The sequence below is a fragment of the Gordonia sp. Z-3 genome (assembly GCF_036233855.1).
GTDB lineage: Bacteria > Actinomycetota > Actinomycetes > Mycobacteriales > Mycobacteriaceae > Gordonia > Gordonia tangerina.
On sequence record NZ_JAZARS010000011.1, the window covers coordinates 1 to 57,671 of the forward strand.

47 protein-coding genes and 1 pseudogene (1 of these 48 running past the window's edge) are annotated in these 57,671 nt (G+C 66.1%); 22 read left to right on the forward strand and 26 right to left on the reverse strand.

Annotated elements, in window-relative coordinates:
- Window positions 1–97: 97 nt before the first annotated feature.
- Entirely contained in the window at window positions 98–814 is a 717-nt protein-coding gene (locus VX037_RS14105) for a dienelactone hydrolase family protein (RefSeq protein WP_287015141.1), read from the reverse strand.
- Window positions 815–869: 55 nt separating this feature from the next.
- On the reverse strand, window positions 870–3,251 hold the full coding sequence (locus VX037_RS14110; protein WP_287015142.1) for an ATP-dependent DNA ligase: 2,382 nt from the start codon (window positions 3,249–3,251) through the stop codon (window positions 870–872).
- Window positions 3,252–3,322: 71 nt separating this feature from the next.
- Here VX037_RS14110 and ku point away from each other — a divergent pair, with 71 nt between their 5' ends.
- A complete protein-coding gene (ku, locus tag VX037_RS14115) occupies window positions 3,323–4,297 on the forward strand; it encodes a non-homologous end joining protein Ku (protein ID WP_235722882.1) in 975 nt (324 codons plus the stop codon).
- Between the two features lie 19 nt (window positions 4,298–4,316).
- Here the strand turns inward: ku and VX037_RS14120 are convergent, their stop codons facing one another.
- On the reverse strand, window positions 4,317–5,504 hold the full coding sequence (locus VX037_RS14120; protein WP_266060716.1) for an MFS transporter: 1,188 nt from the start codon (window positions 5,502–5,504) through the stop codon (window positions 4,317–4,319).
- A 152-nt stretch (window positions 5,505–5,656) separates the two neighbouring features.
- Between VX037_RS14120 and VX037_RS14125 the strand changes: the two genes are divergently transcribed.
- The gene (locus VX037_RS14125) at window positions 5,657–6,709 is read left to right on the forward strand and encodes an alpha/beta hydrolase (RefSeq protein WP_328714766.1); all 1,053 of its coding nucleotides are present in this window, start codon (window positions 5,657–5,659) and stop codon (window positions 6,707–6,709) included.
- Window positions 6,710–6,918: 209 nt separating this feature from the next.
- The gene (locus VX037_RS14130; protein ID WP_328714714.1) at window positions 6,919–11,181 is read left to right on the forward strand and encodes a non-ribosomal peptide synthetase; all 4,263 of its coding nucleotides are present in this window, start codon (window positions 6,919–6,921) and stop codon (window positions 11,179–11,181) included.
- Between the two features lie 20 nt (window positions 11,182–11,201).
- Here the strand turns inward: VX037_RS14130 and VX037_RS14135 are convergent, their stop codons facing one another.
- Window positions 11,202–11,438 carry a CDGSH iron-sulfur domain-containing protein gene (locus VX037_RS14135; RefSeq protein WP_235722879.1) on the reverse strand — a complete coding sequence of 79 codons (237 nt, stop codon included), beginning with the start codon at window positions 11,436–11,438 and terminating at the stop codon, window positions 11,202–11,204.
- Between the two features lie 89 nt (window positions 11,439–11,527).
- Here VX037_RS14135 and VX037_RS14140 point away from each other — a divergent pair, with 89 nt between their 5' ends.
- Window positions 11,528–12,544, forward strand: coding sequence for an iron-containing redox enzyme family protein (locus VX037_RS14140; RefSeq protein WP_266060719.1), 1,017 nt, complete (start codon window positions 11,528–11,530; stop codon window positions 12,542–12,544).
- On the opposite strand, the gene VX037_RS14145 is transcribed toward VX037_RS14140, so the two are convergent.
- Window positions 12,471–13,160 carry a phosphatase PAP2 family protein gene (locus VX037_RS14145; protein WP_235722877.1) on the reverse strand — a complete coding sequence of 230 codons (690 nt, stop codon included), beginning with the start codon at window positions 13,158–13,160 and terminating at the stop codon, window positions 12,471–12,473. The two genes, VX037_RS14140 and VX037_RS14145, sit on opposite strands and share 74 nt — an antisense overlap.
- A gap of 154 nt (window positions 13,161–13,314) precedes the next feature.
- Between VX037_RS14145 and VX037_RS14150 the strand changes: the two genes are divergently transcribed.
- Window positions 13,315–14,760: a sensor histidine kinase gene (locus VX037_RS14150; RefSeq protein ID WP_328714715.1), complete on the forward strand. Its 1,446-nt coding sequence runs from the start codon at window positions 13,315–13,317 to the stop codon at window positions 14,758–14,760.
- Here the strand turns inward: VX037_RS14150 and VX037_RS14155 are convergent.
- Together VX037_RS14155 and VX037_RS14160 are read right to left on the reverse strand one after the other, a co-directional pair.
- Window positions 14,721–15,410: a response regulator transcription factor gene (locus VX037_RS14155; protein ID WP_328714717.1), complete on the reverse strand. Its 690-nt coding sequence runs from the start codon at window positions 15,408–15,410 to the stop codon at window positions 14,721–14,723. The genes VX037_RS14150 and VX037_RS14155 overlap by 40 nt on opposite strands.
- A gap of 43 nt (window positions 15,411–15,453) precedes the next feature.
- A complete protein-coding gene (locus VX037_RS14160; RefSeq protein ID WP_266060721.1) occupies window positions 15,454–15,933 on the reverse strand; it encodes a DUF2231 domain-containing protein in 480 nt (159 codons plus the stop codon).
- A 96-nt stretch (window positions 15,934–16,029) separates the two neighbouring features.
- Between VX037_RS14160 and VX037_RS14165 the strand changes: the two genes are divergently transcribed.
- Window positions 16,030–17,328: an MFS transporter gene (locus VX037_RS14165; RefSeq protein ID WP_287015148.1), complete on the forward strand. Its 1,299-nt coding sequence runs from the start codon at window positions 16,030–16,032 to the stop codon at window positions 17,326–17,328.
- 38 nt (window positions 17,329–17,366) lie between these two features.
- On the opposite strand, the pseudogene VX037_RS14170 reads toward VX037_RS14165, so the two are convergent.
- Together VX037_RS14170 and VX037_RS14175 are read right to left on the reverse strand one after the other, a co-directional pair.
- Window positions 17,367–19,237, reverse strand: a pseudogene (locus VX037_RS14170) (alkyl/aryl-sulfatase).
- A 111-nt stretch (window positions 19,238–19,348) separates the two neighbouring features.
- Window positions 19,349–20,266: a LysR family transcriptional regulator ArgP gene (locus VX037_RS14175; protein ID WP_266060725.1), complete on the reverse strand. Its 918-nt coding sequence runs from the start codon at window positions 20,264–20,266 to the stop codon at window positions 19,349–19,351.
- A gap of 80 nt (window positions 20,267–20,346) precedes the next feature.
- Here VX037_RS14175 and VX037_RS14180 point away from each other — a divergent pair, with 80 nt between their 5' ends.
- Entirely contained in the window at window positions 20,347–20,967 is a 621-nt protein-coding gene (locus VX037_RS14180) for a LysE/ArgO family amino acid transporter (protein WP_328714718.1), read from the forward strand.
- A gap of 19 nt (window positions 20,968–20,986) precedes the next feature.
- Here the strand turns inward: VX037_RS14180 and VX037_RS14185 are convergent, their stop codons facing one another.
- The 8 genes from VX037_RS14185 to VX037_RS14220 all read right to left on the reverse strand — a co-directional run bounded on the left by VX037_RS14185 (window position 20,987) and on the right by VX037_RS14220 (window position 32,826).
- A complete protein-coding gene (locus VX037_RS14185; RefSeq protein WP_266060730.1) occupies window positions 20,987–22,000 on the reverse strand; it encodes an AraC family transcriptional regulator in 1,014 nt (337 codons plus the stop codon).
- 10 nt (window positions 22,001–22,010) lie between these two features.
- On the reverse strand, window positions 22,011–22,679 hold the full coding sequence (locus tag VX037_RS14190; protein WP_328714719.1) for a hypothetical protein: 669 nt from the start codon (window positions 22,677–22,679) through the stop codon (window positions 22,011–22,013).
- Between the two features lie 60 nt (window positions 22,680–22,739).
- Window positions 22,740–24,149, reverse strand: coding sequence for a glutamate decarboxylase (locus VX037_RS14195; protein WP_266060732.1), 1,410 nt, complete (start codon window positions 24,147–24,149; stop codon window positions 22,740–22,742).
- A gap of 84 nt (window positions 24,150–24,233) precedes the next feature.
- Complete coding sequence (locus VX037_RS14200) at window positions 24,234–26,198, reverse strand: YhgE/Pip domain-containing protein (protein WP_266060734.1); 1,965 nt, start codon at window positions 26,196–26,198, stop codon at window positions 24,234–24,236.
- Window position 26,199: 1 nt separating this feature from the next.
- A complete protein-coding gene (locus VX037_RS14205) occupies window positions 26,200–26,955 on the reverse strand; it encodes an ATP-binding cassette domain-containing protein (protein ID WP_266060736.1) in 756 nt (251 codons plus the stop codon).
- Between the two features lie 823 nt (window positions 26,956–27,778).
- Window positions 27,779–29,053 (reverse strand): threonine/serine ThrE exporter family protein, encoded by a 1,275-nt coding sequence (locus VX037_RS14210; protein ID WP_266060738.1) that lies wholly within the window; start codon window positions 29,051–29,053, stop codon window positions 27,779–27,781.
- Between the two features lie 4 nt (window positions 29,054–29,057).
- Complete coding sequence (locus VX037_RS14215; protein WP_328714721.1) at window positions 29,058–30,296, reverse strand: metal-dependent hydrolase family protein; 1,239 nt, start codon at window positions 30,294–30,296, stop codon at window positions 29,058–29,060.
- Window positions 30,297–30,585: 289 nt separating this feature from the next.
- Complete coding sequence (locus VX037_RS14220) at window positions 30,586–32,826, reverse strand: MMPL family transporter (RefSeq protein ID WP_287015155.1); 2,241 nt, start codon at window positions 32,824–32,826, stop codon at window positions 30,586–30,588.
- 137 nt (window positions 32,827–32,963) lie between these two features.
- On the opposite strand from VX037_RS14220, the gene VX037_RS14225 reads away from it, so the two are divergent.
- Entirely contained in the window at window positions 32,964–34,265 is a 1,302-nt protein-coding gene (locus tag VX037_RS14225; protein ID WP_328714723.1) for an alpha-hydroxy-acid oxidizing protein, read from the forward strand.
- Between the two features lie 48 nt (window positions 34,266–34,313).
- Here VX037_RS14225 and VX037_RS14230 read toward each other — a convergent pair whose 3' ends face one another.
- The gene (locus VX037_RS14230) at window positions 34,314–35,228 is read right to left on the reverse strand and encodes an oxygenase MpaB family protein (RefSeq protein ID WP_235722862.1); all 915 of its coding nucleotides are present in this window, start codon (window positions 35,226–35,228) and stop codon (window positions 34,314–34,316) included.
- Between the two features lie 119 nt (window positions 35,229–35,347).
- On the opposite strand from VX037_RS14230, the gene VX037_RS14235 reads away from it, so the two are divergent.
- The 5 genes from VX037_RS14235 to VX037_RS14255 all read left to right on the forward strand — a co-directional run bounded on the left by VX037_RS14235 (window position 35,348) and on the right by VX037_RS14255 (window position 39,765).
- Complete coding sequence (locus tag VX037_RS14235) at window positions 35,348–36,013, forward strand: TetR/AcrR family transcriptional regulator (RefSeq protein ID WP_235722861.1); 666 nt, start codon at window positions 35,348–35,350, stop codon at window positions 36,011–36,013.
- 45 nt (window positions 36,014–36,058) lie between these two features.
- Window positions 36,059–36,709 (forward strand): TetR/AcrR family transcriptional regulator, encoded by a 651-nt coding sequence (locus VX037_RS14240; protein ID WP_235722860.1) that lies wholly within the window; start codon window positions 36,059–36,061, stop codon window positions 36,707–36,709.
- A gap of 89 nt (window positions 36,710–36,798) precedes the next feature.
- On the forward strand, window positions 36,799–38,013 hold the full coding sequence (locus tag VX037_RS14245; RefSeq protein ID WP_328714724.1) for an acyl-CoA dehydrogenase family protein: 1,215 nt from the start codon (window positions 36,799–36,801) through the stop codon (window positions 38,011–38,013).
- Window positions 38,010–39,035, forward strand: coding sequence for a phosphotransferase family protein (locus VX037_RS14250; RefSeq protein ID WP_235722858.1), 1,026 nt, complete (start codon window positions 38,010–38,012; stop codon window positions 39,033–39,035). The genes VX037_RS14245 and VX037_RS14250 overlap by 4 nt, the downstream gene beginning before the upstream one ends.
- A complete protein-coding gene (locus VX037_RS14255) occupies window positions 39,028–39,765 on the forward strand; it encodes an SDR family NAD(P)-dependent oxidoreductase (protein ID WP_235722857.1) in 738 nt (245 codons plus the stop codon). The genes VX037_RS14250 and VX037_RS14255 overlap by 8 nt, the downstream gene beginning before the upstream one ends.
- A gap of 263 nt (window positions 39,766–40,028) precedes the next feature.
- Here VX037_RS14255 and VX037_RS14260 read toward each other — a convergent pair whose 3' ends face one another.
- Window positions 40,029–40,715 carry a histidine phosphatase family protein gene (locus VX037_RS14260; RefSeq protein ID WP_266060748.1) on the reverse strand — a complete coding sequence of 229 codons (687 nt, stop codon included), beginning with the start codon at window positions 40,713–40,715 and terminating at the stop codon, window positions 40,029–40,031.
- Window positions 40,716–40,812: 97 nt separating this feature from the next.
- Here VX037_RS14260 and VX037_RS14265 point away from each other — a divergent pair, with 97 nt between their 5' ends.
- On the forward strand, window positions 40,813–41,244 hold the full coding sequence (locus VX037_RS14265) for a VOC family protein (protein WP_235722855.1): 432 nt from the start codon (window positions 40,813–40,815) through the stop codon (window positions 41,242–41,244).
- 23 nt (window positions 41,245–41,267) lie between these two features.
- Here the strand turns inward: VX037_RS14265 and VX037_RS14270 are convergent, their stop codons facing one another.
- Complete coding sequence (locus VX037_RS14270; RefSeq protein WP_328714725.1) at window positions 41,268–42,314, reverse strand: sigma-70 family RNA polymerase sigma factor; 1,047 nt, start codon at window positions 42,312–42,314, stop codon at window positions 41,268–41,270.
- 567 nt (window positions 42,315–42,881) lie between these two features.
- Here VX037_RS14270 and VX037_RS14275 point away from each other — a divergent pair.
- Window positions 42,882–44,189: an ROK family transcriptional regulator gene (locus VX037_RS14275; RefSeq protein WP_287015160.1), complete on the forward strand. Its 1,308-nt coding sequence runs from the start codon at window positions 42,882–42,884 to the stop codon at window positions 44,187–44,189.
- Between the two features lie 51 nt (window positions 44,190–44,240).
- On the opposite strand, the gene VX037_RS14280 is transcribed toward VX037_RS14275, so the two are convergent.
- Together VX037_RS14280 and VX037_RS14285 are read right to left on the reverse strand one after the other, a co-directional pair.
- A complete protein-coding gene (locus VX037_RS14280; RefSeq protein ID WP_235722851.1) occupies window positions 44,241–45,089 on the reverse strand; it encodes an ABC transporter permease in 849 nt (282 codons plus the stop codon).
- On the reverse strand, window positions 45,086–46,102 hold the full coding sequence (locus VX037_RS14285; protein WP_235722850.1) for an ATP-binding cassette domain-containing protein: 1,017 nt from the start codon (window positions 46,100–46,102) through the stop codon (window positions 45,086–45,088). Before VX037_RS14285 ends, VX037_RS14280 begins: the two co-directional genes overlap by 4 nt.
- Before the next feature lie 246 nt (window positions 46,103–46,348).
- Between VX037_RS14285 and VX037_RS14290 the strand changes: the two genes are divergently transcribed.
- The 4 genes from VX037_RS14290 to VX037_RS14305 are packed head-to-tail and all read left to right on the forward strand — an operon-like array spanning window position 46,349 to window position 49,414.
- A complete protein-coding gene (locus VX037_RS14290; RefSeq protein WP_235722849.1) occupies window positions 46,349–46,750 on the forward strand; it encodes a TOBE domain-containing protein in 402 nt (133 codons plus the stop codon).
- Between the two features lie 32 nt (window positions 46,751–46,782).
- Window positions 46,783–47,556 carry a molybdate ABC transporter substrate-binding protein gene (modA, locus tag VX037_RS14295; RefSeq protein ID WP_328714726.1) on the forward strand — a complete coding sequence of 258 codons (774 nt, stop codon included), beginning with the start codon at window positions 46,783–46,785 and terminating at the stop codon, window positions 47,554–47,556.
- A complete protein-coding gene (locus tag VX037_RS14300) occupies window positions 47,556–48,338 on the forward strand; it encodes an ABC transporter permease (RefSeq protein WP_235722847.1) in 783 nt (260 codons plus the stop codon). Before modA ends, VX037_RS14300 begins: the two co-directional genes overlap by 1 nt.
- Window positions 48,335–49,414: a sulfate/molybdate ABC transporter ATP-binding protein gene (locus VX037_RS14305; protein ID WP_287015164.1), complete on the forward strand. Its 1,080-nt coding sequence runs from the start codon at window positions 48,335–48,337 to the stop codon at window positions 49,412–49,414. Before VX037_RS14300 ends, VX037_RS14305 begins: the two co-directional genes overlap by 4 nt.
- Here VX037_RS14305 and VX037_RS14310 read toward each other — a convergent pair.
- Window positions 49,381–50,313 carry an adenylate/guanylate cyclase domain-containing protein gene (locus tag VX037_RS14310; RefSeq protein WP_235722845.1) on the reverse strand — a complete coding sequence of 311 codons (933 nt, stop codon included), beginning with the start codon at window positions 50,311–50,313 and terminating at the stop codon, window positions 49,381–49,383. The genes VX037_RS14305 and VX037_RS14310 overlap by 34 nt on opposite strands.
- A gap of 127 nt (window positions 50,314–50,440) precedes the next feature.
- The gene (locus tag VX037_RS14315; RefSeq protein WP_266060757.1) at window positions 50,441–51,613 is read right to left on the reverse strand and encodes a TetR/AcrR family transcriptional regulator; all 1,173 of its coding nucleotides are present in this window, start codon (window positions 51,611–51,613) and stop codon (window positions 50,441–50,443) included.
- Between the two features lie 130 nt (window positions 51,614–51,743).
- Here VX037_RS14315 and VX037_RS14320 point away from each other — a divergent pair, with 130 nt between their 5' ends.
- The 3 genes from VX037_RS14320 (at window position 51,744) to VX037_RS14330 (ending at window position 56,286) form a co-directional block, all read left to right on the forward strand.
- Window positions 51,744–52,955, forward strand: a complete 1,212-nt coding sequence (locus VX037_RS14320; RefSeq protein WP_235722843.1) for an acetyl-CoA C-acetyltransferase — start codon at window positions 51,744–51,746, stop codon at window positions 52,953–52,955.
- Between the two features lie 34 nt (window positions 52,956–52,989).
- Window positions 52,990–55,164, forward strand: a complete 2,175-nt coding sequence (locus VX037_RS14325; RefSeq protein ID WP_287015165.1) for a 3-hydroxyacyl-CoA dehydrogenase NAD-binding domain-containing protein — start codon at window positions 52,990–52,992, stop codon at window positions 55,162–55,164.
- Window positions 55,165–55,605: 441 nt separating this feature from the next.
- Entirely contained in the window at window positions 55,606–56,286 is a 681-nt protein-coding gene (locus VX037_RS14330; protein WP_266060760.1) for a slipin family protein, read from the forward strand.
- 221 nt (window positions 56,287–56,507) lie between these two features.
- Here the strand turns inward: VX037_RS14330 and VX037_RS14335 are convergent, their stop codons facing one another.
- A complete protein-coding gene (locus VX037_RS14335) occupies window positions 56,508–57,365 on the reverse strand; it encodes an alpha/beta fold hydrolase (protein ID WP_287015166.1) in 858 nt (285 codons plus the stop codon).
- Between the two features lie 190 nt (window positions 57,366–57,555).
- A protein-coding gene (locus VX037_RS14340) for a R2-like ligand-binding oxidase (protein ID WP_266060895.1) crosses the window boundary here: on the reverse strand, window positions 57,556–57,671 show its final stretch. It continues 841 nt past the right edge of the window; only the last 116 of its 957 coding nucleotides appear in the window; its start codon lies off the right edge, out of view; the stop codon is at window positions 57,556–57,558.

Below are 57,671 nucleotides of genomic sequence, written 5' to 3' on the forward strand. Positions count from 1 at the left end.
CCGGGAATCGCCCCTGCTCACCCCACGCTGACCCGCTGACCACCACAAACGCCGGCCACGTGAAAGATCGAGGCTAGGGTCCCGCACCCACCGCGCGTCAACGAAGTGTTCGGGTGAACAGCTCGTCGAGTCGCTCGAAGTGTTCTTCAGCCGCCGCCGGATGGTACACGGCCGTGTCGGCCATGGTGAACCCGTGGTGGGCGCCCTCGTGGACCCAAGCCGAATGGCTGACCCCACATGAGGTCAACGCGTGCTCGAACTCGGCGACGGCCTCCGGCGGCAGCGAACGGTCCTGGTCTGCGTGAATCGCCAGAACATCGGCTCGGATTCTCGGCAGCAGGCGATGTGGGCTGTCCGGGTCGTCGGTCACGAGGCCGCCCGTGTGAAACATACCGATCGCACCGACCGCGTCGGGGCGGGTCGCCGCGGCCAGCAACGCCAGTCGGCCGCCCATGCAGTAGCCGGTGACACCGATGTCGCCCTGCCGGACGTCGTCGCGCCCGCGGAGGGTGTCAATGTAGACCGACAGGTCACGCTCGGCGAGGTCGTTGGTGAGTGCCTTCACCCGCGACATTGCCTCGGACATGAACGTCGCACGGTTCTCCGGCTCGGTCAGGTCGCCGACGGGTTCCAAAGTGGGAGCGGTCCCGTCGCGGTAGAACACGTTGGGCGCCAGTACGACATAGCCCCAGGACGCGATCCGATCGGCCATCGCCTTTGTCTGCGGACGTAAGCCGATTGCGTCGACGATGAACAGCACACCGGGCATGGGGCCGGGCACGTCGTCGGGAGTGGTCACATAGGCATCAGCCACGCCGTCGGGAGTGCTGATGGCGATGAGTTCGTTGGACGTGGGTCCTCCCTTCTCCTCACAGGTCGCCGGGCAGTTTGTCCCGGCGGATGCCGCGCCAACTGGGATGGCGCAGGTGGCCGGTGGTGGTCCAGTCCATGAACCGGACCTCGCCGACGATCTTGGGTAGCACCCAGACGGCGCTGGAGGCCACCGGTCGGTCGAGCTTGTCGACGAACGGGCAGCGGTTGATCCGCAGGGGCTCGAGTTCCTCGGCCAGGGACCGCAATTGGGCGTCGGTGAAGCCGGTGCCGACGCGGCCCACATACCGCAGCCCGGTGTCCTCGGGGAGCCCGAGCAACAATGAGCCGATAGTGTGCGCCCGATTGCCCCGGCCCGGGCGGTAGCCGCCGACCACCACCTCGATGTCGCTCCAGTTCTTGTGTTTGAGCCACTGGGTGGTGCGACGACCCTGCTGATATGTCGACGTCCGGCGCTTGGCGACGACACCCTCGTAGCCCTGTTCGCGGCTCTCCTCGACTGCCGCGCGGCCTGGCCCTGGTAGCAACGCCGGAACCTCCGCGTAGGCCGAACGGGCGAAGGCCGGCGCAAGTTCGGTGAGCAGCTCACGACGCTGCGACCACGGCCTGCGTAGCAGGGAAGTTCCGTTCAGGTAGAGGATGTCGAAGATGTAGAACTTCAGCGTCAGCTCCTCGTCGGTGTTGTTGCGCGCCGACAGCAGGGTGAAATTGGTGCGGCCGCTGGCGTCGAGGGCCACCACCTCGCCATCGAGGACCACGTCGATGAGGCCCAGATCGTCGGCAATGGACTGCAATTCGGCGAAGTCGGCGGTCATGTCGATGCCCGAGCGGGAGGTGAGTCGGAAGTTCCCGTCGATGTAGCGCAACAGGATTCGATAGCCATCCCATTTACCCTCGAACGCCCAGTCTCGCCCGTCCAGGTTCTCGATCGATTCGTCGGTGGCCAGCATCGGCCGCGGATCACGCAGGCTGTCGGGCAGGATCGGTCGCGGCTCGTCGCTCATCAGATGTGCGAGCCAGTTCTTGTCACCGGTCTTGATCAATGCGTAGCGGCCCTGGATTCGGTTGCCATGCAACCGCACGATGACCTCGTTGTCGCGCCACTTCTCCGTCTCGTAGGTGCCGCGATCCCAGATCTCCACGTGGCCGCCACCGTATTCGCCGGCCGGGATGTCACCTTCGAAGTCGGCGTAGTCCATCGGGTGGTCTTCGGTGTGTACGGCCAGCCGATTCTGACCCGGGTCGTCGGGCAGGTTCTTCGGCACCGCCCACGACACCAGCACACCGTCGCGTTCAAGCCGGAAGTCGTAGTGCAGGCGTCGGGCGTGGTGTTCCTGGATGACGAAAATGGGGTCGCTCCGGTTGTCTTCGGGCGGTGTCCGTTCGCGATGGGCCTCGTCGCCGAACGGTTCGGGGGTTTTGTCGGCGTCACGTTTGCGGCGGTACTCGCCGAGGCTGACGACGGGATTCGGTTCGGGGGCCCAACGTGGCGATCCTCCGCTGGCGCTCCGGGTCTCCTCAGGGGTCGGTGCGGCGTCATCGAGTTCGGGCAGCTCGTCGAGGTCGGCGAGGAGATCGCCGACGGAGTCGACCCGTTCGAGGACCTCGTTGAACAGCAACTGCGCGAGATCGGGCTCGCTGAGTTCGGTCCAGGTGCGCGGTGCGGCCACCCATGGTTGCTCGCGGCCACGCATCGAGTAGGGCGCGAGGGTGGTCTTCGATCCGCTGTTCTGGCTCCAGTCGATGAACACCTTGCTGGTACGGACGGATTTCGCCATTGTCGCGGTGATGTCGTCGGGATGTGCGGCCGCCAGGGAGGTGGCGATCTGCTTGGCGACCGTGCGGGCGGAATCGGGGGAGACGGGCCGATCGAACCGGGCGTACAGGTGCATACCCTTGCCACCGCTGGTCACCGGGAATGCCGTCAGCCCGGCCGCCTCCAGCATGTCGCGAATCATCAACGCGACCTGAGCGCACTGCGTCAGCGGCACCCCCGGCCCGGGGTCGAGGTCGAGGACCAGGCGATCAGCCTTGGGTGCTGCCTCGTCAGCCGGCACCCGCCACTGCGGGGTGTGCAGTTCCAGCGCAGCCATCTGCCCGAACCACACCAGGTCGGCCCGCGACGTCGCGAGCGGATAGGTGATGACGCGTTTGCTGTGCTGTTCGCCGAACCGTGCGAGCCAATCCGGCGCCGATGACGGTAGATCCTTCTCGAAGAACGGCATCGACTCGACCCCGTTCGGCCACCGCTTGCGGGTGATCGGACGGCCCGCCAGGTGCGGCAACATGACTGTCGCGATCCGCGAGTAATAGTCGATGACCTCGAATTTCCGGGTTCCCGTGGTCGGAAACAGCACCTTGTCGAGATTGGTGATGGGGATACGCCGGCCGTCGATGTCGAGGCTCTCACCACCACCCATGACGTCCATTGTCCACGCCCGACTTGTCGTGGGGGCCGAGGATCGCGCGAATGGGTGGCACAATGGGGCGCATGCGCTCGATCTGGAAGGGCGATCTGAGCTTTGGCCTGGTCAACGTGCCGGTCAAGGTGTACTCCGCCACGGAAAGTCACGACCGGAGGTCGTACCAGGTCGATTCCAAGGACGGCACGCGAATTCGGTACCGCCGGGTGCGGGAGGGCACCGACACCGAGGTGGACTACTCCGACATCGCCAACGCCTACGAGACCGACTCCGGCGAGACGGTGATCCTCACCAAGGAGGACCTCGCGACGCTGCCGGTGCAGAAGAGCCCGGAGATCTCGATCCTGGAGTTCGTGCCGACCGAACAGGTCGACCCGATCTACTTCGACAAGCCCTATTACCTCGAGCCATCGTCGAAATCGCCGAAGGCGTATGCGTTGCTCGCGCAGGCGCTGCAGAAGACCGAACGACTCGCCATCGCCCAGTTCACGTTGCGTAACCGCACCCGGTTGGCTGCGTTGCGGGTGGTGGACGGCGTGATGACGCTGCAGACGTTGTTGTGGCCCGACGAGGTGCGTGCCGCGGACTTCCCGTTCCTGGAGGAAGACACCGAGATCCGCCCGCAGGAGCTCGACATGGCGGCGTCGTTGATCGAGACCATGGCCAAGGATTTCGACCCGTCGGAGTTCGAGGACCGCTACCAGAACGAACTGTCGAAACTCGTGGAAGCCAAGGCCGATGGTGCCGAGGCGTTCCCGGAAAGTGACGAGGAGCCCGAGGCCGACGAGGACTCCGAGGTGGCCGATTTGCTCGCCGCGCTGCGAGCATCGGTGAAGGACAAGGACTCCGGCGGTGGATCCGACGACGAGGAGTCCACCGCGAAGAGGACACCGGCCAAGAAGGCGGCGGCGAAGAAAGCACCGGCAAAGAAGGCGCCGGCGAAGAAAACCGCGGCCAAGAAGACCACCGAGAAGTCGACGGCGAAGAAGACGGCCGCCAAGAAGACCACGGCAAAGAAGACCGCTGCCAAGAAGTCTGCGTAGCGGCCGCGCCATCGGCGTATCAGGTGCGGGCGGTTGTCGCGGTCAGCAGCAGGGCGGTCAGTACCCCGACGGCGACGACGACCGCCACCCCCAGCACCACGATGTTTGAACGTGTGGCGGCGACGATCGCGCCGGCCGCCAGTCCTGCCTGCTGCGCGGCCCCGAGCGCCGCGGCCCGCCCGACCGGACGTGCGCCTGCGGTGTCCAGGGTGCCGTGATTGGCGACGGGGAACACCACCCCGATACCGAGACCCACCGGGATCGTGATGAGGAGCAACGTGATCGGCGTGCTCGCAACGGTCGCCGACAAGATGCAGGAACCGGCGAGGACGAACATGCCGACAATCAACGGCAGGCGCACCGAGCTCGCCGCGCCGACTCGAGCCACCGTGAGGGCACCGAGCGCGGCGGCACCGTTGAGCACCAGGAACCCCCAGCCCATCTGGGTGGGCGACCACCCGTGATCCTGCTGGAGCTCAAAGCTCACACTGATCACGGTGAGTGCGAGCACGGCGTTTGCTCCGATGACGGCCGCGAATGTCCACGCGGTGAGATGGTCTGGCCGCGGTGGCACGTCCCCGGACAGTGCGGGGTCGGGCGCATCGGGCGACTCCGGCGACAATCGCCGGAGTCGCCGCGACACCGCCATCCATGCGCCGGCGCACCCCACGGCCCCTACGGCGACCGCGACGAAACACCAGCGCCACGACGCGCTCGCCAAGGGTGCGATCAGCACCAGCGCGGAGACGGCCCCGGCACCGGATACCAGCGAGAACACGGCGAATGCGCGGACCCGCAGCGGGTGCCCGGACGTGACCAGATGCACAGACGCGAGCAGGCACGTTGCGCTGACCGCCGCGGCCGCACCCTGCGCAGCCCGTGCCCCGACGAGTTGCGGGAGGTTCTGTGCCGCAGCGCCTGCGCCCGCGGTCAGCGCGAAGGCGATCGCTGCCGGGATCACGGCGGCCCGCGGGTCGGCTCGCCGAAGCAGTGCTCCGGTGAGTGGCAGCGCACAGACGAATGCCACCGCGAACGGGGTGATCAGGACATGTCGGGCTTCGGCTCCGAGATGCAGGTCCCGCGCCATCACCGGGCCGATGATCGAGACCGCGGTCTCATCGACGATGATCACGAACTGAGTGAGCGCGAGCACGGTGACGCCCAACATCACGGGCCGGGCGTTCTGCGCTGATCCGCGGCCGGTCATGTCACCTCCTGGACGTTTGACCCAATGCGCTCCGGGTAACACCGGCCCTGTGCCTACTATGGCATTGTCCGGCGGCCGATCCCGGGCACTCCGCGACCCGAAAGGGCCCCATGCCACAGTCGATTCGAGTAGTGACCCGCAGTGCCGCGGCCATGTTGCTGGCGCTGTCCGCTGTCATCGGAACCGCGGTCGTCGCAGGTCACACCCCGGCACGCGGGGACACCTTGGACGGTGTTCGGTACGCACACGCCACCTCGGCCGCGCCTTACCGAGAGACGCGGACGTCGCCACGCAACTTTGTGGCCTCGGTGTGGTCGCCGTCGATGCACACTCAGGTCCCGGTGCTGGTGCAGTCGCCGGCCAACAACAATCCGGGTGCGCCGGTGATGTATCTGCTGAGCGGATCGACCGGCGGTGAGAAGGATGACGACTGGACGCACGCCACCGATGCCAACGCCTTCTACGCCCGCAAGAACGTCTGGACCGTCACCCCGATCGGCGGCGCCGCGAGTTACTACGCGGACTGGCGGCGTGTCGATCCGGCTGCGAACTTCCGCTTCGGGGTCACCACGAATCGGCCGTTGCGGTGGGAGACCTTCCTGACCTCCGAGTTGCCCCGGGCGTTCGAACGCGCACACGGCGGCGTCACTGGGCCCGCTCGGTCGCGGGGGATTGCAGGGATCTCGATGTCGGGGACCGCGGTGATCCGGATCGCCGAGAACCATCCCGGGATGTACCGTGCGGTCGGTGCGTACTCCGGGTGTGCGGACACCGCTTCTCCCCAGGGGCAGCTCGCACTTCGGTCCGTCGCGTTCTTCCCGGGAGGTGCTGACGCGAGCAACATGTACGGTCCGCCGGGAGACCCGCAATGGACCGCACAGGACCCGGTGGTGAACGCCTACAAGCTGCGCAATCGCACACCCGCGCTGTGGATCAGCGCCGCGACCGGTCTGCCCGGCGCGCATGACACGCTGAGCGACCGCAGGATCGGTGGGAACGTCGGGGCACTGGCCGATCAGGTGGCCGTCGGCGGTGTTTCCGAGGCGGTGTCGCGATACTGCACGCAGACCCTGGCCGGTCGGCTGGCGGCACTACGCGTCCCGGCGACCGTGCGTTTCCCGGCCGCCGGTACGCACTCCTGGGGATACTGGCAGGACCAGATGCACCAGTCCTGGCCGATGTTCGCGCGGGCGCTCGGGGCCTGACCCGCGGGTTCAGCATCCTTTCAACTTCTGCACCATAGGTTGGCGGTATGAGTACTCACTGGGGCGGCGGGAATCGCGGTGACCGGACGGTCGCCGAAGTCCTGTCGGGTCGTAATCCGACGACAGGTGGTACACACAATCGGCAATGACCTCGCGGCCATCGGAACGTCTCATCGAGCGTGCATCTCGGCGACAGGGCCGGTGCACCGGTGACGGTCGCCCGACGAGCGCTCTGGTTGGCGCAACTGTTTCGGCCCCAGGTCTCGCATGTGGTCGCCTTCCGCGTCACCCTCGTCGGACCCCTCGACACCCGTCGCCTCATCCGGTCGACCCGGGACGTGCTCGACCACATCGGTTGGCACGACGTGCACATCCCGCCCGAACTGTCTCCCGCGGACCCCGACTGCGCGCAGCCGCTGCGGCCGGCAGGCTCCGGGCGGGCCGTGGTGGAACTCGTGGATCTCTCTGGCGAGCCCGACCCGGTGACCGCCGGCGCTCTGCGCGCCGACGAGTTCATCGATGCGCTCGACGGCGCCGATCTCACCACACCGTTGTGGCGCAGCGAATTGCACACCATGCACCCGCAACTGCATCACTGGGTGGTACGCGTCCACCATGTGCTGACCGACGGTGCCGGCGCCTGGCGGGTGATGGGACACATCGCCGATGTGTACGGCGGAACCGCGTGTGCCGGCGATCTACGCGTACCGAGCGACGCAGACATCGACCGCGCTGACGCGCGCTACCAACAGTCTGATCGGCACGATACCGACGCGTCGTACTGGGCAGACACTCTGGCCCGCCACGAATCATCGTTTCTCGCCGGCGCGCCGACCGTCCCGACCTCCGCCATCACCCGCGTCACGAGGCAGGTGACGGGCGAACGGTCGCCGACATCCACCGAGACAGTGGCCGCCTTCGCGACCTTCTGCGCGCGGATGCTCGACACTCCCGACGTCGGATTGTCGCTGCCGGTCGCGGCCCGCACATCAGGTGTGCGCAAGCGGACTGTCGCACCCCTGTCGAACGTGATTCCACTGTCCCTCAACGGGATCGGCGATAGGCCAGTGCGTAGTGCCGTCACGCAGGTCGCCACCACCGTGGTGGGAAGCCTGCGCCACCAGCTGTTCCGGCGTGAAGAGATGATGCGTGCGCGCGTGGACATCACCGACTTCGGTGCGGTGGTCAACCTCCTACCTGCGGTGAGCCGGCCCACCGTGGACGGGGTGCACTGGCAGATCGAGGTGCTGCGGACCGGACCGGTCGGCGATGTGGCGGTCACCCTGCACCCGGCCGATCACGACGGACTGCGGGCGATCACCTGGGAGGCGCCGTCCGAGCGGGTCGACTCGGATGGGTTGGCGACGTTGGCTGCCCGATTCGACGGACACCTGGCTGCGACGCTGGACGAGATCGACGGGCACGAGCCGGTGTCGGACAGGTCGATCTTCCTGCCCGGCGAGTGGGGCCGTTTCCGTTGCCGCAGTGGGCCGCCGGCGCCACCGTTCGTCCCGACCGCGGGAATGCTCGAGCACCTTCGCGCGCACCGTCCGGCGGAGCCGGCGATCCTTGACGGTGATGTCGTACTCACTCGAGGCGACCTCGTGGCCGCCGCCGATCGTGGTGCCCGGGCGCTCATCAGCGAGGGGGTGGGACCGGGGGACGCGGTGGCGGTGTGCGTCGACCGGTCGGCGACGTCGGTCGTGGCGTTCTGGTCGGTGGTCCGGGCCGGCGCAGTGTGGGTGCCCGTCAATGATCCATTCGCGCCCGCAAGCCGGACGCGGGAAATTCTGGCGCGCACCAATGTCCGAGTGGGTTTGTGCGCCCCGGGCCGACCGGGTCCGCCGCCGGTGCGTTGGGTGGAACTCGACATCACCGGCATCGACGAGTCCACATCGGACACCACCGACGAACCCGCATGGCAACCCCCCGGGATCGACCGCGGTGCCGACGACCGCGCATACCTACTGTTCACCTCCGGATCGACGGGTCAGCCGAAGGGTGTGGACATGCCACATCGCGGAATTCCTGCGCTGGTGGCAGAGATCCGGCGGTCATATGCGCTCACACCGGAATCCCGGATGCTGCACGCATCCGCGCCCACCTTCGACACCGGAATCGTCGAGATGCTGTCTTCGGTGGCCACCGGCGCTGCCCTGGTCGTCGCACCGACGACGGCGCACGGCGGTGACGCGCTCGCCGCTGTGATCGACGAGCGCGACGTCACCCACATCATCGTGACGCCGTCGGTACTCGACACCCTGCCCGTCGGTGTCGCCGACCGACTTCAGCACGTGGTGCTCGGTGGCGAAGCCATCCCGGCCCGGCTGGTGGCAACCTGGGGCGACCGCGTGAGGATGCGCAATGCGTACGGGCCCACCGAAACCCGGTGCAGCATCAACTTCTCCGGCGAGCTCGTTCCGGGCCGACCGGTGACGGTCGGACCACCGATGGTCGGGGTGACCGAAGCGATTCTCGACCGCCGAGGACGGCCCCAACCACCGGGCGCGCTCGGTACCCTGCACTGCTCGGGTCCCCAGGTGGCTGACGGGTACCTCGACGACCCAGAACAGACCGCCGCCGTCTTCGAGGCGTGCACGTTCGCCGACGACCCGGTGATGTACCGAACCGGTGATCTCGCCACGTGGACCGACGACGGGGAGGTACACATCCTGGGGCGCCGAGATCACCAGGTGAAGCTGCGCGGACTGCGCATCGAACTCGGCGAGATCGATGCCGCGCTGAGCATGGCCGACGCAGTGCGGCACAGCGCCACAGTCCTGCGTGAACTGCCCTCCGGCCGAAAGGCGCTGATCTCCTTCGTGGTACCCGAATCACCCGGTACGTCACCGGATGCCGGCGATCTGCGCAGCCATCTCGCGCGGAGTCTGCCGACCTACATGATCCCGTCGTGGATCGTCAGTCTCGACGAGCTGCCCCGAACCGGCAACGGCAAGCTCGACCGGCGGGCGCTCGATGCGCACCACCTGCCCGAACAGCCGGCGCTTCGTCGGCCCCGGGAGGTACGAGAAGAGCTGGTGCTCGAGGCCGTCGTTGACGCGGTCGGCGTGACGTCGATCGATCTCGATCGCAGCTTCCTCGACAACGGTGGCGACTCGCTGGCGGTGATACGGGCCGCCCGGGTACTCGCCGCCGCCGGATATCCCGAGGTCACCGCCAACGACCTGCTCACCGCACCCGCTCTGGCCGAGGTCGCCGCCCGGATGTCGGACACACCCCGGCAGCCCTCGCGACCGTCGCCCTCGCCGAGCGAGCGGCAGTGCGAGCGTTCTCTGTCTGCCGCCGAGCGCACCGTGTCCCGCGAACCCGGTGATCGGGCCGCGCAACTCATCCGCATCGCGTGGGTACCCGAGTCTGCAGCCGCGGCCGAGCCGGCCGACGTGCGTTCTGCGGTGCAGACACTGCTGGACCGACACCCGTTGTTGCGCTCCAGCTTTCCCGACACCGCCGACGGTCCGGTCGTGCACACCGAATCGCACATCTCGGTGGACGCGGTGCTGTCGGTGACCGAGTCGCCGGCGACGCCCGGACGCACCGATCTGGAGCTGATCGCTGCGGAACTCTCGGTAAAGCTCGACGTGCGAACCGCTCCTCCGGTCGCTGTCGCGATGGTCACCGGCCCCGCCGGCACCGTGACGGCGGTGGTCATCGTCGCGCACCACATCGCTGTCGACGGGCAGTCGCTGGCGATCGTGGCTGCTGAGGCGACCGCGCTGATGCAGGGTCGGCGCCTGCCGCCGGCGCCGACCGGGCCGTGGCACTGTCCGACCGAGTCGAGTGGAGACCCTCGCCACGCCGACATCGTCTCTGCCGCACCGGATGCGGCGTGGACGCTGGCCGGCATCACGCCCGCCCACCTGCCGATCGCCGCGGCAGTTCGCGCCAGGACCGTGATCGGTGTGCGATTCTACGAGCGTTTTCTTGAGGACGCCGCCGCCCGGGGCATGACACCGTTCGAGGCGTTCCGGGGCGTCGTCGCGGCGGCGCTGGCCGATGTCACCAGCGATCGACACATCATGTCGGCAACCCCGATCTCCCGACGGCCGGCCGGCTCCGAGGACGTCGTCGGCGATTTCGTCCTCAGCGCGCTGATCCCGCTCGACGCCGATGCCGATCATCGGTGTGCCACCGAGGTCGCCCGAGCATGTATCGACGCGACCACGCAGCCCATGGAGGACGTGCTGTGCGCTCTCGGGCGTCCGGCGGTGGACGGCCACCTGTTCGCGGTGCCGCTGCTCATCGGGTGGACACCGGCGATCGATACTGCCGCCTACCCCGGTCGACTCCACGTGTTCCCGCCTTCGCACACACGGTGGCTGCTGCAGGTGGAAGGCTCACCGACCCGTGATGGCGGTCTCGTCGTGCGGATGACAGGCAGCGCAGAAGCATTCGGCCACTGCGAGATCGACGCGGTGTCGACACGCATCGTGCAGCGCGTGGAGTCGATGTGACCCGGCAGCCTCGACGCCACTCACTCGCCGCGGATGGGGGAACGACCAACCGCGTGACTCCCGTCGCAGTACGGCTGGATCGCCGACCGGCCACACCGGCACAGGGCCACCGTGGCGCGGCGCCGCGGCACCGGATCGCCCAGGGTGTCGACGATCTCGACGTCGCCACGCACCACCAGGGGGCCACCGGGGGTGACCGTGATGCGCGCGGGGGCGCGACGCGCACTGCGCGGGTTCTCGAACTGAGCGGAATCCATATCACCATGGTGCGCCACGAGGCGGCCGGACGCGAGCGAGTTGACGAACGCAGCCGCCGACCGGTGGCCGAACGTGGGTGGATGGCGACGTGACCACGGAAACCGTTGGGGCCGGGCGCTGCCCGATGGTCGAGCCGTGCGGTGACCTCGGTCGGGCCCTGGCCGAACTGCTCGACGGCAACCCACACGACCCACGCCGCGGCCTGGCGGTCGGCGATCAGGCGCTGTTGACGCTCCCTCACGATGCAACGCTTCTCGACAACCTCGACGCACAGCGCACATGGTTCTTGCTGGCCGAGCTAGACGGTCGCGGACTGGCCGGTGTCGACGACCGTTGGAACGAACATCCCGCGGTGGCCGATCTGCGGTGGCGGTTGGGTGGTGCACTCGAGGCCGCGATCCGGGATCGGACAGGTCCGATCGTGGCGTGTACCGCCGCCGAGCTGCCTGATCGAGTGCGCGCCGAGCTCGCCGCCGTGGACTCACCACCGCTGTCGGTGCACCTTGCGACGAACGGGACCGTCGAACACTACCAGGACCTGCTCCGGCATCGGTCGCTCTACCACCTGCGTGAAGCCGATCCGCACACCACCGCCATCCCGCGGTTGACCGGCCGCGCCAAGGCCGCCCTGGTGGAGATCCAAAGCGACGAGTACGGCGGCGGACGTCACGAGTGGATGCACTCGACGCTGTTCGCTCGGACAATGCAGGCACTCGGGTTGACCACCGACTACGCCCTCTACGCCAGCGGGCTGCCGGCCATCACCCTGGCATGGTCGAATGCGTTGACATTGTTCGCTTCACGGCGTGAACTGCGGGCGGCGGTCGTCGGCCACCTGCTGGCACTCGAGTGCACCTCGTCGATCCCGAACAAACGCAACGCACAAGGTCTTCGACGACTGGGTTACGGCGATGCCGCGACTGCATTCTTCGACGAACACGTCGAGGCCGATGCCGTGCACGAGCAGATCGCGTTGTACGACATGGCCGTTCCGCTGCTGGAAGCCGAGCCGACGCTGTCGATGGATCTGCTCACCGGCTTTCGTGCCGCCCTTGCGCTGGATGCCGATGTCGCGCAGTACCTGTTGCGGCAATGGGGAATCTGAGAACGACGCCGCGAACCGCAACCGGTACGGTGAGCGCTGCTGCGCCGGCGAGCGCCACCGCCGCGGAGACGTCGGTGAGCCAGTGCGCTGCCATGTACAGCCGAGTCGCCGCAACCACCGCGGTGAGCGCGAGGGCCGAGATGATCGCGATCGATCGCGTGAGCGTGGTATGGGTGATGATCACGGCCAACACCAGGAGCAGGGCGGCTATGCCCGTCACATGTCCCGAGGGGTAGGAATTGACGGTCTCTACCGTGGTGATCTGATCGATTGCCGGTGGCCGCGCTCGGTGTACGACAACTTTGAGGATCTCGCAGATCCCGCCTGCTGCGCTGACGGTGGCGACGATGGTCAGCGCACGAACCACGGTGCGGTCGGCGACGAATGCGACTCCCGCTGCTGTCATCGTCATCACCGCGACCCACAGGGGTCCGAACAGGGCGGTGACCAGGACAACGATGCCGCTGCGCGTGGGGTCCCGGTGATCGAGCACGAATTGGAGAGTGGACTCGTCGAGCGCTTCCAACGGCTGGTGTCGGGTCATCACGCCCACTCCGTACGCCAACACGAGCAACAGTAGGACGGTCGCGATCATGAGGGCCGAGAACCGCTTCATGAGGCCAGCATGTGGCTAGGCACCTGTGGGACTGCTGTACGCCGCTGAATGCCGGCTGAAATTGACAGGTGCCCGCGCGGGTGCGCACCGGCGCGGACGTTGCCGGTCTCTGCGGGCCGTTCGGGAAGGCGTCGCGACGACGTACATTCGGGGGATGCCCAAGCGGTCGCGCCGACGTCACCCGTCGGGTCGTGGTGTGCGGCAGCGGCGCACCAGTGTGCGCACGCGGCTGACCGTGTTCGGCGCAGGCATGCTGACGTTGGCTCTGGCCATCGCCGGCGGTGTGGTGCTGTTCGTGCTGTATCACTCGCTCACCTCCTCCGCGGATGCGGCGACGTCCTCGCGTGCCACCGAGATCGCCGACTCGGCCGCCACGGACGGTGTGGGTGGGATCGATCCGGCGCTGCTCGTCCACACCGACACGATCGACCTGGTCCAGATTCTGGATCCGGCTGGCAGGGTCGTTGCCGCCAGTTCGGGTGACCAGCAAAGCCGCGGCATCGTGGGGCCGGTGGCGGCCGATCAGCGTCAGACCGTCGTCGACGCCGCGTACGGCGATGATGAGCCCGAATATCGCGTGACGGTGCAGGGCGTCGCGACCCCGGACGACGAAACGGTGACCGTTGTGGTCGGCGCCGCGGAAGGTCCGATCCATGCCACGGTATGGACGGTGTTCGCGGTGCTGTGCGTGGTTTTCCCGATCATCGTCGCCGCATCCGTCGTCGCCACCCATTATCTGGTGGGCAGGGCTTTGCGGCCCGTGGAGTCCATCCGCGCAGAGGTGGCGGCGATCTCGCGCTCGGGCCGCGCGCAGCACATTCCCGTGCCGGCCACCGAGGACGAGATCGCAACCCTGGCCACCACCATGAACGAGATGTTGGACCGGCTGGCCTTCGCCCGGGAACAACAGGTGCGCTTCGTGGGCGACTCGTCACACGAGTTGCGCAGCCCCCTGGTTACGATTCTGGGACTGCTCGAACTCGCACGCCGAACCGGCGAGCCGATCGACTACGCGACGGTGTCGACTCTGCTTCTGCCGGAGGCACATCGATTGCGTGATCTGATCGACGACATGCTGCTGCTCGCCCGTGCCGATGAGTTCGGGATGACTCCCGAGTTGGCCGATATCGACCTCGACGACCTCGTCAACGACGAGATCACCCGGCTTGACCTCACCACCGACCTGACGGTCACCGCCACCGTCCTCCCGGTACGTCTGCGCGGGGATCGGGGCCAGATCTCTCGGGTTCTGCGCAATCTGAGCGACAACGCTGCCCGTCACGCCCGAACGTCCGTCGATGTCTCGATGGCGATCTGCGGTGCCACGGCCGAAGTGTCGGTGGCCGATGACGGTCCAGGAATTCCGGAGCCGGATCGCGCACGCATCTTCGAGCGATTCGTGCGGCTCGACCCGACCCGCACGCGTAGCGTCGGCGGGGTGGGACTGGGTCTGTCGATCGTCGGTGAGATCGTCCGGGCCCATCACGGAACCGTCGGAGTCACCGAGACCCCCGGCGGCGGTGCGACCATCACTGTGTCACTGCCACTACCGGAAACGGATCAGCCAGTCGAGTCGCCGCCGTCCTCGGCAAGTCGGTAGCCGGCGCCGCGGACAGTGAGGATCGACCGGCGACCGTAAGGCGTGTCGATGCGCCGACGAAGGTAACCGACGTAGACCTCGACGATATTGTCGTCGCCGCGGTAGTGGGCGTCCCATACCGACGCGATGATCTCGGCCTTGGAGACCACCGATCCCTTGTGACGCATGAAGTATTCGAGGACGGCGAACTCTCGAGCGGTCAACTCGATGAGCTCGTCGTCGCGCCGAACCTCACGCCGGGCGGGGTCGAGACTGAGCGAACCGGCGCGGAGGATCGCGGGCCGCTCCGGTGCGCCGCGGCGCACGAGAGCTCGGAGCCGGGCGGACAGGACCACGAAGGAGAAGGGTTTGACGAGGTAGTCGTCGGCGCCCAGGTCGAACGCATCGGCCTGGTCGTAATCTCCGTCCTTGGCGGTGAGCATCATGACCGGAGTCCACACGTCGCGCCGGCGGAGCTCGCGGACCGCTTCGTAGCCGTTGAGCACCGGCATCATGATGTCGCAGACGATGACGTCGTAGGTACGCACACATGCGGTCTCGACACCCTCGGCGCCGTCCTCGGCGACATCCACCGCCCAGCCATCTGCCGTGAGCGTTCGCCGTAACGTCTCGGCCGCTCGCGGGTCGTCTTCGATCACCAACACGCGCATGAGATCAATGTCCGTGCGGCTCGGGCGCTGTTCGGTTCATAGGCTACCCCCATACCGCCTGGGCGCCACTGTCACCGATGCGGTACACCATCACGATCGATGCGATGGCGACGGCGAGAATCGCCACGGCCAGCACGATGTCCACCACACGCCGGGTCAGGCCGGTCATCGACGGCACTCGGGTCTGTACCGCAGCGACGATCCGCTCGTTGTGCAACGCCCACCACAGCACGGTGAGGCCGAACAGTGGCCCGGACCAGTAGATCATCTGCTCGCCGAGTTCGGCGTGGTGCTCGATGAACGGCGGGTTGCCCAGCTGCTGCTGGAGTGCTTCGCCGGCGCTGGTGGTGATCGGTATCGCGATCAGGGTGGCGAGGGCGAACAGCGGCACCAAGATTCCCAGCCGGCGCTGTGCCGCCGGCCACAACACGACAACGATGGCCATGAGAGCCGTCAAGGGCACGAAGACCACCGGGATGTGCACGAGGAGCGGGTGCGCAGGCAATCCGTTGAGAGTATCCACACAGCGAAAGTAGCGAGCTTCGGTTGAAGAAGCGCTGAAATGCGGGTGAAAGAAAATCGTTGGCTTGCTGACCTGCATATCCGGCAAGCTGGGTAGGTGAGCGTGTCGGCCGGAAACCAACTGCCCGCGGCGTTGAAACCCTTCGCGCTGCGGCAGTACCGGCTGCTCGTTCTCGGGTTGATGTTGGCGATGTTCGCCGACGGCGTGTGGACGGTCGGGGTGGTATGGCAGGTCATCGAACTCGGCGGTGGCCCCGGGCAGCTCGCCGTGGTGACCGGCGTCGCCGCGGTGGGGATGGTGGTGTCCACCCTGGCGGGTGGCATCCTCGCCGATCGGGTGTCGCAGCGGCGCATCATGATCGGGCTGGAACTGGTCAAGCTCGCAGCCTTCGGCATCGTCGGTGTCGCTGGCTTGCTCGGCGTGTTGTCCCTGCCGGTGTTGATCGGCGCATCGCTGCTCGGCGGCATCACGATGGGCATGTACTACCCGGCCTACTCGGCGCTGCTGCCCAGCGTGGTGGAAGCCGCACAGTTGCAGGCGGCCAACGGGATCGAGGGGTTTCTGCGGCCGGTGATCTTTCAGGCCATCGGGCCCATCGTGGTCGGCGGCGCCATCTCGATGGCCTCACCGGCGGCGGCCATCGTACTCGCCGGCGTTGCCAGCGCGTCGTCGGCGTTGGCGTATGTGGCGATGACGCCGGTGACGGTGCGACGGGATCTGACCGCGACCACGGCGCATCCGGTGCGGTCGGTTGTCACCGATCTGCTCGAGGGGTTCGCGTACATGTGGCGTACCCCGTGGTTGTGGGCGACGCTGTTCTTCGCGTGCATTCTCGTTCTCGCGGTGATGGGGCCGATCGAGGTGTTGGTGCCGTTCGCGTTGCGTGAACTCGGCGCCGGCGCATCCGATCACGCGCTGGTGTTGACTGGGTTCGGGATCGGAGCGGCGTCTGCCTCGCTGGTGTTCGCGTCGATCCCGATGCCGCGACGGTACCTGTCGGTCATGTTCGGCATCTGGAGCTTCTCCAGTGTGCCCCTGGTGATCATGGGTGTCGCCGACGCCACGTGGATGTTCGTCGCCGCCGGCCTTCTGATGGGCGTGATGTTCGACGGCCCGATGGTGTTGTGGGGCACGCTGTTGCAGCGGCGGGTGCCGCCCGAACTACTGGGTCGGGTGGCCAGTCTCGACTTCTTCGTGTCTGTTGCGTTGATGCCCGTGTCGATGGCGGTGGCCGCGCCGATCAGCCATGCCATCGGGCTCACCGCCACCTTCGTGCTGGCCGGACTGTTGCCGGTGCCGGTGGCCGGCGCCTTCTACCTCGCCGCCCGACTGTGGCGCGACGAGATCGAGCATCCGTTGCGGGTGGTGCTGACGGACGTGACGGCAATCAACTGAATGCGGTGGGTCCGACGGTATGGCGGACCCACCGCCCCTCACGGCATGACGATGTCGAAGTCCGGGTCGGGCGCATCGATGTAGCCGGCCAGCCGACCGAGGGCTGCGGGGTCACCGCTGACCTGCGCACCCGCGTCGGTGGGATCGGCGGCGGTGAGCGCCGTGAACAGGCGGTTGGCCGGCACAGTGATGGTTACATCGGCGGGGTTCGCGGCCGGTGCCGCGGTGTGGGTGAGCACGCCGTTTCGCAGCAGCACCCGATAGGTCGTGTTGGTGTCGGGCAGCACGACGTCGAGATTGATGGTGTCATCCCACGAGCGGGGTCCGTCGATCTGGACCGCCAATGCGTCGAAGATCTGCGATGGTGTGAGCTGGGCGAGGGTGTCGGCCGACCGACTGGAGACCGGGGTGCCGAAGTTGCCGCGGCGCAGTTCGTAGGCGCCGGCGAGGTAGATGTTGCGCCAGGTCCCGTTCTCTGCGCAGTACCCGAGTTGTTCCAGCGCGTCGGCGAGTAGTTCCTTGGCCTCGGTGTTGTCCGGCTCGGCGAACACCACATGACTGACCACCTCGGCCACCCAGCGCAGATCGCCGTCGTCGAAGGACTTCCGGGCGCGCTCGAGGACCGCGGCAGCGCCTCCCATGTATTCCACGTACCGTCTGCCCTGCTCCTCCGGGGGGGGGGGGGGGATGCTGCCACAGGTGTGCCGGATTCCCGTCGAACCACCCCATGTAGCGCTGGTAGATGGCCTTGACGTTGTGGCTCACCGAGCCGTAGTAGCCGCGTGCGTGCCAGGCCTTTCTCCAGGGCGGGCGGGAGTGTCATCATTTCGGCGATTTCGATGCCTGTGTAGCCCTTGTTCAGCAGCCGAAGAGTCTGATCATGCATGTAGGCGTACAGATCTCGCTGCAGCGACAGGAACTCGACGATCCGCTCATTACCCCACATCGGCCAGTGGTGCGGCGAGAAGATTGTTTCGGCGGTGTGGCCGAACATGTCGATTATCTCTTGGACGTAGTGCGCCCACGCGTGCGCGTCACGCACCTCGGCGCCGCGGAGGGTGAGTAGGTTGTGCTGGGTGTGCGTGGCATTCTCTGCGACGCATAGCGCTTGGTGGTCGGGCAGATAGAAGTGCATCTCCGCCGGGGCCTCGGTGCCCGGCGCAAGCTGGAACACGAGCCGAAGCCCGTCGACAGTGTGTTCCTGCCCGGTGTCGGTGATCTCGATCGTCGGGTTGATCAGGGTGATCGATCCGGTCGAATTCGTCTGTCCGAGAACGACACCCACCTGTCCTCGAGGGTCACGGTCGACCACGGTGCCGTACATGTAGCTGATGCGTCGTGCCATCGCCCCACCGGCGTAGACCCACTCGGTAACGAGGTGTTCGACGAATTTCTCGGGTGCGATCACCGCGCACCGGCCGGCGTCGACGTCCTCTTGGGTGGTGACGCCTCTGACGCCGCCGTAATGGTCGGCGTGGCAATGGGTGTAGATGACGGCGGTGACGGGACGTTGTCCGCGGTGTTCGCGGTAGGGGGCCAGGGCGGCCGCTGCGGTCTCGGCGGAGACCAGCGGGTCGACAGCGATCACGCCTTCGTCGCCCTCGATCAACGTGAGGTTGGAGGCGTCGAATCCGCGCACCTGATATACCAGATCCGGGATGACCTCATAGAGGCCTTGCATCGAGGTCAGCGTCGATTGGCGCCAGAGGCTTGGATTGACAGAATCCGGCGCCTCACCGGTCACGAAGGCATACGAGTCGTTGTCCCACACCACGCGGCCGTCGTCGTTGCGGATGACACATGACTCTGCCGACGCGATGAATCCGTGCTGCGCATCCTCGAAATCTGTTGTGTCGCCGAATGGCAATCGCTTCAAAACCTCGCGGTGCTGCGACACAATGGATTCGATCGGATCTCGCGGCTCCTGGGTCAGGGGTCATTAGATCGGTGGTGGTGCGTCGAGTCAACCAACGAGTCATCAACCGCTGTCTAACCTGTCGTGCGAGTTAGTCGATCGCGTTCAGTGGTTTGGTTGTCTCGTGGGCACGAGATGCTCGGCTGCCGCCGCCACCGTCAGCGCCGTCAACGAATCCAGCACCGGGGAGCTCAGCTTCCAGTACTGCCAGAACAATGGGACGTCCGCGTGGTCGTCGACGATCCGGACTACCCGGCCCGACCGCAGGGCGTCGGCGATCTGCACCTCGGGGACCGCGCCCCACCCCATGCCGAGTTCGACGGCGCGATGGAACTCGGTGGACGCCGGTACGTAATTGATCGGTGGCGAGACAGGCCCGTCGGCCAGTCGGGTCAGGACGTCGCGCTGGATGTAGTCGTTGCGATCGAACAACACCATCGGCGCCTGTGCCAGCGCATCCGTCGTCGGCCCGTCAGGCATCCATCGGGTGACGAAGTCCGGCGTCGCGACCGGCAGGTATCGCATTGCTCCGAGGGGGCGGATGGTGCAGCCCCGGATGCCGAGCGGGTCGGAGGTGATGGCGCCCAATACTTCTCCCGACCGCAGGAACCGGCTGTTCTGGCTTTCGTCGTCGCGGAGCACCTCGATGGCGACCGGGTGCCGGGCGTGCATCCGGGCGATCACGGGCAGAAACCAGGTCGCCAGCGAGTCGGCGTTGGCCGCGATCGGAAGATGTATGCGTGGACCCCGCGGGTCGGCGGGATCGCCACCGAGCAGCTCCGCGCGCGCCTCGGCCGTCAGCAGATCCCACTGTTTGGCCAGTCGCACCAGGACCTCACCGTCGGGTGTCGCGGTGGCGGGTTTCGTCCGGCGCACCACCACCCGGCCCACCGACGCCTCGAGTGCCTTGATCCGCTGACTGACCGCGGACGGGGTGATGTGCAGCGCGCCGGCCGCACCGTCGAAGGTGCCCTCCAGCAAGACTGCGGCCAGCGTCTGCACACCCTCTTGGCTGATCTCCATTTCGGAATCATAAGTCTGATTCATGATTCGTGAAAAACATTCGTTGGACTGTTGATGCGGTGCCTCCTAACTTCGTAGTCGTGACGACCTACGTTCTTGCCGCCGTAGCCGGCCTGTTGACCGGCGCCGGGCTGATCATCGCGATCGGTCCGCAGAACGTGTTCATCCTTCGCCAAGGGGTTGCGCGAGCGCATGTGGTGCCCGTGGTGGTGGTGTGTGCCATCTCAGACGTGGTGCTGATCGTGGCTGGGGTGGCCGGTCTCGGTGCGTTGGTGGCCGCTCATCCGTCGGTGGTCAAAGTCGCCAAGATCTTCGGCGGCGGCTACGTGATCGTGCTCGGGCTGATGGCGGCGCGGCGTTGCCTACGCAGTTCCGAGGCGATCGTCGCCAATGCCGGTGAGGCCGCGACGGTGAGTCGCTGGGCGGCCGTGGGCATGACCCTCGCCCTGACCTGGCTCAACCCGCACGTCTACCTCGACACCGTGCTCACCATGGGTGCGATCGCGAACAGTCACGGACACGCGAAGTGGGCGTTCGCGGTGGGTGCGTGCCTGGCCAGCCTGCTCTGGTTCGCGACGTTGGGCGGTGGCGCCACCAGGCTGTCGCGGTTCTTCGGCTCGCCCCGGTCGTGGCGCATCCTCGATGCCACCGTCGCCGTGGTGATGTTTGTGGTGGGGGCGGGGTTGCTGCTGTCGGTGTAGCGGACCGCCGGCGTGACAGTCATCGTTGCGGTTGCAGGACAGACTTTCGGTAATCTCGCGGTCCGATTCCGTAGTGCTGTCGGAATCGGTTTCTGAACGTGGCGACGCTGGGGAATCCGCATGCAGCCGCGACTTCCGAGATGGATAGTGCAGGGTTGGCTTCCAGGAGTTCGCGCGCGCTGCGGGCTCGTCGTGCCGCGATGAGACCCGCCACGGATTGCCCTGCGTTCTCGAAATGGCGGTAGATCTGGCGCCGACTCACATGGAGTTCTTCTGCGATCACGTCGGGGGAGAAATCGGGGTCGCGATGGTGACGTTCGATCAGGTCGAGCGCGGCCTCGTGAACGAACAGGGTGTTGTCCTCGAGGCGGTATCTCTCGACATTGAGTTCGGCCAGCGCCGCGGCGATCAAGTCCACGGCGGCCAGCTCGGTGTCGACAGGTGGGACAGGCCCGGACGAGAGCGCGGTGTCGGCAGCAAACCGTGTGACGAATCCCGCCGCTGCGCGCGCCAGGAGAGTTGATGACGCCCCGCTGCGTTCGGTCAGTTCTGCGGTCCTCCGCAGACGTCCCAGCATCTCGGTCGGGATGATGATGCCGGTGGGGTCGGTGACGGATTCGCAGTACTGGCTGTACGGGACGGCCAAGTTCACGAATACCAGTTGGCCTGGCCGATAGGCGACATCACGGGTTCCTTGTCGGACCGTTATGTGGCCGGGCATGGAGCTGACATGGACGACGACACTCTCATATGGCCTGGCACGCACCAACTGCGGCGTTCTTTCCAACAGCATCGGCGTGTGGAGTGCACAGTATGTGGTCAGCTTCGACAGGGTGCGCCGGTACAACATCGCCCCGAAGTTGTCGGGGTCTGGTGTGCTCACGTCGACCAGTGCGTTGTACTGGGTCATGCCGTCGGCCCCGAAGCGCCCGATCGGTGGTGTCGGGGGACTGGTTCCGGCGTAAGCCTCCAGCCGGGTCGTCCACTCCGAAACCAGGTCACAGGTCAGTCGCGTCGATGGCCTGTCCGTCATGATGCCCGTCCTACGCACTGGGCGTCCGCCGCCTGGGCAGCACGACGAGCGAAGCGAAGAAGAAGCAGAGCGCGCCGATGAACGTCCCCACCGTCGCCACTGTGGCGTCGACCGTCACCCCGTCGGGGGTGATGTAGGCGCCCACGGCCGACACGCCGAATGCTACGCACCCGATCCAGTTGATCTGCACCGACCACCAGTCGGCGCGCCGGGGTGCCCAGTTCGTCCCTGTCGCACGATAGTAGGCGATGTACGCGACTGCGCCGCTGACCAAGAAGGCCAATGACCCGCCGGCGTCGGGGCTCCATACGAGATGGCGCTGAGACGGGATCGAGTGGGCGGCTATGGCGGCTGTTGTGCTCACATTGAAGAGCACTGTGCCGAGCGATTGGGATGCAGCGGTCAACCACTCGGCTCGCACCATCCGGCCCGTCCCGTACGTCACCGGCGCGGTGCGGTCGCCGCTGCGCAACAACTGGATCAAGCCGGCGGTGGTGAAGAACCATGCGCCGATGAAGTAGCAGATGTTCGACGCCGCGGCACCGGCCCACTGTCCGAAGCCCGGAGCCGACCCCAGTGCGAACAATGCCGAGCCGATCATGAAGCCCCAGCACTGCTTCCGCAAGGTCGGGGCTAGCGCCGCACCGATCCGGTCGGCGCCGGAATCCGCAATACTCATCCCAACTCCCGTTTCGAACTGTCTGACCGGGGCGACGGACACGTCGCCCCGGCGGCGACCTCAGTGGTGGAAATGCGAGCCGGTTCCTTCCCGCGGCATCGGGGCGGAGAGGTTGTCGAGGAACGCGATCTCGCTCTCCATGTCGCGCAACAGCGCGTTCGCGAGGTCATGACTGAGACCTGCTCGAACGACGATCCGCTGCAGCGTCATGTCCGCGAGGTCGTCGGCCATCGGATACGCCGGAACCAACCACCCCTTCATCCGCAGCCGATCTGACAGATCGTAGAGCGTCCACTTGTCGGTGTAGCCGGACTTGAGTTGCCAGGCGAAGACGGGGATCGTGTCCCCCTTGCTCACGAGATCGAACGGGCCCATTGCTCCGATCGCGCTCGAGAGATGCTGCGCGACATCCAAAGAGCCCTGCTGCACCTGCCGGTAGCCCTCGCGGCCGAGGCGAAGGAAGTTGTAGTACTGCAACAGGACCTGTGCACCGGGGCGAGAGAAGTTGAGCGCGAGGGTCGGCATGTCGCCACCGAGATAGCTGCAGTGGAACACCATGCTCTCGGGCAGTGCCTCGACGTCGCGCCAGATGATCCACCCCAGACCGGGATAGACAAGGCCGTACTTGTGGCCGGAGGTGTTGATGGAGACCACTCGAGGAACACGGAAGTCCCACTCGAGATCCGGCTGGCAGAACGGGGCGATCATCGCGCCGGATGCGCCGTCGACGTGGATCTTGATGTCCAGGCCGGTCTTGTCCTGGATCTCGTCGAGCTTCGCGGAGATCTCCTTGACCGGCTCGTAGAGACCGTTGTAGGTGACACCCATGATCGCAACGACGCCGATGGTGTTCTCGTCGACGTACTTGTCCAGGTCGTGTCCGTCGAGGACGATGTGTTCGTCGCTGACCGGTACCCATCGCGGCTCGACCTCGAAGTAGTTCAGGAACTTCTCCCAACACACCTGAACGGCCGTGGACAGCACGAGGTTCGGCTTGTCGATCGGCTTGCCCTCGGCCTTCCGCCGGGCCTGCCAGTGGCGTTTGAGAGCGAGGCCGCCGAGCATCGCGGCTTCCGAGGAACCGATGGTCGATGTCCCGATCGAGTTCTCGACGTCCGGAACATGCCACAGATCGGCGAGGATCTTCCAGCACCGATCCTCGATCGCCGCGGTCTGCGGGTACTCGTCCTTGTCGATCATGTTCTTGTCGTAGGTCTCTGCGTACAGCTGCCTGGCTTCGTCGTCCATCCAGGTCGAGACGAAGGTCGCGAGGTTCAGCCGTGCATTTCCGTCGAGCATCGCCTCGTCGTGCACGATCTGGTAGGCGGTCTCCGGCAGACTCATGTCCTCCGGGATGGTGAACTTCGGAAGCTCGGTGGCTTCACCTGGACGGACGAAAACCGGGTTCAGAGTGAGACTGTCGCCGATATTCGTCGTGTGACGTGCATTGGTGTGCTTGCGCTCGGACATGGAAACTCTCCTCGTCAAAGATCAGGGGTCACTTCAGCGGGTATGCGTTACTCGTCGTGTCGGATATGGCTGTCGCGCGGCCTCCTACACCTCGACCGGCGGATACAGCCGATCCATGTTGTATTGCCGGTTGCGGCGGGCCGCCCAGGTCGAGACTGCGAGACAGGCGGCGGTCAGGAGTACCAGGACGGTGAGCGCGATCCAGAAGCGATGGTCGATCCCGCCGAGCGTGAGCTGTCTGAGTCCGGTGACCGTGTATGTCATCGGATCGACCCAGTGGATGTACTGGAACGGTTTTGTCGTCGTCGGGACCGGATATATCCCTCCCGCAGACGTCAGCATGATCATCAGGAATGCCAACGTGACGACCCTACCCACTGCCGGCCCGAAAAGGGCATTGAACATCTGGATCATGGCCAGGAACACTGCGACCATCAACAACATGAAGCCGAAGGTGGCCACGGGGTACATCGGGCGCAGTCCTACTGCGAAGACAACGACCAGGTAAAGTATCGCGGCTTGGAGTACGCCGACGAAGAACGTTGGCGCATAGGAGGCCAGGACCACGCGTAGTGAGCTGAGCCCCTGCGCAATCGGCCTCGACTGGAGCGGAGTGAACAGCATCCAGGCGATGATGCTTCCGACGAACAACGCCAATCCGAAGAAGAACGGTGTGAACCCGGTGCCGAAGGTCTTCGCCTCGTTGAGAGTGTTCTCCGTCAGCGCCACAGGTTTGGAGAGGGCGTCGGCCAGAGCGTTGCGTTGCTCACCTGACCATTGCGGGACCGCCTTGACTCCCTCGTCGACCTGAGTTGCGAGTTCCTCGGTACCCGAAGCCAGCTGTGTGGTGCCCGCCGCCAACTGATCGGCGCCATCACTGAGCTCGACGAGTCCTGAGCTGAGTTGATCTGCACCCGAGCTCAGTTCGTCGGCGGCGCCGCGCGCGGCGAGGATGTCCGAGCGCAGTCCACCGTTCTCCAGCAAGGCCATGGCCGTACGGGCAGGACTCTGCGGGTTGCCGAGTTGTTGTGACAGCGTCTTCGAGTCCTCGCGTACCCGGCTGATCGTATTGTCCGCGTTCGGTCCCAAGCCCTCGGTGGCCAGGAACTGCACCGCAGGTGTCAAGGTGTCGGCCAGCCGGCGGACGTTGGGATCAGAGTTCGCCCGTAGTTGTTCGACCACTCCGGAGACCAAACGGCTGGCCTGTGACTGAGTAGACGCGGCGGCCGAGAGCTGGGCGTCGAGTGTGGAGGCGTCGGAACCTAGGCGCTGAACCACGCTGTTGAGCTGGTTGGCGTCGAGGCCGGCGCCGCCGGATCGATCGAGGATGTTGAGAATGGGGTCGGTCGCCGAGGTGACCGCGTTGTCGAGTTGGGTGAGTCCACCCGCCAGTTCACCGGCCCCGTTGCGGGCCGTCACCAGATTGGTTGCCAGCTCCTGGGCACCGTTGTTGGCTGTCTCCATTCCGGCATTGAGTTCATTCACGCCGTCCTGCGCCTGCTTCAGTTTCGGCATGAGGCCGCTCACATCGTTGAGCACGATGTCAAACGTTTGCGCGCCGACCTGAGCGCCGACCTGGTTGACCACCTGCTCGGCCGCATCCTGCCCCATGACGGTCGAGAGATAGTTGTTGGCGTCGTTGTAGGTGAAGATCAGTTCAGCCGAACGGGGATCGGACCCGGTGGGTGACGCGACGGCCTCGCTGAAGTCTTCGGGAAGAGTGATGGAGAAGTAGTACTTCCCATGCTCCACACCATCTCTGGCGTCATCGGCCGAGACGGGATGCAGGTCCAGTTGCTTCGAATCGATCAGGCCCTGCGCAACCTGATCGCCTGCCTTGAGCGGTTCGCCCTCAACTGTGGTGCCGCGATCAGAGTTGACCAGGGCCACCGGGATCTTGTTCACCGCGTCGAAGGGATTCCAGAATGCCCACAGATAGAGAGCACCGTAGAGCAGCGGCATGAGGATGATGACGGCCAAAGCGAGTCGGGGCATGCGGCCCCGGTAGTAGCGTTTGAAATCGCTGCCCGGCGAGAATGCGGCAAGCATGTCAGATCCGATCGTGTTGTTCGAGCTGGACGAACTCGTCGTCTGTCAGGTTGTGAACGTCGACAACGTCCCGGACACCGTTGAGCCGGGCCCCGTTGACATCTGCGGTGATCACCGTCTGGTCACGTCCCAGGTCGACCAGGCGGGAGAGAAGTTTGTCGGCGCTCTCGATGCGAGTCAGCCGATCGACACCACCGACCACCAACAGCGGCGGCCGACGAATGTTCGCCATCGCGATTCGAAACAGCGCTGCGGTGAGCTCGGGGAGTTCTTCGACGTAGTCCTTCATCGCGGGCAACGCGAAGTTGCCGAAGACCGGCCCACACAGTCGCTCGAGGTCCTCCTGCCGTGACGGACGAACCCACCGGTACCAGGGCGCGGCCCACCGGATCTGTTCGGTCACAACATCACTGACTCGAATCGTCTGATCGATACCATCGACCTCGTCGATGTCGGCGATCGCGGCCTGCGAGAACAGATGGTGGGCATCGTTGGCGCGGCCAAACGCCGTCAGGGTGCCGGTGGACGGCCGCATGCGTCCGGCCAACGTGAGGAGCAGCGCGGTACGACCTCGCCCACCCGACCCCGCAAGCACTGTGACTCCGCCGGCGCGGACAGAAAGACTCGTGGGGCCGAATATGCGACCCCATGACGCCCGCACCCCGATCTCTTCGGCGTGCAGCAGCACATCACCTTCGTCGGCGATCGGTGCGATCTCCGTGGTGATCTCATTGCTGAACGAATTGTCGTCGGGCATCGTCTGTTCCCGTCGTCGGTGCCTGGCGGTCCGCGCCGCACGGCAAATCGAATGAATGGCGTTATCGACTCGGCGGGTTCAGTGGGCTGAACCTACCGACTGCGACTCTGTGATGATTGGTTACGGGTGCAGGGAAGGATCTCGTCTTACTCGGACCTGCGTCAGGTTGGTATCGGCGAACAAAAGAAACTATGCGACGCCGAGACTGGGCCGCTCCCACTTCAGCGCATTGTCGGTGCCGATGTTCAGGTGCACCGTGCAGACGGACAGGCGACGAACGCGTCAGATGTCGCAGTGGATGACCTGTCGAACATGCCATCAAGGCATGCGGCCTTGCGGAATGCGGTCCTGCGGGGATCAGGCGTGAAACTCATGGTGGAGAATCTAGCGCGAGCAAACGAAAGTTGTCGACCGCGGCTGAACCGTGGTGACACTGCGGCCGGCCGGTCGAAGTGACTGCAGGAGAACGCGATATAGCTGCCGGAAAGCTCGCTGCGGGGACGGTCGGCGCAGTAGAATACCGCAGCGGCGTTGTTTGTGTCCAGGTTTTCGGTCGGTCGTTGCGTATATGTGGAAAAGTGCGTGCCTTTCCGCACTTTCGGGTGGCGCGAAAGGCCCTGGCCGTCCCTGATTGTGGGCACAGAATTTTCATATGGATGGCACTTTTCTGCACTTTGTTGGCGCAGCGGTAGGGCGCGAGCGAGGAAGTGGGGTAAGAGTCGCTGTGCGGGGCAGCCGGCTGCGGCAGGAATGGGCAGGGAATTGTCGGCCGCCGGTGGGGTCGGCGAGTTCGATCAGCGGTGTGCTCGGCGATACCAGGTGTTTATCGGGTGTTCAGCAGCAGCTTCCATGTCGTCGGCCAGTGTTGGCGGGTGATGAAAGGGGCGATCACGCTGGCGATCATCATGGAGATCGCGATGCTCAGCACGGAGAGCGCGGCGTTTGTGCCCAGACTGTCGAGTTGGTGATCGGCGGTGATGGCGCCGCTGACCGCCACGAATCCCATCGATCCGGGAACGATGAGCCAGAAGGAAGGCAAGAACACCGCAAGCACGCTCGGTCGGCCCTTCGCATACGCGTTGATCGTCCACGCCACGAGCAGCGCGGTCCCGATGGCCACGCCACCGGCGAACGCCGACGAGATCGCATTCACCAGAAAGTGATTGAGCCAGAAGGTGCCGACAGTCAGAGCGAGCACCCACAGCCACAACCGCCGTGGCGTGCAGAAGTACAGCATCGTGCCGAGACCGAAGATCGGTGCTGCCGGCCATAGCACCCACGATGGTGCCTGCGAACTCGTCAGGTCCTGTAGGTCTGCTGACGTGAGTCCGACGATGTCGATCGCCAACGCCAATCCGAACGCCATGGACAGCAGAACGACGAGCGAATAGGCCAGACGTGTTGTGCCCGCGATCATGTCACCCGCGGTGATCTCGATCAGAGCGGTTGCCAGTGCTGCCCCGGGGATCAATGTCACGACCGGTATCACCGCCAGTCGAACCGGATCCGGCAATCCACCATGGACCGCCCACAACGTGATCACAAGCGCAGACAGAAAGGTCAACAGCACCGGCATCAATGCCGCCAGCGCGCCTTTGACGTTGGACCACAGCAGGATCGTCGCCGCCGGTATCGACACCAGTACCGCGGCAACGGTAGCCGCGGCACTCATCCGGAAGCAGAAGGCGAAGCCCAGCGCCATCAGCGCGTACCCGACGCCGCGGACGAGCGGATTCACCGGCGGCCGCGAATCGGCGATCGCACCGAACTCATCGATGGCCTGGCTGATCGGCACACCGGCCTCCCGCAGGCGGTGCACCAGTGCCTCGGCTTCGGCGATCTGGTCGAAGCGGTACATCGAACCCGTGTTGGCCATCCGCACCCGGCCGGCCGACTCGTCGAGCGCGATGATGTAGTTGGCGAACACCTGGGTCGCGATGTCGTGACCGTAGGCCGTACAGATGTCGTGAATCACCTGGGTGATCCGCGGGACCGGATACGACGATCTGTTGAGAGCGTTGCCGACCTCGACGATGAGGGTCAGCATCTCCGCGGTGTCTGGGCTGTCTCCGTGCTCGGCAGTGTGGTCTGACGTCATCGGGTCAGATCGAGAAACCGCCGCGGTTGATCGCCGACTTGCCCTCCTTGAGGACCAGCAGGATGTTGGCGTGGTCGGTGAGGGAATCGATGTCGGCGAGCGGGTCACCCTTCACGACGACGATGTCGGCGAGTTTGCCCGCTTCCAGGGTGCCCAACGTGTCGTCGACGCCGCACAGCTCGGCGGAGGTCTTGGTGGCCGCGACGAGCGCCTGCATCGGGCTCATGCCGCCGAATTTCACCAGGCAACCGAGTTCGCCGAGGTTGTCGCCATGATCGGGGGCCAGCCCGGCGTCGGTGCCGACGGCGACCTTGATCCCGGCTTCCACCGACGCCTGGATCGACTCGTGGGCGAGCGCGTGCCACTTGGTGCTTTTGGCGACGGCCTGCGGGGTCGCAGTGTCGGGCTTGAGCGTCTCGATCAGCGTCGGAACCAGGAACTGTCCGCGCTGGACCATCTCGGTGCGCAATTCGTCGGTCAATGCGTAACCGTGCTCGATGCTGTGTGCGCCGCCCTGCACAGCGGCTTGGATGCCGGCGAGGCCGATGGCGTGGGCGGCCACCTTACGGCCTCCGTAGTTGGCGGCCTCCTCGACGAGCGCCGCGACGATCTCGGTGCGGGCACCAAGCCAGTCCGGGTCATCACTGGGGGAGGTGACGCCGCCACTGGAGGCGACCTTCAGCAGGTCGACGCCGTCGCGCAGGAGTGCGCGGGCGTGACGGCGTGCCTCGTCGACCGAGTCGACGATGAGTCCGCCGATCAGCCCGGTGCCATCGAGTCCGGACGGGATGTGGAAGTCGGCGTGGCCGCCGGTCTGACTGAACATTTTGTCCGCGACCAGCAGCCGCGGTCCTTCGATGATCCCGTGGGCGACCGCGTCGCGGACCCCGACGTCGACACCCATCAGGTCGCGGACCGTGGTGACGCCGGCACCGATGGTGGCGGTGAGGCGGTCCAGGATCTCGAAGTAGCGGTAGGACTGGGGGACCATCGCGGCCATGATCGGCGAGCCCTTGGTGCCGGGCAGCGACAGGTGGACGTGGCAGTCGAAGAAGCCGGGGGTGACGGTGTTCCCGCCGACGTCGATGCGGATGGGTGTGGTCGACTCGTCGACCTGTGGGGCGCTCGAATTGCTTCCGGCGTAGGTGATCTTCCCGTCGTCGATGACAACAACAGCGTCGGAGACGGGATCGGCTCCGGTGCCGTCGATGAGCCGGGCGTTGTGCAGGATTAGTGTCGTCACACCATCGGTGTACGCGATCGATGCAGAGATCTCAGCATCCGACGACACATTTCCGCCCGGTAGCCGATATCTGGCACAAAACAGACGTTCGTCGGCGCCGATCGACCGTCTGGGCGCCGGCCGAACCTCGTCCGACCGAGGAGCTGCACCGGACGGCAGCGGCCCCCGGTCTGGGGCGAGCATGCGCCTCGTCTCGCGAGCCCACTTCTGCTCCTGCGAGTCCTCATCCGCTCGCGGGCGCCGAAATCCACTCGCGGACCGTTTGGCTTCTATCGGAGGAGGTCGGGGCTCACACTTTCGCCGGCTGCGGCTCCCACAGGTCGGGGTCGACCTTGTTCTCCAGCGGGATCTCTCGGATGGCGGTGCCCTCGACGTCGACGTTGGGCAGGATCTTGTCCAGCCACTTCGGTAGCTTCCAGGCGGTGTCGCCGAGCAGGGTTATCACTGCCGGTACGACGATCATCCGGATGATGAACGCGTCGAAGAACACCGCTGCGGCCAGCGCGAAACCCATCATCTTGGCGATGGTGTCGGGGGCGAGCATGAACGCCGCGAACACCGAGATCATGATGACCGCTGCCGAGGCCACGACGCGGGCACCGTGCTGGTAGCCGATGATCACCGAGTCCTTCGCCGACACCCCGTGCACGTATTCCTCGCGCATGCGGGTCACCAGGAACACCTGGTAGTCCATCGCGAGACCGAACACCACACCGACGAGGAAGATCGGCAGGAACGAGATGATCGGTTTGGTGTGGTCGATGATCCCGAAGTCGCCCTCCTGGAAGATCGCGACCGTCGCACCGAAGGTGGCGCACACCGAGAACAGGAAGCCGACGGTCGCGATCAGCGGCACCAGTAGCGAGCGGAACACGACCGTCAGGATGATGAACGCCAGGCCCACCACCACGATCAGGAAGGGGATCAGCGCCGAGCTGAGCTTGTCGGAGATGTCGGACATGATCGCGGTCTGACCGCCGACGTTGACCGTCGCACCGCCCGGATCTGTCGCGGCGAAATCGCGGATCTGCTCCATCAGCTCGTGAGTGGCCGGACCGCTCGGTGACTGCTCCGGCGTCACCGAGATCAACGCGGCAGTCGCACCCGACTGGGTGTCGGCCGGATTCTGGCCGTTGCCGACCCACGTGATCTGCGCCGGGTTGGCGACATTGTCGAGGGTCTTGACGTGCGCCACCACCTCGGCGGCGGCCGGGGCGACGTCGCCACCCTGGGCGTCGCTCACGGTCACCAACAGGGGCCCGTTGATCCCCTCACCGAATCCCCGCTGCAGCAACTGGGTGGCTTCGTACTCGCTGTCGGTGGTGGACTCCATGCCCAGTTCCATCTTCGTCATCGGGATCGCGGCGATGGCCAACAAGACCAGCCCGATGATGGCCACCGGCAGCGGATAGCGAGTGATGAACCGGGCGAACCGCAGACCGTTGGACGGCTGCGAGTCGGGCTCGTCGCCGTGCCGGACGCCGGGGATGCGGGGTGTGAACGCGAACCGGCCGAATGCACCGAGCAATGCCGGGATGAGCGTGATCGCCCCGAGCACGGCGATGAACACCGCCACCGCGGCCGCCACACCCATCTGGGTGATGAACGGGATGCCGACCACGCCGAGCGCAGCGACGGCCACCATGACCGTCAGGCCGGCGAACACCACCGCCGACCCCGCAGTGCCCACGGCCCGCCCGGCGGACGCCTCCCGATTGCCGTCGAGATTGAGCTCCGAGCGGTAGCGCGACACGATGAACAGCGCGTAGTCGATGGACACCGCGATGCCCAGCATCGTGATGATCGTGGTGGCGCTCTGCTGCACGTTGATGAGCTCGGCGCTCAAGGTGACCAGCAGCATTGTGATGCCGACACCGAGAATGCCGGTGACGATCGGGATGAACGCGGCGATCAATGCGCCGAACGCGACGATCATGATGATGAAGGCGACGGCGAAACCGAGCAGTTCCGAGGTGCCGCCGGCCTCGAAGACCTGCATCAGCGATCCGGTGCCCTCCACCTGCAGGCCATCGCCGCGGTGTTCGGCGAGCAGCTCCTTGAACTGTTCCATCTCGGCCGGCGTGAGGTCCTGCATGGGGATGTTCTGGCTGATCTGGATCAGTCCGACCCTGCCGTCGTCGCCGAGCACCGCGGCCGCCATGGCGGGGTTCTGTTCGGCGACGGTGACCGGGTTGGCGACGGTTTGCGGGTCGATCACCTCGGGCAGGTCACGCGCATCGGCCACCAACGCGTCGATCTGCTGCATGTGATTGGCCAAGCCGTCGTCGGCGGCGATGAGGATGCTGGTCGAGGCTTCCATCTGCTGCTCGTTGATGGCGGGGAAGTCCTCCTTCATCACCGTCATCGCCCGATCGGAGTCGGTGCCGGGGAGTTCGAAGTCGGTGGCGAACTTCGGTTGGACTGCACCGACGATCGCGCCGAGCGCGATCAGCACGGCGAGCCAGGCGCCGATCACCGACCACTTGTGTCGAAATGTGAAACGGCCGAGCCGGTACAACCACAACGCCACGGTCAGAACCTTCCCTTGGATGTGAGGGTCAGGGTAGTCGGGAGTGGGGACACGGCGATGTGACCGCGGGCACAGGCGCCCGGCCCGATTTCTATGATGAGAGCCCATGATTGTCGTCATTCGTCAGGAGTGCCACCGTGACCGATGAAAACGCCGCGTCGACGGGCGTCGGCCGGGCCCGGCAGAACGAGATCTACACCCAGGGCGTCCACGGTCGTCGGCCTCGTGTGCCGACCGATCACGCCGAGCTCGAGCGCCGGGCGCGGTCGGTGATGTCGAAGCGCGCGTGGGCCTACATCGCCGGGGGCGCGGGCGAGGGCTCGACGATGACGAGCAACCGGGCGGCCCTCGATCGGTGGGCGATCGTGCCGCGGGTGCTTCGCGACGTGTCGTCGCGCTCGTTGCAGACGGAACTGTTCGGACGGACGCTACCGGCTCCGGTGCTGTTCTCCCCGGTCGGCGCGGGTGCACTCGCGGCCCGCGAGGCCGACGTGCACATCGGCCATGCGGCCGCGGAACTCGGGGTGCCCTACATCTTCTCCAACCAGGGCAGCGCGCCGATGGAGCGGGTGGCCGCGGAGATGGACCGGGTGCGGCCGGGTGCGCCGCGTTGGTTTCAGCTGTATTGGTCTACCGACGACGACCTCGTGGACAGTCTGCTGGCGCGCGCGGAGAAGATGGGGGCCGACGCCGTGGCGGTCACCCTCGACACCACCATGCTGGGGTGGCGGCCGCAGGACCTGAATATCGGGTCGTTGCCGTTTGCGCGCGGTGAGGGGATCGACCAGTACACGTCGGACCCGAGGTTCACCGAAATCGTCGCCGATCGGGTCAGGGCCGCGGTGGGGGAGCGTCCGGAGATCTCGCTCGGCGCGATCAAGACCTTGTTATCCATCGCGCGGAACTCGCCGGGACGCCTGCTGAAGAATCTGACGGCGCCTGAGCCGCGGACCGCGGTGCAGACCTTCCTCGACATCTATTCGCGGCCGTCGCTGAATTGGGATGACATCGCCGGGCTCCGGGATCGGACGTCGCTACCCATCGTTCTCAAGGGGGTGCTGCACCCCGACGATGCGCGCCGGGCGATCGATGTCGGGGTCGACGGGATCATCGTCTCGAACCATGGTGGCCGTCAGGTGGATGGTGCGATCGGGTCGATCGACGCCCTGGCCGCCATCGCGCCGGTGGTCGACGGCCGGATGAGGGTGCTGGTGGACTCCGGAATTCACACCGGCGCCGACGTGTTCAAGGCGCTCGCGCTCGGCGCGGACGCCGCGTGCATCGGCCGCCCGCACATGTACGGGCTGGCGCTCGCCGGCGCCGACGGTGCGCGGGATGTGGTCGCCAACATCATCGCCGAACTCGACCTCACCCTCGGCCTGTCGGGCCACACATCGGTCGCCGACGTCACTCGCGAAGCGCTACAGCAGATTTCGTAGTACGAACACGCGAAATTCGCATGTTCGTACTACGAAATCGCCGGGAGGTCAGACCAGCGGGCGTCCGGTGCGGATGCGCCAGCGGACATCCCACAGGAAGAAGTTGAAGGGGAACTCGCGCAACACCTTCGGCAGGTGATCACTGATGGCCTTGGCGGCCTTGTTGTGCGCGTTGAAGACCCGACGCTTCCACGGCGTGAACTCGAGTCCCATCTTGTCGCGGAAGTTCTCCGGCAGGAAACCGATGGTCAGCAACTCGAACCACCAGCCGAACAGGAAGCTGAACCAGCGCGGCATGAACTCGGCCCGCACGATGGAGATGAGCATGTCGCGGATGACGGGATCGATCTCGAAGGTTTCCACGGTCTCGTCCCAGTAGGTCTGGAAATCCGCGCGGGTGGCCGGCCACATCTCACGCGGGACCTGCAGCGTGGTGCCCAGCACGGCGCCGTTCTGGTAGGCCTCCTCGGTGATGTCGGCGGGATCGCCGTAGAAGTACTGCATGTCCTCCCACCCCTTGTAGAGGCAGGCGGCCACCCAGAGCTGCAGCTTGGGATCGAACGCGTTGTACTTGACCGGGCTGTCTTCGGTGGAGCGGACCTGTGCGTGCGCCTTGCCCACGGCCTTGCGGTACAGGCGCCGATCCTTCGGCGTGCCCATCACGGCGACGGCAAGGTAGCTCAGGGTGGTGCGGGTGCGCTTGATGGGATGCTTGAAGAGGTTGCCGCTGTCCACGCGGCTCTCGTAGACGCCGTATCCCACTGCGGGCATCGCGAGCTGCATGATGACGTTGGCAGGTCCGGCGAGGGCCGAGATGCCCTTCATCTCGTTCTGGCGCGTCGGCAGCGCGTCGAGCTCACCACGGGTCATCCGCGCCTGCGGCGGGATGTACTCGGTATCCGGGTCGACCGCGGCGAAGGCGGGTGGCAGGTCGATGTCATCGACGAGTGGTTCGGTGCTCATTGAAACCCCCTGTTCGAGCCGCCATCTGACTACGGCTGTTGTCTTTTTCATTGGACATTGTCAAGCTGGTCGATGTCAAGCGCCGACGGCGCCGGTGACGACAGTGTCAAGATGGATGGGTGGCGAGTACATCCGGTGAGACGAAACCTGCCGACGCTTCCGCAGGTGAGAATCTGCGCGCTTACGGTGGCGAAGACGGAGGCATCCGGGTGGCCCGACGGCGGGCGACACTGATCGACGCCGCGCTGGAATTGCTGGGTGCCTCGGACGGCGGCTCCATCACCGTCCGCGGGGTCTGCCGGGAGGCCGGCCTCACCACCCGCTACTTCTATGAGAGTTTCGATTCGATCGAAGCGCTGGTCGCCGCGACGTTCGACGGTGTCATCGGGGAGATCGCCGAGCTGGGAGTGGCCGCATTCGATTCCGGCGACGATGTCGAGGGCAAGGTCCGTGCTGCCGTCGGGGCCATCGTCGCGGTCATCGACGAGGACCGGCGTAAGGGTCGACTGTTGTTCTCGCAGGCGCTGCTGAGTCCGACGATCGCGGCCAAGCGGATGGAATCCACCGAGATCTTCGCCGCGCTCACCGTGCAGTCGGCGTCGGGCGTGGTCGAGTTCAAGTCGCGTCCAAGGGGGATCGCCGCGGCGCACTTCCAGGTCGGTGGACTCGGACGCGTCCTCGCGGCCTGGCTGGAAGGGCATCTCGACCTCGATCGGGAGGGTGTTGTCGACGTCAGCGTGGGGTTGATGATGGCGCTGGCCGACGGTGTGGCGCGCTTCGACTAGTGCCGGATGCGGGCCGCGGGACCGGCTACGACTATGTTGGACCTCATGACTAGCGGGACCGGCGACACCGATGTGCGTCCGGAGTCCCTGGGCCAATGGCGCGACTACGGCGAGTCGACGCTGCCCGTGCCGCTGGCGGCCGCGCTCGCGGCATTCGCCGAGCATGGGTACCACGGGACGTCGGTCCGCGAGATCGCTGCACGTGCCAACCTCTCGGTGCCGGGGCTCTATCACCACTACCCGTCCAAGCAATCCCTGCTCCAGGGTCTGCTCGAACGCACGATGACCGATCTGCTGCACCGTTCCGAGGTGGCCATCGCCGAGGCCGGCGACCGGCCCGTCGACCAGTTCGATGCCGTCGTCGAATCGTTGTTGCGGTTCCACATGTACCGCCGCGAGCAGGCGTTCGTGGGCTCTACGGAGATTCGCAGCCTCGACGACGGCTACAAACCCACCTACATCGGCCACCGCGACCGGCAGCAGCACATGGTCGACGAGATCGTGTTCGCCGGCGTCGAGGCGGGCGACTTCGCGACGCCCTACCCCAAGGACGCCGCCCGCGCCGTCGCCACCATGTGTGTCGGAGTCTCGACCTGGTTCAAGCTCGACGGCGAACTCGGGGCCGACGAACTCATCGCGCGCAACCTGGAACTGGCCCGCGCGCTGGTCGGCTATCGAGCCGACGGCGCCGTCTGATCTCCCCGGGTTGACCTGAGCCCCATCACCTGGCAAGGTGTCGATCGCCGAACGATCGCTCGGTCGGTGCCACCCGGTGAGGAGATGCGATGTCCGTTGACCTGCGTTACGACGACGATGTGACCGAAGTCGTGGAGAAGACGACCCGGTTCGTCCGCGACTACCTCCTGCCCCTGGAGAACGAGCACCGCGGGGACATCAACGCCGCCGGCGGCGACGATCTCCGACGGGAGATGAATGCCAAGGCCAAGGCCGAGGGCATCTTTGCGCCGCACGCACCGGTGCAGTTCGGCGGGCTCGGCCTCAACATGTCCGATCGGGCGCCGGTGTTCGCCGCTGCAGGCTATTCCACTTTCGGGCCGATCGCCCTGCACATCGGTGCCCCCGACGAGGGCAATGTGCACATGCTGGCGCACATCGCCAGCGACGAGCAGAAGCAGAAGTATCTCGCGCCGCTGGCCGCCGGTGACGTGCGGTCGGCCTTCGCCATGACCGAGCCGTCACCGGGGGCGGGTTCGGACCCCAATGCGCTGAGCACCGCGGCGGTGAAGGTCGACGGCGGATGGAAGATCAACGGCGAGAAGCGGTTCATCACCGGTGCAGAGGGGGCCGGCTTCTTCATCATCATGGCCCGCACCGCCGGTGCACCCGGTGATCGGGGCGGCGCCACCATGTTCCTGGCCCCCGCCGATACCCCGGGCATCTCGGTGGACCGCCACATCGTCACCACCGATCGCTCGATGATCGGTGGACACTGTGAAGTCAGCTTCACCGATGTGTTCGTGCCAGATGAGGACATCCTCGGCGAGGTCGACGAAGGGTACCGGTACGCACAGGTGCGCCTCGGCCCGGCGCGGATGACCCACGTCATGCGGTGGTTCGGATCCGCGCAACGCTGCCACGACGTCGCCGTCGACTACGTCTCCAAGCGTGAGGGCTTCGGCGGCAAGCTCGGTGACCTCGGCATGATCCAACAGATGGTGGCCGACAACGAGATCGACCTCGCCGCCAGCATGGCGTTGCTGGTCAAGGCATGCCACGAACTTGACGCCGGCAGCCACGCCTCCAACGAGACGTCCATCGCGAAAACCTTTGCCGCCGAAGCATACACCCGTATCGCCGACCGCAGCATGCAGATGTGTGGCGGCCTCGGCGTGTCCGAGGACCTGCCGATCGCCCGACTGCAGCAGGAGTTGCGGCCGTTCCGCATCTACGACGGACCCTCGGAGGTACATCGCTGGGCGATCGCACGGCGCGCCATCGGCCGGGCGAAGAAGGCCGCCCAGGCGGTGGCCGGCCGATGAGCGAGCATCCTGCGCTGGATTCCACGCTGCTGCGCGACTTCCTGGTCCGCGAAGGCGTCGGGGTCGTCGGCGACCTTCGGGTGGACCTGATAAGCGGCGGCAAGTCCAACCTCACCTTCAGTGTGCGCGACGACGAATCGCATTGGGTGGTGCGGCGTCCGCCGACGAGTGGGCTCACCCCCTCGGCGCATGACATGAACCGGGAATGGGCGGTTACGAGCGCGCTGCAATCCACCGACGTGCCGGTGGCGCCCGCCGTGGCCATTGACTCCGACGGCGAGGTGCTGGGAGCGCCGTTCACAGTGGTGGAGTTCGTCGACGGCCGGATCATCCGCACCGACGACGATCTGACGGCGCTGTCCGACGATGAGATCGACCGCAACGTCGACGGTTTGGTCGACACCCTGGTGCGGCTGCACGCCGTCGACTTCCGGGCCGTCGGTCTCGGCGATTTCGGTCGACCCGACGGGTTCGCGGCCCGACAGGTGAAGCTCTGGGCGCGGCAATGGGGGCACGTCAAGACACGCGACCTCGACGATGTGGACCGGCTGGTCGCGGAGTTGAGCGAGCGGATCCCGGCCGAGGCCGACACCACGATCGTGCATGGAGACTACCGCGTCGACAACACCATCCTGTCCGCCGACGACCCGGGAACTGTTCGGGCAGTGGTGGACTGGGAGATGTCGACGCTGGGTGACCCGCTGACCGACATCGCACTGATGTGTGTGTACCGCCGCAAGGGGTTTGACCGCGTCGTCGGGTTCGACGCAGCCTGGACCAGCGACCGGTATCCCTCCGCCGACGACATGGCGCAGCGCTACGCCACCCGTACCGGTGGCGACCTGGGTGACTGGGACTTCTATCTCGCGCTGGCGAATCTGAAGCTCGGCGTGATCGCCGAAGGCATCACCTATCGGGCACGAGCCGGTGCGGCATCCGACGGTGCGGACCGCGCGGCCGAGGCGACCGGCGATTTCATTTCGGCGGGTCTGAGCACATTGAGGGGGAAAAATCGTGTCTGACAACAAGGTTGCGCTGGTAACCGGCGCGTCGCGCGGTATCGGCGCGGCGATCGCGGAGCGGTTCGCCGCCGACGGATGGGATCTCACCATCAGTTCGCGCGGACGTGAGGCGCTCGAGCAGCGGGCCGGTGAACTCGGCGATCTGGGGGCCGGACGGGTCGAGGTGATCCCGGCGGACATGACCGACGCAGACGCGGTAGAAGGTCTGGCCGCGGCGCACCGTGAGGCATTCGGGCGTTGCGACGCGCTGGTCGTCAACGCCGGTATGGGACAGAAGGGGAAGGTCGCCGACCTTCCGGTGCGCAGGTTCGACCGGCTCTATCAGGTCAATGTGCGTGCGCCATACATCCTGTTGCAGTCGCTGGTGCCGGTCCTGCGGTCGACCGCCGAGATCGCCGGTGCGGCAAAGGTCATCGCGGTCGCCTCGATCACGGGTGTCTATCCGGAGCCGGAGTTGTCCGCCTACGGGGCGACGAAGGCGGCGCTGATCTCGCTGTGTGAGACCTTCAATCTCGAGGAGTCGGCCAACGGGGTCAGCGCCACCACCATCGCCCCGGGCTACGTGGACACCGACATGTCCGACTGGCTCAAAGACACGATCCCGGGCGAGGAGATGATCACCGTCGGCGACGTCGCCACCATCGCCCACTCGGTGACCCAGTTGTCGCGAAATGCTGTGCTGCCCAACGTCGTTTTGACGCGGCCGGGGGAGAACCTGCACCGGGCGTGACGGGGGTCTCGATACGCAGGGTCGTCTCCTTCGTCGCCGGTCCTGCTACTCGACCGGCGAGTGGAGCGCTCATCCGTGGACGCTCCCCTGCTGTTCGAGTGGGCGGGTTTCTCTTGCTGTTCGAGTGGACGAGCTTCCCCCGCTGTTCGAGTCGGCCGTTCCCCCGCTGTTCGAGTGGGCGGGTTTTTCCTCGCTGTTCGAGTGGACGAGCTTCCCCTCGCTGATCGAGTAGGTGACGAGCGCAGCGAGGAGCCGTATCGAGATCACCGGAACGTGGCGAGCCCACCCTCCCGGTCGGCGAGGTGGGCGTGTTCGTTGAACGACACCACCGAGACGCCGCTGCGTCCGACGATCAGTTTCGATACCGATGCATTGACCATGGTGCGAGACAATGCGGGCCACGCGCTCGGCGGAATCTCCCACAGTTGTGCCAGCCACTGCGTGATGGTGCCGGCCGACGACACCACCAGCACCGTCTGTCCTGAGCCAGCCAGCGCGGTGGCGCGTTCGGCGGCGGCGCGCACCCGCTTGGCGAAATCGGTGAAGGTCTCGCCGGTCCCGTGCTCACCGGTTCCGCTGATCCAGTCGGCCAGCCCCGCGTCGAGGCGCTGTTGATAGCTGCGGCCGTCGCGATACTCTTCGGCGCTGGTCGATCCCACCAGGGCGGGCAGGGCGTACTCGTTCCAATCAGGGTCGACCTCCGGGGTCGGCGCACCGGGGACTTGCGCGAGAACACCCGCCAGGGTCTGTGACTGTCGCGGCAGATCGCCGCTGAGCGCCGCGGTGATCGTATCGGTGAGACCGGACAGCAGGGTACCGGTGAGGCGCGCCTGCAGCTGTCCGGCGTCGGTGAGACCGCCCGGTCCGTTGACCGGCGGCTCGTCGGAGCCGTACACACCGTACGCATTCGGATCGGCCTGCCCATGCCGCACCAGATAGATCACGCCCATGGGTCACACCCTATGGCGTAGCGGCCGACGCCGATGAGTTCGGGCTGTTGCCGCGGTCTGCACCTGCAGGTCTGTCCGCGATCGAGGAGTGTCCGCTGTGTCGACGATGGTGTTCGTCAATCTGCCCGTAGCCGACGTGGCACGGTCACGCGCCTTTTTCACCCGTCTGGGCTTCCGGTTCGACGCGCTGTTCTGTGACGAGGGGACGGTGTGTTTCGCGGTCAACGACGGTTGTCGGGTGGTGCTGCATCGGGCACAACGCTTTGCCGGCTACGCCGCGGGTGCCCTCGCCGATCCGCGGTACGGACGGGAGACGGTGGTAGCGGTGTCGGCGACATCGCGCGCCGAGGTCGATCGGTACGCGGACGCGGCGTTGGCCCACGGCGGCACCCACCTCCGTGCCGCCGAGGACCTCGGGTTCCTGTACTGCCGGAGCTTCTGCGATCCCGACGGGCACGCCTGGGAGGTGCTGTGGATGGACCCGGCGCAGATCGCCGCGGGTCCGGATGAGGCCGCGGAGGTCTGCTGAGCAATACGGTCGGTGCGGGGGAGTCAGTGGAATGGGCTCGGAGACGTGCGCGCCGGCGCGTCGTACGGTGTCGGCGGCAGACCGAACCTGGCGAAATCCTCCTCCATCGTCGAGCTGAAGAACGCCACCGCGTATGCGACCGTGCCGTCCGCGCCGAGGTCGAGGACCTGCAACTGGAACGGACGATGCACGCCATCGGGCTCGCGCATGTAGAGCCCGAATGCGGGCTGTCCGTTGGCCACCGTCGGCAACAGGATCTGATCGCCGGGCCCCTCGGCGGGACAGTTGCGGGCGATGAGTTCGCCGATCGCCTCGGCCCCCTGATACCAACCGGTGAACGGGGGCATCTCCCAGATGGATTTGTCGGTGAACAGGTCGACGATCGCGTCTATGTCGTAGCGCTCGAACGCCGAGACGTACTTCGCGAGCAACTCGCGTTTGGTCGAGTCGTCGAGCACGCTCGGTGACTGGTCGGGCCCGGGTGTGTTCTTGAGCTGTTCCCGGGCACGCTGCAGCAGGCTGTTCACGGTCGCGGTGGTGACGCCGATGGTGTCGGCGACCTCGGCCGCTTTCCACTGCAGCACATCGCGCAGGATCAGCACCGCCCGCTGTCGCTCGGGGAGATGTTGCAGCGCGGCGATGAAGGCGAGTCGGATCGACTCGCGTGCACCGATCACATACGCCGGATCGGCATCGTCGCCCGGTGCGATCTCGTCGACCGTGCCGGCGAACGGCTCGAGCCAGGGGACCTCGTGGTCTTGTAGCAGGGTGTCGGTCGGGTCGAAGGCGTCCCCGCCGAGCCCCGACGGCATCGGGCGCCGCTGCTTGCTCTGCAGTGCCGTCAGGCAGGTATTCGTCGCGATCTTGTGCAGCCAGGTGCGCACCGAGGCCCGGCGGTCGAACTTGGCGTATCCGCGCCACGCCCTGATGTAGGTCTCCTGCAGGAGATCTTCGGCGTCGTGGTGCGAGCCCATCATGCGGTAGCAGTGCGCGAGGATCTCGCGCCGGTACGGCTCGAAGACCTCGACGAAGTCGTCGTCAGGCGCGGTCTGGGTGGTCGCGGTGGACATGTGATCAAGATTACGGGACACCTCTGACAAGGTCAGCCTGCGAATAGATGACACATCCGATGGAACCGGGGACGACGCTGATGCGTCCAAACCATGGCTGCGCGTTTCGGCCCAAGTGGTCGGGGACGCGCCGCGGCGGAGAATCCGTCGGGTCGGCGGTTGTGAGGGGGACCGCCGACCCGCGCGGCGACCGTGGGCCGGGGGTTGGAATCACGCTGCGCGCAAGTGGTCGGCACCACAGGGCGCGGGCATATATTCGCCGGTGAACGCCCCAGTGGGCCGGTCGCGCAGGGCAGTGATCCCCGGGTGCGGCGGTTGCCGGTCGACCTGCGCCGTTGCTAGCTTGATTGACATGACGCACGCCACCACCCGACTCCCAGAGGTCACCTATGTGACCACCGCCCTGGGTTGCCGGCTGCCGTTGGCACGTGTCCTGTGTTGTCGACGAATGCGCTGATCCGCACACTCGCCCCGGGCCTGCGACGCCCACTCTCTTCGCCACCTCGACTCCGGCGCGCACAGACGCGCGGCCGGGCCGGATGTGGCACATTCGATGAGGACACACAGATGACCGCAACGCTCGACCACCGATCCACCGCGATCTCCCCTGCATCCGCCCGCACGGTTTCTGCCGCGCCGGTCGGCACCAGATCCGGACCGGCCCGGACGTCGCCGTCTCGCCGAGAGCGGGTTCGGAAGGGGGGCCTCGACATTCACGTCGCCACTCCACAATTGCAGCTGTCGTCGAAACCCGCTGCCCTCGTCCTGCGCACGGCGCGGCTGGCCGGCCCCGTCTTCCGCGACGAGGCCGCCGAGCAGACCGGTCTGAGCGTGTCGACGGTGAACCGGCAGGTCGGTGCCCTGCTCAAGGCCGGGTTGCTGCGCGAACGGGCCGATCTCGCACCGGCCGGGGCCATCGGCCGTCCGCGTTTACCGTTCGAACTCAACGTCGCCGACTTCCTGACCCTCGGCATCCACATCGGCTACAAGGTCACCTCGATCACCACCCACGACCTCTATCACCGGGTCGTCGGGGCAATCCAAATCGAAACGCCGATCGCCGACACCCCTGATGACGTCCTCATTGCCATCGGCCAGAGCGCTCGCCGCTTCCTGACCCGCTGGACGGGTCGTCGCGTGCTGTGGGCGGGTGTCGCCCTCGGCGGCCGGGTCGCCCCCGGTGGACACGTCGACCATCCACGACTGGGCTGGAGCGCGGCCCCGGTGGGGCGGGTGATCGCCGAGACGGTCGGTCTGCCGGTGTCGGTGGCATCGCATGTGGAGGCGATGGCCTCGGCGGAGTTGGTGGTCAATCCGGAACAGAAGAAGTCGAGCTTCCTGTACTTCTACGCCCGCGAGATGGTGGGTACCGCCTTCTGCGTCGACGGAACGGTCCACACGCCGGCCGCGGGGCCGCCGGTGATCGGGCACTTCCCAACCGGGCCGACCACACTGCTCGACCCGGCTAAGACAGGGCAACTGGAGGCGGCCGCCAGCGACACCGGCGTGGTGACCGCGGCGCAGGCGCTGGGGTTGCGCGTCGCCGACATCGAGGGCGTGCACGCCAGCGCCCGCAACGGTGATGCGACCGCGCGGGCGTTGCTGGAGGAACGCGCCGAAGTGCTGGGCCGCACGGTCGCGTTGATCGCCGACATCTTCAACCCCGATCACATCGTGCTCGGCGGGCAGGCGTTCACCGACTTTCCCGCGACACTGCCGACGGTGGCCAAAGCGCTCAAAGCCACCTCGGTGGTCGCCAGCCGGGATGTGCGCGTGTCACATTCGGGGTCGACGGTGCAGCAGCAGGCCGCCGGTGCGGTGTCGCTGGATGCCATCTACGCAGACCCGCTGGAGGCGTTGGCCGTGACGGCGTGAGTGAGTCAGACGTTGCGGAAACCACAACGTCTGACTCACTCAACAGCTGGCTCAGTCGATGGTGCGCTTGTTGTAGGCGCGCAGCGCGAACGGTGCGAAGACGATCGTCAACGCGACCGACCAGATCAGTGTCGCCAACTCCGGGTTCTGCAGCGGCCACGGCTCGCCGGGGCCCGCGGCCGGCCCGTTGCCCCACAGCACGCGAAGCGCCTGCACGAGCGACGATATGGGGTTCCACTCGGCGATGGTCTGCAGCCAGGTCGGCATCGGGTCGGTGGGCACGAACGCGTTGGACAGGAACGTGATCGGGAACAGGGTGGTGAACATGAAACCGTTCACCGCCTCGACCGTCTTGAGCCACGATCCGACGAGGATGCCGAACCAGATCATCGCGAAGCCGAATATCAGCAGGAGCGCGAACGCCAGAACCGCGTCGACAAAACCATTGCGGATACGCCAGCCGATGGCCAAGCCGGTAACCGCCATCACCACGATGCCGATCGAGGAGTGCAGCAGACTCGCGATACTGCGCCCGATGATCACCGCGGAGCGGCGGATGGGCAGCGACCGGAACCGGTCGATGATGCCCTTCTCGAGGTCGGCGGTGATACCGGTGGAGACGATGAACGCGGTGAACACGATCGTCTGACCCATGATGCCGGGCAGCAGGAACTCTTTGTACGACGGTCCGCCGGTGTTGGTGATCGAGGCGCCGAACACGTAGGCGAACAGCAGCACGAACATGATCGGCTGGATGGTGACGTCGGAGAGCATCTCCGGCATCCGCCGGGTGTGGATCATGTTGCGTTTGACCATGATCCAGGACTGCTGCCAGATGGTGGTCTGATGGATCTCCGGGCGCTGGGAGATGGCGCTGCCGGTGAACGCGGTGGTGGTCATGCGTTCTGCTCCTCTTCGGTGGAGGTTTCGTCTTCGGCGCGGTGGCCGGTGAGCGACAGGAACACGTCGTCGAGGCTGGGCCGGGCGAGGCCGAGATCGTCGACGGCGATGCCGCTCTCGTCGAACCAGCCGACGACCCGGGTGAGGTCGGCCAGCCCGTCGGCGGAGGTGGTTAGTTTGCGGGCACCCTCGTCGATGAAGACCTCACCGCCGGTCTTGCGGAGCAGCGCCTCGGCTGCCGGGATGTCGGAGGCGTCGGACACGGTCAGCACGAGGCTGGCCGCGCCGGCCTGTTCCTTGAGTTGCAGCGAAGTGCCCTGCGCGATGATGGTGCCCTTGTCGATCACCACGATGTTGTCCGCGAGATGATCGGCCTCTTCCAGATACTGGGTGGTCAAGAGCAGGGTTGTGCCGCCTTTGACCAGGTCGCGCAGCACATCCCAGAGTTCGGTGCGGCTGCGCGGATCGAGGCCGGTGGTGGGTTCGTCGAGGAACAACACCGGTGGCGCGGCCAGGAGGCTCACCGCCAGGTCGAGCCGGCGACGCATGCCGCCGGAATACGACTTGACCTGTTTGTCGCCGGCCTCGGTCAGCGAGAACTGTTCGAGCAGTTGCTCGGAGCGTCGTGCGAGTTCTTTGCGTCCGATGCCATAGAGACCGCCGATCATGCGGATGTTCTCCCGGCCGGTGAGGATCTCATCGACCGTTGCGGCCTGCCCGGTGAGACCCATGCTGCGGCGGACCATGTCGGGTTGTTCGATGACGTCGTATCCGGCGACCCGCGCGGTGCCGCTGGTGGGTGGGGAGAGCGTCGTCATCATCCGCACCGTGGTGGTTTTTCCTGCGCCATTCGGCCCGAGCAGGCCGAGGACCGATCCCTGGGGGACGGTGAAACTGACGCCGTCGACCGCGGTGAAATCGCCGAAGCGCTTCACGAGATCAACGGCCTCGATGGCGACGTCGCGCGTCGACGGGGTGGCCGGCGTTACCGCCGGAGCAGTGGGTGAGCTCATGATTCTCCACGTTATCGATGGGGTCTGACAGATAGCGAGCCAATTTTCGGTGTCGGGACGGCGCTGCCCCGTCAGGTACACAGACCCGCGCGCGTCCCGAAACTCATCGCCGCGGCGCTACGGCGAAGTCCGATATGTCAGATCACGGTAGAACTTCAACTTCACTCGAAGTCAACCCAAACCTGGCGTTCCGCGTATGCGGGTATTCTGCACTGAAATACCCGATTTTGCGGATATTGTTGGGTGGTGGCCGCGATTCGTATCCGAGATGCAGCCGAGTTGCTGGGCGTCAGCGATGACACCGTGCGCCGGTGGGTGGGCACCGGGCAGCTGAGCGACGCGGGTGGCGAGCAGGGTGTGGCGACCGTCGACGGAGCGGAACTCGCCGCCCTCGCGCGTGACCGCGCGCGACGCCCACCCGACGACGGCAACCCGGTGCTCCGGTCGGCACGTAACCGTTTCACCGGACTGGTCACCGAAGTGATCGCCGACGGCGTGATGGCGCAGGTCAGCATGCAATGTGGGCCGTTCGAGGTCACCTCGCTGATGAGTTCAGAGGCGGCGCGGGAGCTGCAGCTCGAACCGGGTGTGGTGGCCACGGCCGTGGTCAAGGCGACCACCGTGATCGTGGAGCGACGACCGGATTGAGTGGATCGGTAGAGATGAGTTGAGGAGACTGCGTGAAGATTTCTGGGTTGTTCCGCCGAGCACTTGTGGTTGCCGGTGTGACGCTGGCCGTCGCGGCGGGAAGCGTCGGGTGTTCGAATGACGACACCGGGTCGGACTCTGTGCTCGACGTCTATGCCGCGGCGTCGCTGACGCAGACTTTCACCGAGATCGCGGACATGTATGAGAAGGCGCACGACGGTGTGGACGTGCGGCTCAACTTCGCCGGTTCGTCGGCGTTGGTGAACCAGATCCAGCAGGGCGCCGACGCCGACGTGATCGCCACCGCGGACCAGGCAACCATGCGACGTCTCGGCGATGCTGCCGTCGATCCGAAGATCTTTGCCACCAACACGCTGGTCATCGTGACCGCGTCTGGCAACCCTAAGAACATCGACGGGTTCGAGAGCCTCACCAATCCGGACATCTCGACGGTGGTGTGTGCGGTCGAGGTGCCGTGTGGCGCGGCGACCGCCCAGGTGCAACGCAACACGGGTATCGAGTTGTCGCCGGTCAGTGAGGAGACCTCGGTCAGCGCAGTGCTGGCCAAGGTGACCTCCGGTCAGGCCGACGCCGGACTCGTCTATGTCACTGACGCGAAGGGGGCCGGCAACACGGTGTCGGCGGTGGGTGATCCGGCGTTCGCCTCCGTCGTCAACTCGTACCCGATCGCGACGCTGCAGGGCACCCCGCATGCGGCCGATGCGCAGATGTTCGTCGACATGGTCCTCGGCGCAACCGGCGCCGAGGTGTTGGGTGCGGCCGGGTTCACTCCCGCCCCGGCCTGATGCGTCGGATCCCCCTCTGGCTGTATGCGCCCGCCGCTGTGGGGGTGGCATTCATCCTGATCGGTCCGGTCGCGTTGGTGGTCCGGATGCCGTGGCAGGATTTCGTCGCCTCCGTGACGTCGCAGGAATCGCTGGATGCGCTGCGCTTGGCGGTGGTCACCGCGCTGACGAGTACGTCTCTGTGTCTGTTGTTCGGGGTGCCGATGGCAGTGGTGTTCGCGCGATCCGACGGAATCGTGGTGCGGGTGATCCGGGCACTCGTGTTGTTGCCGTTGGTGTTACCGCCCGTCGTCGGGGGCCTGGCGCTGATCTATGCGCTCGGGCGCAACGGGGTCGTCGGGCAGTATCTCGATGACGCCGGCATCACCATCGCCTTCACGACGACGGCGGTGATCCTGGCACAGACCTTTGTTGCGTTGCCATTCCTGGTGATCAGTGTCGAAGGTGCCTTGCGCTCGACAGACGGCGAGTTCGAGCAGGTGGCCGCCACCCTCGGCGCGGGTCCAACCCGGACTTTGTGGAAAGTGACTTTGCCGCTGGTGATTCCGTCGCTGTTGGCCGGAACGGTGTTGGCGTTCGCGCGGGCGCTCGGCGAGTTCGGGGCCACCATCACCTTCGCCGGCAATCTGCCGGGGACCACTCAGACGGCGCCGCTGCGGATCTATCTCGATGCGATCAACGATCCCGCACAAGCATTGCCACTGGCATTGGTGCTGATGGTGGTCGCTCTTGTCGTGGTGGTGGCGGTGCACCTGCGGCCGAGTGGGACGGCGGCGACATGAGTGCGCTGTCCGCACGGATTCGGGTGGAGAACCCCTCGGTGGCTGTCGATTTCGAGGTGGAGGCGGGTTGCACCCTGGCGGTGATGGGACCCAACGGAGCCGGCAAGAGCACCGCGCTGTCGGTGCTGGCGGGGCTGCGGCGAACCGCCGATTCGACGGTTCTGGTGGGGGATCGGATGATGCAGGACGCGCGGCAGTTCGTTGCCCCGCATCGTCGGTCGGTGGCGTTACTCGCACAACGGGCGCGGCTGTTCCCGCATCTGAGCGTGCGTCGCAACGTGGCATTCGGGCCCGCCGCAGCACGACTGGGACGCACCGAGGTCGCCGCCCGGACCGACCATTGGCTTCACGCGGTGGGCGTCGCCGACCTGGCCGACCGCATGCCCGGCCAGTTGTCCGGCGGTCAGGCCCAGCGGGTGGCGCTAGCCCGGGCGCTCGCGGTGCAGCCCGACGTCCTGCTGCTGGACGAACCGTTCGCGGCGCTGGATGTCTCCGTGGCGCAGCAGATCCGATCGCTGCTACGGGAACTTCTCGCGGAACGACGCGGCACCACGGTGCTGGTGACCCACGATCTGATTGACGCGGTCGCGCTGGCCCGTGACGTCATCGTTCTCGACCAGGGGCGGATTGTCGACGAGGGGCCGACCGCCGACGTTCTCACGCGGCCTGGGCATCCGTTCACGGCCTCGTTGTCCGGGCTGAATCTCTTCGTCGGACGGTTTCACGCAGATGCCGTCGACGACGGCGGCGGCCGGCAGGTGGTCGGTGTCGCCGCCGACGATCTCGGTGCCGGCGACGCGTGTGCTGCCGCGTTCTCGCCGCGGGCGGTGGCCGTCTATCTGCAGGCACCCCACGGGAGCCCGCGCACCGAGCTGCGTGCGCAGGTCACCGATGTGCTGCCGAGGGGCGATCATGCTGTGGTGCGGGCTCTGTGTGGTGATCAAGTTGTGGACGCCGAGGTCACCTGGTCGGCGGTGACCGACCTCGCGATGGCGCCCGGGCTGGAGGTGACGATGGTGGTCAAGGCCAGTGAGGTGCGGATCTATCGGGTGCCGTCGTCGACCGGTCCGTCGTAGTACTTGTTGACCTCCAGGGTTCTCGCTTTGAGACGACGATATCCGCGGACGTTGAGTGACGGGATGGACCGGAGATAGAACCGTTCGTCTTCGGCCAGGCCGGTGGCGACCGCGTCGTCGACCAGAATCGTTCCGGGGCGGGCCGATCCGGCCAGTCGTGCGGCGATGTTCACCGGTTCACCGAAGACGTCGCCGAGCCGACTCAGCACCCGTCCGCGGGCGAGCCCGACGCGCAGTGGCGGGATCTCGTCGGACTCGGAGAGTCGATGGATGGCGATCGCGATCACGGCGGCCTCCGATGGGTGGTGCGCAGTGAACATGACCGCATCGCCGAGCGTCTTGATGACGTGGCCGCCGTTGGCGACGACGATCTCGAAGGCGTTCTCCTCGAACGATTCCAGCAGTTGCTCCAGTTCGTCGAGGGCGATCCGGCGAGACAAACTGGTGTAGCCGACGATGTCGGCGAACCCCACCACCAGATCGTGGCTCTCGTCGGACTCGAGCTCCACGCCATGGTCGAGGGCCAGGGCCAGGTGCCGGCGCCAGATCAGCTGTTGCACCTGCCCCAGCGCTGCCGACATCTGGTCGATCGTGAACGGGACGTCGGGATCGCGGTCGAACTCGCGGAGCTGATCGGCCTGCCAATCCGCCAAGCGGGCCATCGTCTGGCCGATGGCCCGCGCGGTGGCCACCTGCGCGGTCTGCGGCATGGTGTCCTCGGAGTCGGCGAACAATCGCAACGCGTCGAGATCGGCCTCGGTGAAGATCTTGTCCGGCGTCGAGGTGCGGGCGAAACCAAAGGCATTCCAGATCTTCTCGGCATACTCAGCGCTCAACCCCAGCTCGGCGACGAGTTCGTCGCGGGTGTAGCGCGGTTCGCCGGTGCCCGGTGTCGTCATGGGGTCAGCTTAGGTGAGGCCGGCTGGTGCGCGGTCCGGGAACATGGTTCCCGCGCGCCCGGTGATCATTCGCGCGTGAAATTTCACGCGCGAATGATCGATAGGTGCGCGAGTAGGTGTACGCCGCTCAGACCCCCAACACACCCTTCATCAGATACGCCATCTGAGCCCCGAACTCGGGTCGATGGACGCCGCGCCGCATGCGGATCGCGTCGTTCACGACCGAAAGGGACGCGTGCACGTCGATGGCCGCGCGTTCGCGCGTCAGCTCAGGTTGCGCCTGGGTGAGCAGGTCCACCCAGCGAGCCACATAGCGGCGCTGGATGTCGATCAGGTCATGCGCCGTCGGCTGGCCGGCCAGTGCATAGGAGTTGTTGAACGACACGGACAGATCCGGGGTGGAGGTGATCACGTTCACATACGAGTCGACCAGCAGCGCAAGCAGTTTGGCCGGGTCGGAGGTGGACGCATAGGCGGCCATCACGCCGGCTTCGAGGCGGGTGGCGCTGCGCTGACCGATGCCGGCGAGGATCGCCATCTTGGAACTGAAGTGCTTGTACACGCTGGGCCCGGTGATACCCACGGCGGCGCCGATGTCGTCGACGCCGACGCCGCTGTACCCGCGCTCGGCGAACAGCGCCGCGGCGGCATCCAGGATCTCATCGCGTCGGGTGGGTATGCCGGCGCCCGGAGGTGGCAGCGGGGGCAGGGGTGGCGCCGTGGCCGGTCGCAGGACGATCACCCGCCGCACCAACAGATCGACCTCCTCGAGCGATCGCGTTGTCGAGAGTCGGGTGTTGTGCACCGACAGGCTGCCCGCCACACTCAGCACCGCCCACGCCAGGGTGACCGCCTCCCGTTCGGCGAGGTCGGTTCCCTCGGCCAGCGCCGCGCCCCAGCGGTGCAGGATCGCGCGGGTGCGCAGGACCACCTCGCGGTTCTGTTCGTCGGTGAGATGTTGGCTTGCCCAACGCCACAACGATGTCGACTGCGGGCGTCGTACCCCGAGCATGCAGACCGCTGCGATCAGGTCGTCGACCCGGGCATCGGGGTCGGCCATCGCGCGACCGGTGCAGGCCTCGAGGTCGTCGACGCCGGCGAGTACCGCGGCCGCCAACAGGGCCTGCTTGTCGTCGAAATGCCGGTACACCGACGGCGCCGTGACCCCTGCGGCCCGCGCGATGTCGGCCAGCGACACCTGGGTGTACCCGCGGTCGGCGAACAGCACGGCGGCCTGCTCGATGAGCTGGCTCTTGCGGTCGGCCGGACGGGTGCGCCGGGTGGGTTTCTCGGTAGGCATGGTGAATCGACCATAGCGCATATTTAGCGATGCAAGTGAGTCCCTGACCACCGCCTATAGCCAAACAAGTTATTCCGCGTTAGCCTGGGAAAGTAACCACACATGGTTCATGCGAAAGGAACACTCAATCGTGGCTGATCAAGCATTCATCTACGAGGCGATCCGTACGCCCCGTGGCAAGCAGCGCGGCGGTTCGCTGCACAGCGTCAAGCCGGTCGACCTGGTGTCCGGGCTGATCGACGAGGTTCTCGCCCGGCACGGTTCCCTCGATCCGGCCGACATCAACGACGTCGTCCTCGGCGTGGTGTCGCCGGTGGGTGAGCAGGGTGCGGTCATCTCCCGCACCGCGGCCCTCAACAGCGGCCTGCCCGAGAGCGTCCCCGGCACCCAGATCAACCGCTTCTGCGCCTCCGGCCTGGAAGCCACGAACCTCGCCGCCGCCAAGGTCGCGTCGGGCTTCGACGATCTCGTTCTGGCCGGTGGTGTCGAGGCGATGTCGCGCGTGCCGATGGGTAGCGACGGCGGAGCTTTGTTCACCGACCCGACGACCGCGTACGACAACTACATCGTCCCGCAGGGCATCGGCGCCGATCTGATCGCCACCCTCGAGGGCTTCAGCCGCGAAGACGTCGACGCCTACGCGGCCGAGTCGCAGGCCCGCGCCGAGAAGGCTTGGACCAGTGGCTACTTCGCCAAGTCGGTGGTACCGGTCCGCGACATCAACGGCGTCATCGTGCTCGATCACGACGAGCATCGCCGTCCGGGCTCGACCGTCGAGAGCCTCGGCAAGCTCAAGGCTGCCTTCCAGGCGCTGGCCGACATGGCCGGCTTCGACGATGTGGCGCTGCAGAAGTACCACAACGTCGAGAAGATCAACCACGTCCACACCGGCGGCAACAGCTCCGGCATCGTCGACGGCTCCGGCCTGGTGCTGCTCGGTAGCGAAGAGGCCGGCAAGCGCAACGGTCTGACCCCGCGTGGCCGCATCGTCACCTTCGCCGAGATCGGCTCCGAGCCAACCATCATGCTCACCGGCCCGACCCCGGCCACCGAGCTGGCGCTGAAGAAGGCCGGTCTGACCGTCGACGACATCGACGTCTTCGAGCTCAACGAGGCGTTCGCGTCGGTCGTCATGAAGTGGATGAAGGATCTGAAGATCCCGCACGAGAAGGTCAACGTCAACGGTGGCGCCATCGCCATGGGTCACCCGCTCGGTGCGACCGGCGCGATGATCTTCGGCACCTGCCTCGACGAGCTCGAGCGCACTGGCGGCCGCTACGGCCTGGTCACCCTGTGCATCGGCGGCGGCATGGGTGTCGCGACCATCATCGAGCGTCTCTGACCTTCCACTTCACAGAAAGAACTCTTCAAACACCATGAGTGACAACATGTTCAATTGGGAGAAGGACGCCGACGGGGTCGTTGTCCTGACCATGGACGACCCGAACCAGGGCGCCAACACCATGAACGACCTGTTCATGACCTCGCTGCCGACCATCGTCGAGCGCCTCGAGGCCGAGAAGGACGACATCACCGGTGTCGTGCTCACCTCGGCCAAGAAGACCTTCTTCGCCGGCGGCGACCTGAAAGACATGAGCAGCGACCGCGGCTCGCAGTCGAAGGAAGAGATCGCCACCGCGATCACCGAGCGCACCAACGCCATGAAGAAGGTCATGCGGCGCCTCGAGACCCTCGGCAAGCCGGTCGTCTCCGCGATCAACGGTGCCGCGCTCGGCGGTGGCCTGGAGATCGCGCTGCACACCCACTACCGCATCGCAGCCGATGTCAAGGGTGTCCAGATCGGTCTGCCCGAGGCAACTCTCGGCCTGTTGCCCGGTGGCGGTGGCGTGGTCCGTACCGTGCGTCTGCTCGGTATCCAGAATGCGCTGATGGGTGTGCTGCTGCAGGGGCAGCGGTTCAACCCGACCAAGGCCAAGGAGACCGGACTGGTCGACGAGGTCGTCGGCTCCATCGAGGAACTGATCCCGGCCGCCAAGGCATGGATCAAGGAGAATCCGGAAGCCGCGCAGCCGTGGGACAAGAAGGGCTACAAGATCCCGGGTGGTGCTCCCACCAACCCGGCGTTCGCCCAGAACCTGCCGGCACTGCCGGCGTTGCTGCGCAAGCAGATCAAGGGCGCCAACATGCCGGCTCCGCGCGCCATCCTGGCCGCCGCCGTCGAAGGTGCCTACGTCGACGTCGACACCGCCGACATCATCGAGACCCGCTACTTCGTCTCGCTGGTGACCGGTCAGGTCGCGCAGAACATGATCAAGGCGTTCTTCTTCGACCTGCAGCACATCAACGGTGGCGGCTCGCGCCCCGAGGGAATCGAGAAGTACACCGCCAAGAAGGTCGGTGTGATCGGCGCAGGCATGATGGGTGCCGCGATCGCCTACGTATCGGCCAAGGCCGGCATGGAGGTCGTGCTCAAGGACATCGACCTCGACGCCGCCAAGAAGGGCAAGGGCTACTCCGAGAAGCTCGAGGAGAAGGCACTCGCCAAGGGCAAGACCACCCAGGAGAAGAGCGACGCGCTGCTCGGCCGGATCCACCCGACCGTCGACGCCGCCGATTTCAAGGGTGTCGACCTGGTCATCGAAGCCGCCTTCGAGTCGGTTGACGTGAAGCACAAGGTCTTCCAGGAGATCGAGGACATCGTCGAGCCGGACGCCATCCTGGGTTCCAACACCTCGACCCTGCCGATCACCAGCCTCGCGCAGGGGGTCAAGCGGCAAGAGGACTTCATCGGCATCCACTTCTTCTCGCCGGTGGACAAGATGCCGCTGGTGGAGATCATCCGCGGTGAGAAGACCTCGGATGAGGTGCTGGCCAAGGTCATCGACTACACGCTGCAGATTCGTAAGACCCCGATCGTGGTCAACGACAGCCGCGGCTTCTTCACCAGTCGTGTCATCGGCACCTTCGTCAACGAGGCGATCGCGGCCGTCGGCGAGGGTGTGGACCCGGTCTTCATCGAGCATGCAGGTTCGCAGGCCGGCTACCCGGCGCCGCCGCTGCAGCTGATGGACGAGCTGACCCTGACTCTGCCGCAGAAGATCCGCAAGGAGACCGAGGCGGCGCTCAAGGCCGAGGGCAAAGAGATCCCGCAGCACGGCAGCAACGCCGTCGTCGACTGGATGGTCGAGAACGGCCGCACCGCCCGCAAGGACGGCAAGGGCTTCTACGATTACGACGAGAAGGGCAAGCGCACCGGCCTGTGGCCGGGACTGCGTGAGCAGTTCAACTCGGGCAGCAAGCAGATCCCGTTCGAGGACATGAAGGAGCGCATGCTCTTCGCGGAGGCACTCGAAACGGTGAAGTGCTTCGACGAGGGCGTGCTCACCTCTGTGCCCGACGCCAACATCGGTTCGATCTTCGGAATCGGCTTCCCGGCGTGGACCGGCGGTGTCATCCAGTACATCAACCAGTACGAGGGCGGCCTGCAGGGCTTCGTCGACCGTGCCAAGGACCTGGCGTCCAAGTACGGCAAGAACTTCGAGCCACCGCAGAGCCTGGTGGACAAGGCCGCCCGTGGCGAAAAGTTCTAGGGGCGAGAAGTTCTGAGCTGACCTCAGCTGACGAAAGGGGCCCCGACCGGATTCGATCCGGTCGGGGCCCTTTCGCTGTGCTGGCTGCCACGATGCATCTGGGTGCGGCGACAAATGCGTTGCGCGATCACGGCCACCGTGGCAGAGTTCTGCGTCGGCATCGGGAGAGCAGTCGAGAGCGGGGTACCGCGATCATGTTCTGCGCGTGTGATTCCCGACGTCTACTGCATGGCAAAGGATTGACGTCCTCGAGGTTCGAGTCCTCACTCGGCGTCGCCCCCGGGAGCACGGACGTGATCGGTCCAGCGGCCACCGTCGCATGTCGACGACAGGGCCCCACCGATCGGTCCGCCCGCGGGCGGCGTCCCGCCAGGCAGGCCGATCAACAACACCGAATACCGAAGCGACATGTCTTGCAACGCAATGGAAAGGAGGCTCGCCATGTCCATTTTCAACCGTATGTCCGTCGATCCCGGCTGCGTCGTCCTCGAGTATCGGGGCGGCTCGCTGTCGCGAGTCCTCCAGACGGGCAGCTACTCGCCGCGATCAGATGCTCAGTACCGGGTCGTCGACCTGCGTGAGCGGCTCGTACCTGTTGCGCTGCAGGAGGTGTTGACGTCTGACGCCATGTCGGTGCGTGTATCGATGACGCTACGAATGGTCGTCACCGACGCGGTGGCGTTCACTGAGCGTGCCGTTGACCCGATTGCGTCGGTATACCTGGCCACCCAGATTGCGCTTCGTGCGGCGACGGCGTCGGTGAGTGCCGACGACCTGATCCGGCGCGGCGATGCGCTGGACACCGGGGCCATCCGATCGGCCGCGTCGGCGGCGGGAACCGAGGTCGGCCTCCAGGTGCGCGACGTGGTGGTGAAGGACATCGTGGTGCCGGCTGAGGTCCGTGCTGCGGCGCTCGAAGTGATCACCGCGAAGTCGCGCGGTCTGGCGAAGCTGGAGGCGGCGCGTGCGGAGACGGCGGCGCTGCGTTCGCTGGCGAACGCCGGTCGTCTGCTCGACGCGCACCCGGCGCTGGCTCAGTTGCGGCTGATCCAAGCGGTTCCGTATGGGTCGCGGGTCGTGCTGTCGGTTGACGGCGCGGACGTGCCGGCGGCCGCTGAGTAGGTGGGTGGGCGCGTATCGAGGTTGCTTGCGTGGTCTCGATCCGCGCCTCGCCTAGCGGCTCGGCGCTACTCGACCGGCGGATTGCGTAGCGGCTCGGCGATACTCGACCGGCGAAAAGAGTTGCGGCTCGGCGCTACTCGACCAGCGGATTGCGTAGCGGCTCGGCGATACTCGACCGGCAGATTGGATGCGGCTCGCTGCTACTTGACCGGCGAGTTGAGCTAGCGCAGCAGGAATGCGCGCACCGCCGACTCGAAAGCCTCCTTGGCCTCGATCATCACCCAGTGCCCGCACTTGGGGAACACGTGCAACTCGGCGTCGGGGATCAGCCGCATCGGCACCATCGCCATGTCGGGTGGGCTGACACGATCGTCGCGGCCCCACGTCAACAAGGTGGGGCAGGCGACCTTGTGCATCATCGACCAGTAGGGCGGGGTGTCGGAGGCGGCCATGAACTGCTGCTGCATCTCGAACGCCGCCGACCCGTACATCATCTGTGCGGTCTTCTGGGCGTCTGGATGGATCGCGGCCTGCCAGCGTTCTTCGATGAGTTCCTCGGTGACGAGCTCGCGGTCGTAGACCATCGCCGAGAGCCAGCGAACCAGCTTGTCGCGATCCGGGTCGTCGGTGAACTCCTGTAGGAGCTTGAGCCCTTCGCTGGGGCTCGGGCTGAACACGTTGGGTCCGACGCCGCCGATGGTGACCAGTTTCTCCACGCGGTCGGGTTTCTTGATGGCGAGGTTGACGCCGACGACACCTCCCATCGAGTTGCCGATCATCGGGGCGGACTCGATGTCGAGGGCGTCCATGAACCGGATCACCGACGACCCGGCGGTCAGCACCGGATGGCCCTCGACGGGGTCGCTGACGCCGAAGCCGGGGAACTCGATGACGTAGCAGTGATGGGTCTGTGCGAAGAAGCCGAGGTTGCCGCGGTAGTTGCGCCAGCCGGTCACGCCCGGCCCCGAGCCGTGCAGCAACACCAGCGGTGGGGCGGAAGGATCGCCGGCCTCGTGATAGCGGATCGTGCCCTGATCGGTCGAGAGTTCGCGCTTGGTCGCGTCGTAGGTGACATCCACGAGATCAGGGTAGAACGTGTTCTAGTTTGTTGTCACGGGGGCTTCGTGACGCGACGGGCTCGCACGCCCGCGCGCTGGTACTCCCCGAGCCGGGGGCGCGTGTCCGTCCGGATCACCGGTGGGCCGGGTCGGGTGGATTATCCAATCGACGGCGGCGAGTGGTGATGCTCGCGGACATTCGGGTCGGGGCTCACCGCCCCATCGCGGCCGCGTCCTCTTCCCCGAACTGTTCCTCGAGGGTCTCTGGCGAGTAGTCGAGGTCGATCTCGGCGACGGGCCGGCCGCGCGCGGATTCGATGGCGCTCA

Coding starts and splice junctions, on each gene's coding strand:
- VX037_RS14260 (WP_266060748.1), bottom strand. CDS start 40,715: ATGGGCGTGATCTATCTGGTGCGGCATGGGCAGGCCGATCCGAATGCG.
- VX037_RS14250 (WP_235722858.1), top strand. CDS start 38,010: ATGAGCGAGCATCCTGCGCTGGATTCCACGCTGCTGCGCGACTTCCTG.
- VX037_RS14190 (WP_328714719.1), bottom strand. CDS start 22,679: ATGAGTATTGCGGATTCCGGCGCCGACCGGATCGGTGCGGCGCTAGCC.
- VX037_RS14125 (WP_328714766.1), top strand. CDS start 5,657: ATGTTGCTGGCGCTGTCCGCTGTCATCGGAACCGCGGTCGTCGCAGGT.
- VX037_RS14310 (WP_235722845.1), bottom strand. CDS start 50,313: ATGACGACACCGGGCACCGGCGAACCGCGCTACACCCGCGACGAACTC.
- VX037_RS14120 (WP_266060716.1), bottom strand. CDS start 5,504: ATGACCGGCCGCGGATCAGCGCAGAACGCCCGGCCCGTGATGTTGGGC.
- VX037_RS14210 (WP_266060738.1), bottom strand. CDS start 29,053: ATGACGTCAGACCACACTGCCGAGCACGGAGACAGCCCAGACACCGCG.
- VX037_RS14330 (WP_266060760.1), top strand. CDS start 55,606: ATGTCCATTTTCAACCGTATGTCCGTCGATCCCGGCTGCGTCGTCCTC.
- VX037_RS14230 (WP_235722862.1), bottom strand. CDS start 35,228: ATGAGCACCGAACCACTCGTCGATGACATCGACCTGCCACCCGCCTTC.
- VX037_RS14275 (WP_287015160.1), top strand. CDS start 42,882: ATGACCGCAACGCTCGACCACCGATCCACCGCGATCTCCCCTGCATCC.
- VX037_RS14285 (WP_235722850.1), bottom strand. CDS start 46,102: ATGAGCTCACCCACTGCTCCGGCGGTAACGCCGGCCACCCCGTCGACG.
- VX037_RS14145 (WP_235722877.1), bottom strand. CDS start 13,160: ATGAAGCGGTTCTCGGCCCTCATGATCGCGACCGTCCTACTGTTGCTC.
- VX037_RS14110 (WP_287015142.1), bottom strand. CDS start 3,251: ATGGGTGGTGGTGAGAGCCTCGACATCGACGGCCGGCGTATCCCCATC.
- VX037_RS14245 (WP_328714724.1), top strand. CDS start 36,799: ATGTCCGTTGACCTGCGTTACGACGACGATGTGACCGAAGTCGTGGAG.
- VX037_RS14325 (WP_287015165.1), top strand. CDS start 52,990: ATGAGTGACAACATGTTCAATTGGGAGAAGGACGCCGACGGGGTCGTT.
- VX037_RS14240 (WP_235722860.1), top strand. CDS start 36,059: ATGACTAGCGGGACCGGCGACACCGATGTGCGTCCGGAGTCCCTGGGC.
- VX037_RS14185 (WP_266060730.1), bottom strand. CDS start 22,000: ATGACGGACAGGCCATCGACGCGACTGACCTGTGACCTGGTTTCGGAG.
- VX037_RS14135 (WP_235722879.1), bottom strand. CDS start 11,438: ATGGATTCCGCTCAGTTCGAGAACCCGCGCAGTGCGCGTCGCGCCCCC.
- VX037_RS14150 (WP_328714715.1), top strand. CDS start 13,315: ATGCCCAAGCGGTCGCGCCGACGTCACCCGTCGGGTCGTGGTGTGCGG.
- VX037_RS14300 (WP_235722847.1), top strand. CDS start 47,556: ATGCGTCGGATCCCCCTCTGGCTGTATGCGCCCGCCGCTGTGGGGGTG.
- VX037_RS14280 (WP_235722851.1), bottom strand. CDS start 45,089: ATGACCACCACCGCGTTCACCGGCAGCGCCATCTCCCAGCGCCCGGAG.
- ku (WP_235722882.1), top strand. CDS start 3,323: ATGCGCTCGATCTGGAAGGGCGATCTGAGCTTTGGCCTGGTCAACGTG.
- VX037_RS14270 (WP_328714725.1), bottom strand. CDS start 42,314: ATGTCCACCGCGACCACCCAGACCGCGCCTGACGACGACTTCGTCGAG.
- VX037_RS14200 (WP_266060734.1), bottom strand. CDS start 26,198: ATGCTTGCCGCATTCTCGCCGGGCAGCGATTTCAAACGCTACTACCGG.
- VX037_RS14205 (WP_266060736.1), bottom strand. CDS start 26,955: ATGCCCGACGACAATTCGTTCAGCAATGAGATCACCACGGAGATCGCA.
- VX037_RS14305 (WP_287015164.1), top strand. CDS start 48,335: ATGAGTGCGCTGTCCGCACGGATTCGGGTGGAGAACCCCTCGGTGGCT.
- VX037_RS14315 (WP_266060757.1), bottom strand. CDS start 51,613: ATGCCTACCGAGAAACCCACCCGGCGCACCCGTCCGGCCGACCGCAAG.
- VX037_RS14195 (WP_266060732.1), bottom strand. CDS start 24,149: ATGTCCGAGCGCAAGCACACCAATGCACGTCACACGACGAATATCGGC.
- VX037_RS14155 (WP_328714717.1), bottom strand. CDS start 15,410: ATGCGCGTGTTGGTGATCGAAGACGACCCGCGAGCGGCCGAGACGTTA.
- VX037_RS14175 (WP_266060725.1), bottom strand. CDS start 20,266: ATGGAGATCAGCCAAGAGGGTGTGCAGACGCTGGCCGCAGTCTTGCTG.